This is a genomic window from Subtercola boreus (genome assembly GCF_003399625.1).
Taxonomy (GTDB): Bacteria; Actinomycetota; Actinomycetes; order Actinomycetales; family Microbacteriaceae; genus Subtercola; species Subtercola boreus_C.
The window spans coordinates 115344-170899 of the sequence record NZ_NBXA01000022.1; the positions used below are offsets into that span (position 1 = coordinate 115344).

General features: G+C 67.5%; 58 protein-coding genes and 1 tRNA gene (2 of these 59 cut by a window edge). 20 read left to right on the forward strand and 39 right to left on the reverse strand.

Annotated elements, in window-relative coordinates; genetic code table 11:
• A protein-coding gene (locus tag B7R21_RS11310) for a DHA2 family efflux MFS transporter permease subunit (protein ID WP_116283361.1) crosses the window boundary here: on the reverse strand, positions 1-114 show its 5' portion. The gene continues 1245 nt to the left of window position 1, outside the view; only the first 114 of its 1359 coding nucleotides appear in the window; it begins with the start codon at positions 112-114; the stop codon falls past the left edge of the window.
• Positions 115-172: 58 nt separating this feature from the next.
• Entirely contained in the window at positions 173-631 is a 459-nt protein-coding gene (locus B7R21_RS11315; protein WP_116283362.1) for an OsmC family protein, read from the reverse strand.
• 53 nt (positions 632-684) lie between these two features.
• Between B7R21_RS11315 and gabT the strand changes: the two genes are divergently transcribed.
• Positions 685-2058 (forward strand): 4-aminobutyrate--2-oxoglutarate transaminase, encoded by a 1374-nt coding sequence (gene gabT / locus B7R21_RS11320; RefSeq protein ID WP_116283363.1) that lies wholly within the window; start codon positions 685-687, stop codon positions 2056-2058.
• Entirely contained in the window at positions 2055-3383 is a 1329-nt protein-coding gene (locus B7R21_RS11325; protein WP_116283364.1) for an asparaginase, read from the forward strand. The genes gabT and B7R21_RS11325 overlap by 4 nt, the downstream gene beginning before the upstream one ends.
• A gap of 111 nt (positions 3384-3494) precedes the next feature.
• Here the strand turns inward: B7R21_RS11325 and B7R21_RS11330 are convergent, their stop codons facing one another.
• The 5 genes from B7R21_RS11330 to B7R21_RS11350 form a co-directional block, all read right to left on the reverse strand.
• Positions 3495-4292 (reverse strand): ABC transporter permease, encoded by a 798-nt coding sequence (locus B7R21_RS11330; protein WP_253259776.1) that lies wholly within the window; start codon positions 4290-4292, stop codon positions 3495-3497.
• Positions 4293-4507: 215 nt separating this feature from the next.
• On the reverse strand, positions 4508-5422 hold the full coding sequence (locus B7R21_RS11335; protein ID WP_116283366.1) for an ABC transporter permease: 915 nt from the start codon (positions 5420-5422) through the stop codon (positions 4508-4510).
• A gap of 3 nt (positions 5423-5425) precedes the next feature.
• Positions 5426-6628, reverse strand: coding sequence for an ABC transporter ATP-binding protein (locus B7R21_RS11340; protein WP_116283367.1), 1203 nt, complete (start codon positions 6626-6628; stop codon positions 5426-5428).
• Positions 6628-7860, reverse strand: coding sequence for an ABC transporter substrate-binding protein (locus B7R21_RS11345; RefSeq protein ID WP_172592140.1), 1233 nt, complete (start codon positions 7858-7860; stop codon positions 6628-6630). The genes B7R21_RS11340 and B7R21_RS11345 overlap by 1 nt, the downstream gene beginning before the upstream one ends.
• Positions 7861-8012: 152 nt before the next feature.
• Positions 8013-8792, reverse strand: coding sequence for a PP2C family protein-serine/threonine phosphatase (locus tag B7R21_RS11350; RefSeq protein WP_116283368.1), 780 nt, complete (start codon positions 8790-8792; stop codon positions 8013-8015).
• Positions 8793-8986: 194 nt separating this feature from the next.
• Between B7R21_RS11350 and B7R21_RS11355 the strand changes: the two genes are divergently transcribed.
• The 4 genes from B7R21_RS11355 to B7R21_RS11370 all read left to right on the forward strand — a co-directional run bounded on the left by B7R21_RS11355 (position 8987) and on the right by B7R21_RS11370 (position 13452).
• Positions 8987-9454, forward strand: coding sequence for an Lrp/AsnC family transcriptional regulator (locus tag B7R21_RS11355; protein ID WP_116283369.1), 468 nt, complete (start codon positions 8987-8989; stop codon positions 9452-9454).
• A 4-nt stretch (positions 9455-9458) separates the two neighbouring features.
• A complete protein-coding gene (locus tag B7R21_RS11360) occupies positions 9459-10901 on the forward strand; it encodes an aspartate aminotransferase family protein (protein ID WP_116283370.1) in 1443 nt (480 codons plus the stop codon).
• Between the two features lie 117 nt (positions 10902-11018).
• Entirely contained in the window at positions 11019-12476 is a 1458-nt protein-coding gene (locus tag B7R21_RS11365) for an NAD(P)/FAD-dependent oxidoreductase (protein ID WP_116283371.1), read from the forward strand.
• 64 nt (positions 12477-12540) lie between these two features.
• Positions 12541-13452, forward strand: coding sequence for a CPBP family intramembrane glutamic endopeptidase (locus tag B7R21_RS11370; RefSeq protein WP_172592141.1), 912 nt, complete (start codon positions 12541-12543; stop codon positions 13450-13452).
• A gap of 58 nt (positions 13453-13510) precedes the next feature.
• On the opposite strand, the gene pdxH is transcribed toward B7R21_RS11370, so the two are convergent.
• A complete protein-coding gene (gene pdxH, locus B7R21_RS11375) occupies positions 13511-14170 on the reverse strand; it encodes a pyridoxamine 5'-phosphate oxidase (RefSeq protein ID WP_116283373.1) in 660 nt (219 codons plus the stop codon).
• A gap of 118 nt (positions 14171-14288) precedes the next feature.
• On the opposite strand from pdxH, the gene B7R21_RS11380 reads away from it, so the two are divergent.
• Together B7R21_RS11380 and B7R21_RS11385 are read left to right on the forward strand one after the other, a co-directional pair.
• Entirely contained in the window at positions 14289-14819 is a 531-nt protein-coding gene (locus tag B7R21_RS11380) for a methylated-DNA--[protein]-cysteine S-methyltransferase (RefSeq protein ID WP_116283374.1), read from the forward strand.
• Positions 14816-15538, forward strand: coding sequence for a DNA-3-methyladenine glycosylase I (locus B7R21_RS11385; protein WP_172592142.1), 723 nt, complete (start codon positions 14816-14818; stop codon positions 15536-15538). The genes B7R21_RS11380 and B7R21_RS11385 overlap by 4 nt, the downstream gene beginning before the upstream one ends.
• 95 nt (positions 15539-15633) lie before the next feature.
• Here the strand turns inward: B7R21_RS11385 and B7R21_RS11390 are convergent, their stop codons facing one another.
• The 19 genes from B7R21_RS11390 to B7R21_RS11480 form a co-directional block, all read right to left on the reverse strand.
• Positions 15634-16386, reverse strand: a complete 753-nt coding sequence (locus tag B7R21_RS11390) for a YaaA family protein (protein ID WP_367379402.1) — start codon at positions 16384-16386, stop codon at positions 15634-15636.
• Between the two features lie 6 nt (positions 16387-16392).
• The gene (locus tag B7R21_RS11395; RefSeq protein ID WP_116283377.1) at positions 16393-16677 is read right to left on the reverse strand and encodes a F0F1 ATP synthase subunit epsilon; all 285 of its coding nucleotides are present in this window, start codon (positions 16675-16677) and stop codon (positions 16393-16395) included.
• Positions 16678-16679: 2 nt separating this feature from the next.
• Complete coding sequence (atpD, locus tag B7R21_RS11400) at positions 16680-18164, reverse strand: F0F1 ATP synthase subunit beta (protein ID WP_116283378.1); 1485 nt, start codon at positions 18162-18164, stop codon at positions 16680-16682.
• 38 nt (positions 18165-18202) lie between these two features.
• Positions 18203-19102 (reverse strand): F0F1 ATP synthase subunit gamma, encoded by a 900-nt coding sequence (locus B7R21_RS11405; protein WP_116283379.1) that lies wholly within the window; start codon positions 19100-19102, stop codon positions 18203-18205.
• A 3-nt stretch (positions 19103-19105) separates the two neighbouring features.
• Complete coding sequence (atpA, locus tag B7R21_RS11410) at positions 19106-20743, reverse strand: F0F1 ATP synthase subunit alpha (RefSeq protein ID WP_116283380.1); 1638 nt, start codon at positions 20741-20743, stop codon at positions 19106-19108.
• Positions 20744-20836: 93 nt separating this feature from the next.
• Positions 20837-21637, reverse strand: a complete 801-nt coding sequence (locus B7R21_RS11415; protein WP_116283381.1) for a F0F1 ATP synthase subunit delta — start codon at positions 21635-21637, stop codon at positions 20837-20839.
• Between the two features lie 2 nt (positions 21638-21639).
• Complete coding sequence (locus B7R21_RS11420; RefSeq protein WP_116283382.1) at positions 21640-22236, reverse strand: F0F1 ATP synthase subunit B; 597 nt, start codon at positions 22234-22236, stop codon at positions 21640-21642.
• A gap of 37 nt (positions 22237-22273) precedes the next feature.
• Positions 22274-22507 carry a F0F1 ATP synthase subunit C gene (atpE, locus tag B7R21_RS11425; RefSeq protein WP_369826455.1) on the reverse strand — a complete coding sequence of 78 codons (234 nt, stop codon included), beginning with the start codon at positions 22505-22507 and terminating at the stop codon, positions 22274-22276.
• A gap of 106 nt (positions 22508-22613) precedes the next feature.
• On the reverse strand, positions 22614-23402 hold the full coding sequence (gene atpB / locus B7R21_RS11430; protein WP_301182563.1) for a F0F1 ATP synthase subunit A: 789 nt from the start codon (positions 23400-23402) through the stop codon (positions 22614-22616).
• A gap of 139 nt (positions 23403-23541) precedes the next feature.
• Positions 23542-24087, reverse strand: coding sequence for a hypothetical protein (locus B7R21_RS11435; RefSeq protein ID WP_216364210.1), 546 nt, complete (start codon positions 24085-24087; stop codon positions 23542-23544).
• 4 nt (positions 24088-24091) lie between these two features.
• Positions 24092-25285: an MraY family glycosyltransferase gene (locus B7R21_RS11440; protein WP_116283384.1), complete on the reverse strand. Its 1194-nt coding sequence runs from the start codon at positions 25283-25285 to the stop codon at positions 24092-24094.
• Positions 25286-25289: 4 nt separating this feature from the next.
• Positions 25290-25988 carry an L-threonylcarbamoyladenylate synthase gene (locus tag B7R21_RS11445; RefSeq protein ID WP_116283495.1) on the reverse strand — a complete coding sequence of 233 codons (699 nt, stop codon included), beginning with the start codon at positions 25986-25988 and terminating at the stop codon, positions 25290-25292.
• 74 nt (positions 25989-26062) lie between these two features.
• The gene (prmC, locus tag B7R21_RS11450; RefSeq protein WP_116283496.1) at positions 26063-26944 is read right to left on the reverse strand and encodes a peptide chain release factor N(5)-glutamine methyltransferase; all 882 of its coding nucleotides are present in this window, start codon (positions 26942-26944) and stop codon (positions 26063-26065) included.
• An 11-nt stretch (positions 26945-26955) separates the two neighbouring features.
• The gene (gene prfA, locus B7R21_RS11455; RefSeq protein WP_116283385.1) at positions 26956-28038 is read right to left on the reverse strand and encodes a peptide chain release factor 1; all 1083 of its coding nucleotides are present in this window, start codon (positions 28036-28038) and stop codon (positions 26956-26958) included.
• A gap of 6 nt (positions 28039-28044) precedes the next feature.
• Positions 28045-30828 carry a transcription termination factor Rho gene (rho, locus tag B7R21_RS11460; protein ID WP_116283386.1) on the reverse strand — a complete coding sequence of 928 codons (2784 nt, stop codon included), beginning with the start codon at positions 30826-30828 and terminating at the stop codon, positions 28045-28047.
• 138 nt (positions 30829-30966) lie between these two features.
• On the reverse strand, positions 30967-31935 hold the full coding sequence (gene thrB, locus B7R21_RS11465) for a homoserine kinase (RefSeq protein ID WP_116283387.1): 969 nt from the start codon (positions 31933-31935) through the stop codon (positions 30967-30969).
• Positions 31932-33038, reverse strand: coding sequence for a threonine synthase (thrC, locus tag B7R21_RS11470; RefSeq protein ID WP_172582294.1), 1107 nt, complete (start codon positions 33036-33038; stop codon positions 31932-31934). The genes thrB and thrC overlap by 4 nt, the downstream gene beginning before the upstream one ends.
• Entirely contained in the window at positions 33038-34441 is a 1404-nt protein-coding gene (locus B7R21_RS11475; protein ID WP_116283388.1) for a homoserine dehydrogenase, read from the reverse strand. Before B7R21_RS11475 ends, thrC begins: the two co-directional genes overlap by 1 nt.
• Complete coding sequence (locus B7R21_RS11480; RefSeq protein ID WP_116283389.1) at positions 34438-35976, reverse strand: diaminopimelate decarboxylase family protein; 1539 nt, start codon at positions 35974-35976, stop codon at positions 34438-34440. Before B7R21_RS11480 ends, B7R21_RS11475 begins: the two co-directional genes overlap by 4 nt.
• A gap of 158 nt (positions 35977-36134) precedes the next feature.
• On the opposite strand from B7R21_RS11480, the gene B7R21_RS11485 reads away from it, so the two are divergent.
• Positions 36135-36488, forward strand: coding sequence for a DUF4333 domain-containing protein (locus B7R21_RS11485; protein ID WP_116283390.1), 354 nt, complete (start codon positions 36135-36137; stop codon positions 36486-36488).
• A gap of 57 nt (positions 36489-36545) precedes the next feature.
• Here the strand turns inward: B7R21_RS11485 and B7R21_RS11490 are convergent, their stop codons facing one another.
• From B7R21_RS11490 to B7R21_RS11500, 3 genes are read right to left on the reverse strand one after another with little or no spacing between them, the layout of a single operon-like run.
• A complete protein-coding gene (locus B7R21_RS11490) occupies positions 36546-37331 on the reverse strand; it encodes an LmeA family phospholipid-binding protein (protein ID WP_172592143.1) in 786 nt (261 codons plus the stop codon).
• Positions 37332-37341: 10 nt separating this feature from the next.
• The gene (gene argS, locus B7R21_RS11495) at positions 37342-39003 is read right to left on the reverse strand and encodes an arginine--tRNA ligase (RefSeq protein WP_116283498.1); all 1662 of its coding nucleotides are present in this window, start codon (positions 39001-39003) and stop codon (positions 37342-37344) included.
• Between the two features lie 46 nt (positions 39004-39049).
• Positions 39050-39844: a transglutaminase-like domain-containing protein gene (locus B7R21_RS11500; RefSeq protein ID WP_116283392.1), complete on the reverse strand. Its 795-nt coding sequence runs from the start codon at positions 39842-39844 to the stop codon at positions 39050-39052.
• Positions 39845-39923: 79 nt separating this feature from the next.
• On the opposite strand from B7R21_RS11500, the gene B7R21_RS11505 reads away from it, so the two are divergent.
• Positions 39924-39998 (forward strand) — tRNA-Arg (locus B7R21_RS11505).
• 27 nt (positions 39999-40025) lie between these two features.
• Here the strand turns inward: B7R21_RS11505 and B7R21_RS11510 are convergent.
• Positions 40026-40706 carry an SGNH/GDSL hydrolase family protein gene (locus tag B7R21_RS11510; RefSeq protein ID WP_116283393.1) on the reverse strand — a complete coding sequence of 227 codons (681 nt, stop codon included), beginning with the start codon at positions 40704-40706 and terminating at the stop codon, positions 40026-40028.
• Between the two features lie 143 nt (positions 40707-40849).
• Here B7R21_RS11510 and B7R21_RS11515 point away from each other — a divergent pair, with 143 nt between their 5' ends.
• The 3 genes from B7R21_RS11515 to B7R21_RS11525 all read left to right on the forward strand — a co-directional run bounded on the left by B7R21_RS11515 (position 40850) and on the right by B7R21_RS11525 (position 42857).
• Positions 40850-41389 carry an RNA polymerase sigma factor gene (locus B7R21_RS11515; protein ID WP_116283394.1) on the forward strand — a complete coding sequence of 180 codons (540 nt, stop codon included), beginning with the start codon at positions 40850-40852 and terminating at the stop codon, positions 41387-41389.
• Positions 41379-42470: a hypothetical protein gene (locus B7R21_RS11520; protein WP_116283395.1), complete on the forward strand. Its 1092-nt coding sequence runs from the start codon at positions 41379-41381 to the stop codon at positions 42468-42470. Before B7R21_RS11515 ends, B7R21_RS11520 begins: the two co-directional genes overlap by 11 nt.
• A gap of 168 nt (positions 42471-42638) precedes the next feature.
• Positions 42639-42857 (forward strand): hypothetical protein, encoded by a 219-nt coding sequence (locus tag B7R21_RS11525; protein WP_116283396.1) that lies wholly within the window; start codon positions 42639-42641, stop codon positions 42855-42857.
• Here the strand turns inward: B7R21_RS11525 and B7R21_RS11530 are convergent.
• Complete coding sequence (locus B7R21_RS11530) at positions 42847-43626, reverse strand: gamma-glutamyl-gamma-aminobutyrate hydrolase family protein (protein ID WP_116283397.1); 780 nt, start codon at positions 43624-43626, stop codon at positions 42847-42849. The genes B7R21_RS11525 and B7R21_RS11530 overlap by 11 nt on opposite strands.
• Before the next feature lie 145 nt (positions 43627-43771).
• Between B7R21_RS11530 and B7R21_RS11535 the strand changes: the two genes are divergently transcribed.
• From B7R21_RS11535 to B7R21_RS11555, 5 genes are all read left to right on the forward strand, one after another.
• A complete protein-coding gene (locus B7R21_RS11535) occupies positions 43772-44653 on the forward strand; it encodes an arginase family protein (RefSeq protein ID WP_172592144.1) in 882 nt (293 codons plus the stop codon).
• 119 nt (positions 44654-44772) lie between these two features.
• Positions 44773-45558: a crotonase/enoyl-CoA hydratase family protein gene (locus tag B7R21_RS11540; protein ID WP_116283398.1), complete on the forward strand. Its 786-nt coding sequence runs from the start codon at positions 44773-44775 to the stop codon at positions 45556-45558.
• Between the two features lie 76 nt (positions 45559-45634).
• Positions 45635-47110 carry a dihydrolipoyl dehydrogenase family protein gene (locus tag B7R21_RS11545; protein ID WP_116283399.1) on the forward strand — a complete coding sequence of 492 codons (1476 nt, stop codon included), beginning with the start codon at positions 45635-45637 and terminating at the stop codon, positions 47108-47110.
• A gap of 3 nt (positions 47111-47113) precedes the next feature.
• Positions 47114-47497, forward strand: coding sequence for a Fe-S oxidoreductase (locus B7R21_RS11550; RefSeq protein ID WP_253259762.1), 384 nt, complete (start codon positions 47114-47116; stop codon positions 47495-47497).
• Between the two features lie 17 nt (positions 47498-47514).
• A complete protein-coding gene (locus B7R21_RS11555; RefSeq protein ID WP_253259763.1) occupies positions 47515-48408 on the forward strand; it encodes an SDR family NAD(P)-dependent oxidoreductase in 894 nt (297 codons plus the stop codon).
• A gap of 84 nt (positions 48409-48492) precedes the next feature.
• Here the strand turns inward: B7R21_RS11555 and B7R21_RS11560 are convergent, their stop codons facing one another.
• Together B7R21_RS11560 and B7R21_RS11565 are read right to left on the reverse strand one after the other, a co-directional pair.
• On the reverse strand, positions 48493-49002 hold the full coding sequence (locus B7R21_RS11560) for an SIP domain-containing protein (protein WP_116283400.1): 510 nt from the start codon (positions 49000-49002) through the stop codon (positions 48493-48495).
• Positions 49003-49054: 52 nt separating this feature from the next.
• Complete coding sequence (locus B7R21_RS11565; protein ID WP_116283401.1) at positions 49055-50506, reverse strand: amidase; 1452 nt, start codon at positions 50504-50506, stop codon at positions 49055-49057.
• 35 nt (positions 50507-50541) lie between these two features.
• Here B7R21_RS11565 and B7R21_RS11570 point away from each other — a divergent pair, with 35 nt between their 5' ends.
• Positions 50542-50883 carry a mycothiol transferase gene (locus B7R21_RS11570; RefSeq protein ID WP_116283402.1) on the forward strand — a complete coding sequence of 114 codons (342 nt, stop codon included), beginning with the start codon at positions 50542-50544 and terminating at the stop codon, positions 50881-50883.
• Position 50884: 1 nt separating this feature from the next.
• Here the strand turns inward: B7R21_RS11570 and B7R21_RS11575 are convergent, their stop codons facing one another.
• The 5 genes from B7R21_RS11575 to B7R21_RS11595 form a co-directional block, all read right to left on the reverse strand.
• Positions 50885-51463 carry a GNAT family N-acetyltransferase gene (locus tag B7R21_RS11575; RefSeq protein ID WP_116283403.1) on the reverse strand — a complete coding sequence of 193 codons (579 nt, stop codon included), beginning with the start codon at positions 51461-51463 and terminating at the stop codon, positions 50885-50887.
• Positions 51464-51473: 10 nt separating this feature from the next.
• Complete coding sequence (locus tag B7R21_RS11580) at positions 51474-52142, reverse strand: uracil-DNA glycosylase (RefSeq protein ID WP_116283502.1); 669 nt, start codon at positions 52140-52142, stop codon at positions 51474-51476.
• Positions 52143-52240: 98 nt separating this feature from the next.
• Positions 52241-52966: a peptidase S51 gene (locus B7R21_RS11585; RefSeq protein WP_253259764.1), complete on the reverse strand. Its 726-nt coding sequence runs from the start codon at positions 52964-52966 to the stop codon at positions 52241-52243.
• Between the two features lie 31 nt (positions 52967-52997).
• A complete protein-coding gene (locus tag B7R21_RS11590; RefSeq protein ID WP_116283404.1) occupies positions 52998-53525 on the reverse strand; it encodes a phosphoribosyltransferase in 528 nt (175 codons plus the stop codon).
• A gap of 26 nt (positions 53526-53551) precedes the next feature.
• Positions 53552-54340, reverse strand: a complete 789-nt coding sequence (locus B7R21_RS11595; RefSeq protein WP_116283504.1) for an SDR family oxidoreductase — start codon at positions 54338-54340, stop codon at positions 53552-53554.
• 118 nt (positions 54341-54458) lie between these two features.
• On the opposite strand from B7R21_RS11595, the gene B7R21_RS11600 reads away from it, so the two are divergent.
• Positions 54459-55556: the 5' portion of a bifunctional o-acetylhomoserine/o-acetylserine sulfhydrylase gene (locus tag B7R21_RS11600; protein WP_116283405.1), read on the forward strand. It continues 225 nt past the right edge of the window; only the first 1098 of its 1323 coding nucleotides appear in the window; it begins with the start codon at positions 54459-54461; its stop codon lies beyond the right edge, outside the window.

Consider the following 55556-nt stretch of genomic DNA (forward strand, 5'->3'; position numbering starts at 1 on the left):
GCCGAGCTCCCGGGTGATGGCAGGCAGGGCCACGTTGATGACCGTGCCGTCGAGGAAGGAGATGAACGACGAGAGGATCGCCACCACGAGCACGGTGCGCTGGTACTTCGTCATGAGTTGTCTCCGCGAGCCGGTCGGGCGGGCATCCGGATGCCGCGACCAGCCTCGCGCGTCACAGGGCCCTCGGCTCGTGCAACACCGGGAAGTTCACCGATTGGGCGATGAAACAGAGCCCGCTGGCCTCGCCGTGCAGGCTGTTCGCAAGCTCCGCCTGCGCGGGGTCGGCGAGGGTGACCACCGGATGAAGCGTTGCCGACGTGAAGTGGCCGCCCTGTCCTTCCTGCACCATCGTCCCCGTCGCGGCGTCTTCGTAGCCGGTCACGACCACTCCGTGCGTCACCGCCACGTGCAGGTACGACAGCATGTGGCACTCGGCCAGGGCCGCGAGCAGCAGTTCCTCGGGGTTCCAGCGGTCGCGGTCGCCGTGGAACGTGCGGTCGGCCGACGACGGCAACTCCACCTTCCCGGCTGCGCGGATCACGCCCGCCCGGGAGTAGTCGCGGTAGCCGCTCGTACCGGTTCCGCGATTGCCCAGCCATTCGACATTCACTGTGTAGCGATGCTCAGTCACTGCTCAACCCTATGCCTGCGCCGAACGCGTTCGGCCCGGTATTCTTGACGACTATGACTGACACTCTCGGCACCTCTGCGTTCACCATCCCCCAGGAGCGGAAGATCGTCACCGCGATCCCCGGCCCCGCCTCGAACGCCCTGCACGAGCGACGCCTCGCTGTGGTGCCGGTGGGTGTGTCATCCGTGCTCCCCGTGTACATCGCCCGCGCGAACGGCGCGATCCTGGTGGATGTCGACGGCAACCAGTTCATCGACCTCGGCGCCGGCATCGGCGTCACCACGGTCGGCCACACGCAGGGCGGCGTCGTCGCGGCAGCGACGGAACAGCTGAACGATGTCACCCACACGCTCTTCACCGTCACGCCCTACGAGGAGTACGTGCGGGTCGCCGAGCTCCTGGCCGAGCACACACCCGGCGACTTCCCGAAGAAGACCATGCTCGCGAACTCGGGCGCCGAAGCCGTCGAGAACGCGGTCAAGATCGCCCGCAAGTACACCCGTCGTGTCGGCGTCGCCGTGCTCGAGCACGCCTACCACGGCCGCACCAACCTCACCATGGCGATGAACTTCAAGGCCGCGCCCTACTCCACCGGATTCGGACCCTTCGCCGGCGACGTCTACCGCGCCCCGAACTCCTACCCCTACCACGACGGCCTCACCGGCGCCGAGGCCGCGGCCCGCACGATCTCCTACCTCGAGAAGACGGTCGGCGCCTACGATCTCGCCTGCCTCGTCGTCGAACCGATCCAGGGCGAGGGCGGCTTCGTGCTGCCCGCCGAGGGGTTCCTGCCGGCGCTCCAGCAGTGGTGCACCGACAACGGCATCGTATTCGTCGCGGACGAGATCCAGAGCGGCATGGCCCGCACCGGCAAGTACTTCGCGAGCGAGCACTTCGGCCTCACCCCCGACCTCATCACCTCGGCCAAGGGCATCGCGGGCGGGCTCCCGCTCGCTGCCGTCACCGGTCGAGCCGAGATCATGGATGCCGCCCTGCCGGGCGGTCTCGGCGGAACCTTCGGCGGCAACCCCGTCGCCGCCGCCGCGGCGGTCGCGGTCTTCGGCGAGATCGAGCGCCTCGGCCTGCTCGCGGAGGCTACCCGCGTCGAGCAGACCCTCTCTCACGGGCTGTTGGAGCTGCAAAAGAAGTACGACATCATCGGTGACGTGCGAGGCGTCGGCGCGATGATCGCGATCGAGCTCGTGCAGCCCGGCACCGGTGCCACCACGAAGGAGCCGAACGGCGCTGCGATCACGGCCCTCGCTGCCTACGCCGCCGCGCACGGCGTGCTCATCCTCACCGCCGGCACCTACGGCAACGTGCTCCGCTTCCTCCCCAGCCTGACGATCAGCGACGCCCTGCTCGAAGACGCCCTCAGCGTGCTCGACGACGGCTTCGCCGCGCTGGCCGCCGGAGAGCTGGCGTGAGCGGAGCCGCGGGCGTCCCCGCAGCCAGCAGCTCGTCCGCTGCGGGGACGTTCGCGGCATCCGACGCCGTCGAGCTCGCGGTCGTCGAGCGGAGCGGCTTCGTCGAGTCGCGCCACGTCGGTTCGGCCGTCGTGCTGTCGCCCGGCGGTGACGTGCTCAGCACTCTCGGAGATCCGTCGGCCCCGATCATCCCGCGCTCCTGCCTGAAGCCGTTCCAGGCGCTGGCGGTGCTCCGCGCGCTGCACGGATCGGGTGTCTCACTGGATGCCGTGCAGACCGTGCTCGCGACAGCCAGCCACGCAGGCACCCCTGAACATGTGGCGGTCGTGCAGAGCATCCTCGACCTCGCCGGTCTGGCTCCGGATGCCCTCCAGTGCCCGCACGACTGGCCCGGTTCCTCGGCCGCGCGTGATGGTCTCGTGCGCTCCGGTCTCGACCGGTCGCCGCTCTACATGAACTGCTCGGGCAAGCACGCTGCCATGCTGCTGGCCTGCGTGGTGAACGACTGGCCCCTCGACACGTATCTCGAGCCCTCGCACCCGCTGCAGCAGCGCATCCTCTCGACCATCGAGGAGCTGACGGGCGAGGCAGTTGCGGCCTCCGCCGTCGACGGCTGTGGCGCCCCCGTCTACGCCGTGTCGCTCGTGGGGCTGGCACGCGGCATCGGGCGCATCACCTCCGCGCTCCCCCTGGCGCCGCTGCTCAGCCCGGTCGATGCGGCCGACACTCCGGTCGACGTCTTCGTGTCGGCTGCGTCGGGGCGCGCTCCATCCGGCGACGGCGACGGCGTCGATGTCGATGTCGATGTCGCGAGCGACATCACACCCGCCCTCGGGCTCGATCGTCTCGTCTCGGCAGAAGCGGCCACGCTCAGCGCCTCCGTGCTCGCGAACGGCTGGGCGATCGATGGCCCCGGCCGCGCGAACACCCTGTGCATCGACGAGCTCGCGGTCTTCTCGAAGCTCGGCGCCGAGGGTGTGATGGTGATGTCGACCACCGCAGCCTCGCCCGCCCCCCGCGCTGCCGCGGCGTCAGGCCGTTCCGAGCCACACGCCACCGGCGACGCTGGCGCACCCACCCCTGCCCACGGCACCGCTGGTGCACCTGCCGCTGCCCCCGGCACCGCGGGCACCGCCGTTGCGCTCAAGATGCTCGACGGAAACCTCCGCGCCGCCACTCTCGTCGGCCTCACCCTCCTCGTGCGCGCCGGCGCTCTCACCGAGGCCTCCGTCGACGCTCTCCTCCCCCGCCTCGACCTCACCGTCTACGGCGGCACCGCCCCCGTCGGCGCCATCCGCCTCGCCCCCGCCCTCAGCACCCCCTGACCACCGATCCATTCGAGTGGGCAGTTTCGGCCCCACATCGGTGCGTTGAGGGCCCAAACTGCCCACTCGAATGTGGTGGCTGCGTGGAGAGGGCGGCGGGGCGGCGCGCGGTCAGCCGCGGAGGCGGGCGAGGCGCGCAGCGCGCGCGGCGCGCGTGACCTGCGCGACCACCACGATCACGATCGCCAGGATGAACACGGCCGACGCCACCACGTTCGCCTCCGCCGGGATGCCTCGCGCAGCGGCGATGTAGATGAACTTCGGGAACGTGTCGACGGCGCCGGAGTTGAAGTTCGTGATGATGAAGTCGTCGAAACTCAGCGCGAACGACAGCAGCGCGGCCGCCGCGATCCCGGGCAGCAGCAGCGGGAAGGTGATCCGCCAGAACACGGCCACGGCCGATCCGTAGAGGTCGCGCCCGGCCTCCTCGAGCGCCGGGTCGAGCGACGCCACCCGTGCCTTCACCGTCACCACCACGAAGCTGATGCAGAACATCGTGTGCGCGATGATGATCGTCACGAGCCCTTTGTTGACCCCGAGCGACAGGAACTGCGCCGCAAGCCCCGCCCCGAGCACCACTTCGGGCGTCGCCATCGGCAGGAACAGCAGCAGTGAGATCGCCGACCGCGCCCGGAACCGGTAACGCACCAGCGCGATCGCGATCGCGGTACCGAGGGCAGTCGCCAACACCGTCGCGACCACGCCGACCAGGATGCTGTTGGCGAATGCCTCGCAGACGCCCTGCGCCGCGCAGACATTCGTCCACTTGTCGAGGGTGAAGCCCTGCCACGCGATGTTCAGCTTTCCCGAATTGTTGAACGAGAACACGAAGGTGTACGCGATCGGGATCAGCAGGAAGAGAAGCGCGAGCGCCGTGTAGACCGGCAGCCCGAGCCCGCGGAACCGGATGCCGCGGCGGCGCCCCGGCGCACCCGCACCGCCCACGGGCGCTTCGAGTTCCCGCGCACTACCACCGGGCGTCGCGGTCGCCTTCGCCAACGTCGATGCCCCCGCCGCTGCATCCGCCGACAGCGACCAGATTCGCGGCGCGCCGCTGTCCGCTCCAGCCACCCCCCGCGCCCGAGGCTTCGTCCACGACGGCCCGCCCGACACCGATTCCGCACTCATATCAGGTCCTCCGTTCCGGCCCGCCGCACATAGAAGCCCACGATGATGAGAATGACCGCCATCAGCACGATCGACAGCGCCGCGGCCACCGGATAGTTCTGCGTCACGAGAAAGTTCGACTCGATCGCATTTCCCACCATCGACGTCTGCGCCGACCCGAGGAAGTCTCCTGACGCATTGATGTAGTCGCCGGCGGCCGGGATGAACGTCAGCAGTGTTCCCGACACGATCCCGGGCAGCGACAGCGGCACCGTGATCTTCCGGAAGGTGGTGAACGGCGAGGCGTAGAGATCGTTCCCCGCCTCGATGTAGCGCACATCCAACCGTTCGAGCGTCGCATAGAGCGGCAGCGTCATGAACGGGATGAAGTTGTACGTCAACCCGAAGATCACAGCGAACGGCGTGCCCGTGATGTGCCCGTCCGACGGGAAGATCGAGAGCGCCTTCAGCCCCACGACGATCGGCCCCTCGTCGCTCATGATCTGCTTCCAGGCGAGCGTCCGCAGCAGGAAACTGATGAAGAACGGCGCGATCACGAGCGTCAGCAGCAGGCTCTGCACGAGTGGGAACCCCCGCACCTTCACCCCGATGAAGTACGCGAGAGGGTAGCTGATCACCAGCGCGAGCAGCGTCGCCAGCAGCGCGTACCCGAACGCCCGAAGGATGAGCGGCAGGTACTGCACCACACTGTCGGTGTAGTTCGACCACTGGAATCCGGCACTGTACTGCCCGATGTCCCCGTTGATCACCGGTTGCTGGAACGACGTGAACACCAGCGAGATCAGCGGCGTGATGAAGAACAGGAGCAGGTACAGGATGCCCGGCAGCAGCAGAACGAGGGCGATCCAGCTTCGGCGGCGAACGGCCGGTTCTGCCGCAGCCGGTGCAGACGCGAACGCCGAGAACGCCATGCCTCAGGCCTTCACCGTCGTCAGAGCGGAGGTGGCGACGTCGCCATCGGCACCCGCGGCCGACGCGGCATCCGCTACACCCGCAGCCGCTTCGGCGGGCGAGTCCTCGAGCCCGAAGCCGTGCTCGACGTTCCAGCTCACCCACACCTCCGCGCCGACGTGCACCACAGGCCCGAACACCATGTTCTGGGCGAAGACGATCACGTCGCCGATCCCCGGCACGGCGATCGTGTACTGCGTGCTCACTCCGCTGAACGACACGTCGATGACGCGCCCCGGCCCGAGCACGTTGACGCCGGATGACGGTGCAGCAGGAGGAGCCGTCAGCAGCAGAAGCTTCTCCGGCCGAACACCCACGGTGACCGTCCCCGAGCGGCGCGGGGCGCGGGCGGAAGGGATGACCAGCTGCTGCCCGGCGATGGCGACAGTGAGAGCATTCGGAGTCGACGAGACGACCTCGCCGGTGAACAGGTTCGACTGCCCGAGGAAGTTCGCGACGAACGCCGTGCGCGGCAGCTCGTAGAGCTCCTCGGGCGCGCCCATCTGCTCGATCTCGCCCCGGTTCATCACCGCGATCGTGTCGGCCATGGTCATGGCCTCTTCCTGGTCGTGGGTGACGTGCAGGAACGTCAACCCCACCTCGGTCTGGATGTCCTTCAGCTCGAGCTGCATCTGCCGGCGGAGCTTCAGGTCGAGCGCACCGAGCGGCTCATCGAGCAGCAGCAGGGCCGGACGGTTGACCACGGCACGGGCGAGAGCCACACGCTGCTGCTGCCCACCCGAGAGCTGCGCCGGCCGGCGCGCGGCGAGGTGATCGAGTTCGACCAGTCGGAGCGCCTCGTGCGCCTTCTCGAGCGGGGAGGCGATCCCCCGCCGACGGAGCCCGAACGCGACATTCTCGAGCACACTCATGTGCGGGAACAGCGCGTACGACTGGAACACCGTGTTCACCGGCCGCTGGAACGGCTTCGTCGACGTCACATCCTTGCCGCCGATGACGATGCGCCCGGCCGTGGGCTCCTCGAGCCCCGCCACCAGCCGGAGCGTGGTCGTCTTGCCGCAGCCCGAGGGGCCGAGCAGGGCGAAGAACGACCCCGCGGGGATGAACAGATCCAGTGACCGGATCGCGGTGAAGCCCGGAAACGTCTTGGTGATGCCGACGAGTTCGAGGTCGGCGCCCTTCTCGGCGAAAGTCCCGGCGGCCATCAGCTGCCCAACAGCACTTTCTGGAACTGCGCACCGAAGTCGTTCTCCTCCTGCGCGGAAAGCGTGCGGAAGACGTGCACGCTCGACAGGGTGTCGGCGTCCGGGAAGATCAACTGGTTCGTCGCGAGCTCGGGGTCGATGGCATCCATCGCCTCCTTCGCTCCGTCGACCGGGCTGATGTAGTTCACCCAGGCGGCCAGCGTCGCCGCGACCTCGGGCTCGTAGTAGTAGTTCATGATCGACTCGGCATTCGCCTTGTGGGCCGACCCCATCGGAACCACGAAGGTGTCGTTCCAGAGCGTTCCGCCCGAATCCGGGATAGCGAACTGCCACTTGTCGCCGGCCGTCGCGTTCAGCGAGGTGATGTCGCCCGACCAGCAGATCGCGGCGTAGGTGTCTTCGCTCTGCAGGTCGTTCAGGTACTGGTTGCCCTTGATGTTGCGGATCTGGCCCTCGGAGACCTGCTTGGTGAAGACGTCCATAGCGTTCGTGAACTTGTCGTCGGCCCAATCGCCCGTGATGTCGGTGCCCTGGTTGAGCATGATCAGGCCGATCGTGTCGCGCATCTCGCTGAGCACACCCACGCGACCCTTGAGATCGGCGCTCCACAGGTCGTCGATCGACTTCAGGCCGTTCGGCACCTTCTCCTTGTTCCAGCAGATCCCGGCGAAGCCGCCCTGCCACGGCACGCTCTTCGCTCGCCCCGGGTCGAAGTCGGGGTTCGCGAACGACGCGTTCATGTTCGCGAGGTTCGGCATGTTGGCATGGTCGAGATCCTGGATGTAGCCCAGGCGCACGAGGCGAGAGACCATCCAGTCGGTGAGGCACACTGTGTCGGCGCCGATGTCCTGGCCGAGGGCGAGCTGGTCCTTGACCTTCGCGTAGTACGTGTTGTTGTCGTCGACCGCGACGTTGTAGGTCACGTCGAGGCCGCTCTGGCTGCGGAAGGCGTCGAGCGTGGGGTTGGCCCCTGCGTCGTCTTCGTCCATGTAGCCGGGCCAGTTGTCCCAGATCAGCGTCTTCTGCGTGGCAGAGAGATCGGCGGCCGGCGTCAGGGCCTTCTGGGTGGCTGTGACGGGTGCGCACGCTGCGAGGGCGAGCGCGCCTGCGCCGAGCCCCATCGCGCCGAGGAAGCCCCGGCGGGTGAGGTTCAGCTGGCGCGCACGCTGCATCGCCTGCGAGTGGCGGATGGCCTGGATGAGCATCGGGTCCTGCGGGCGTTCAAGCGGCATCGGTTCTGCACTCCCTCAAAATCGGTGATCCCGATACTGGCACAGCACCGTCATGCCATGGGGGAAAAGTGACGGAAACCGCCATCACGAAACACAATCTTCACGAAATCCGTTCCGGAATCGCGAGATCACACGCGGGAAGTTCTGTGCGCTCAGCGGCTCACGTCGATGACCAGCACGGTCACGTTGTCGCGTCCGCCGTTCGCGAGTGCGGCATCCACCAGCCCGGCCGCCGCCACGTCGGGCGTCGACGACTGCTCGAGGAAGTGCGCGATACCGTGGTCGGTCAGCTCCTTCGTGAGCCCGTCGCTGCAGACCAGGATGCGCTGTCCGTCCAGCACGTCGAGCAGCGAATAGTCGGGCACCGGCTTCTCGTGGAACCCGACCGCCCTGGTGATGATGTTGCTGTCGGGGTGGGTCTCGGCCTGTTCGGCAGTGATGAGCCCGGCATCCACCAGCTCCTGCACGACGGAGTGGTCGACGGTCACGCGCTCGAGCGCACCCTCCAGGTACTGGTAGACACGGGAGTCGCCGATGTTGAACACGGCCCAGCGGGGCAGGTCGTCGACGAGGGTGAGGGCGACCCCGGTGACGGTGGTTCCCGTACCGAGCACGTTCGCATCGCCCACAACGTCGATGTCGGCAAGCGCGAGGCTCAGCGCCCCGTCGATGATGTCTGCGCTCGTGAAACTCTCCCCCTGCACCTCGCTCAGCCTCGTGACGACGGCCGCGCTGGCGATGTCGCCCGCCTCGTGCCCGCCCATGCCATCCGCGACTGCGAAGATGGGCGGCACCGCAGCAACGCTGTCCTCGTTGACTTTCCGCTTCTTGCCGACGTCGGTCAGCGCGCACCACGAGACGGTGAAGTCGGTGTCGCCTGCCAGGGGCCCGGTGACGCGGATGCGCCCTGTACTGTCGCCGATCTGCGTCACGCCGGAGGTCTTTCTCTACGGGCTGCGTTTCGGGGCAACAGCCATACCGATCAAGACTAGACGATGCGTCTGGCGGGGCCCGAACCGTGCCGAACCCGCTCAATGGTGACGGATTCAGACGGTTCCGGATGTCTCAACCCTACTTTCCTTCGGATCCGCTTGCAGATCAATCCTCCGACTGACACAATCGGGCCATGAGCCCCAAGCCGCGCCCCGCGCCTCTCGATGCGACCGCAAAAGCGATCATCGAACAGTTGCAGAGCGACGGACGCCGCTCGTACGCCGAGATCGGCAAGGCGGTGGGGCTCAGCGAGGCTGCTGTGCGCCAACGCGTGCAGAAGCTGACGGATGCCGGGGTGATGCAGATCGTCGCGGTGACCGACCCTCTGCAGCTCGGCTTCTTCCGCCAGGCGATGATCGGCGTGAAGGTCAGCGGCGACACCCGGGTGATCGCGGACGCCCTGGCTGCCCTCCCGGCCGTCGACTACGTCGTGCTCACCGCCGGCACGTTCGACCTCCTCATCGAGGTCGTCTGTGAGAACGACGACGACCTGATCGACCTGCTGAACTCCGAGATCCGCACCCTGCCCGGGGTCATCTCAACCGAGACATTCGTCTATCTCAAGCTGCACAAGCAGCTCTACAACTGGGGAACACGGTAAAACCATGACGCTCACACCCACACCCGTCACGCCCAACACCTCCTCGTCGGCGGTCGCCGACCCCGGGCTGTCGTCGAAGTTCGACGAGGCCGACCTGCAGCAGAAGGCCAAGGACCACCTCTGGATGCACTTCTCCCGCCAGTCCGTCATGGAGGACGGCGCCGGCGTACCCATCATCGTCAAGGGCGAGGGTCACCACATCTGGGACTCCACCGGCAAGAAGTACATCGACGGGCTCTCCGGGCTCTTCGTCGTGAACGCCGGCCACGGGCGGCAGCGCCTGGCCGAGGTGGCGGCGAAGCAGGCCGCTGAACTGTCGTTCTTCCCCCTCTGGTCGTATGCGCATCCATCCGCCATCGAACTCGCAGACCGGCTCGCCGGCTACGCGCCCGGCGATCTCAACCGCGTCTTCTTCTCCACCGGCGGCGGCGAGGCGGTGGAGACCGCCTTCAAACTCGCCAAGTACTACTGGAAACTGCAGGGCCGCCCCACCAAGCACAAGGTCATCTCCCGCGCGGTGGCGTACCACGGCACGTCGCAGGGGGCGCTGGCGATCACCGGCATCCCCGCGATGAAGGAGATGTTCGAGCCGGTGACCCCCGGGGGCTTCCGCGTGCCCAACACGAACTTCTACCGAGCACCCGAGCACGCCGACGATCTGACGGCCTTCGGGCAGTGGTCGGCGAACCGCATCGAGGAGATGATCCTGTTCGAGGGTCCGGAGACGGTGGCCGCGGTCTTCCTCGAGCCGGTGCAGAACTCAGGCGGATGTTTCCCCCCTCCTCCCGGCTACTTCAAGCGCGTGCGCGAGATCTGCGACCAGTACGACGTGCTGCTGGTCAGCGACGAGGTGATCTGCGCCTTCGGCCGCATCGGCCACATGTTCGCCTGCCACGAGTACGGCTATGTGCCCGACATGATCACCTGTGCGAAGGGCATGACGAGCGGGTACTCGCCCATCGGTGCCACGATCGTCTCGGATCGTATTTACGAGCCGTTCAAGCACGGTCACGCCTCGTTCTCGCACGGCTACACGTTCGGTGGGCATCCGGTGTCTGCCGCGGTGGCGCTCGAGAACCTCGACATCTTCGAGGAGGAGAAGCTGAACGAACGCGTGCGAACGCTGTCACCGGCCTTCCGTTCGACACTCGAGCGCCTGAACGACCTGCCGATCGTCGGCGATGTGCGCGGCGACGGGTACTTCTTCGGCATCGAGCTCGTCAAAGACAAGGCGACGAAGGAGACGTTCGACGACGACGAGTCGGAGCGGCTGCTCCGCGGTTTCCTCTCCCGCGCGCTCTTCGATGCCGGCCTCTACTGCCGGGCCGACGACCGGGGCGATCCGGTCATCCAGCTCGCGCCGCCGCTCACCGTGGGCCAGCCCGAGTTCGACGAGATCGAGGGCATCCTTCGCGGGGTGCTGACGGAGGCCTGGGCGCGGCTCTAGCCGCGCCCCCGTTCTGCTGAGCGCGACCCGTACCGCTGAGCGCGGCTGCCAGATCGGTCGCGCTCGGCGATCACGGTCGCACTCATCCGAGAGATTTGTCAGAAGGGGAGTTGCGGGATGAATTTGTGGCAGGAGGCGGTGCCCGCTCAAGCCCCGGATGCCCGGACAGGTCGGTCTGGGCCGACATCCGATCTGGCGGCCGACGTGTGCATTGTTGGGGGCGGGCTGACCGGACTGTGGACCGCGTACTACCTGGCTCGCGCCGAGCCGTCGCTGCGGATCGTGGTGCTCGAGAAAGAGACTGTCGGATTCGGGGCCTCCGGGCGGAACGGGGGCTGGTGCTCCGCGCTGTTCCCCCGCTCTGCGGCGTCGCTCGAACGCACGCACGGATTCGACGCCGCTGTCGCGATGCGCCGCGCGATGGTCGCCACCGTCGCGGAGGTGGGACGGGTCACCGAACTCGAGGGCATTCACTGCGACTTCGCCGAGGGCGGCACGCTCACGTTCGCCATGAATCCGGTGCAGGTGGCGGCGGCGCACGCCGAGGTGAAGGAGGCGGCGCGCTTCGGAGTCGATCGGCTGAGCTACACGTCGTTCTCCGAGGATCCTGCCCGCGGCCACCCTGCCGGTGCTCTCGGCGCCACCCACGATCCGGCCTGTGCGCGCTTGCACCCGGGCAAGCTCGTGCACGAACTCGCTGCCGTCGTCGAGCGCCTCGGTGTGCGCATCCACGAACACACGGAGGTCGTGTCGTGGGTGCCGGGGCGAGTCACTTTCCGTGCGGCGGCGGCCGCGGCATCCGGAACCAGCACCGGCACCGGCACCGGCATCAGCACCAGCACCGGCACCGGCACCGGCACGGTGACTGCTGACCGCATCGTCATCGCCACCGAGGCATACGGCGCCCGGCTGCCCGGCGTCGGACGCCGCATCCTCCCCCTCTATTCGCTGATGATCGCGACCGAGCCCCTGCCCCAAGAGTTCTGGCAGACCACCGGCATCGCCCACGGCAACACCTTCAGCGACTACCGTCACCTGCTGATCTACGGCCAGCGCACCGCGGACAACCGCTTCGCGTTCGGTGGCCGCGGCGCCCGTTATCACTGGGGTTCGAGCATCCGGCCCTCCTACGACACTGTGGATCGGGTGTTCGACCACCTCCGTGACACGCTGGTCGACCTGTTCCCCGACGCGTTCGACGCGGAGGTGACCCACCGTTGGGGTGGGCCGATCGGTGTGCCGCGCGACTGGCACGCCTCGGCCTCATTCAATCCCCGCACCGGGATCGCGTATGCGGGCGGCTACGTCGGAGACGGCCTCAGCACCACGAACCTGGCGGGCCGCACCCTCACCGCCCTGATCACCGGCCACGACCCGAGTGTCGTCGCGCCCGGGGCGAACCTCAGCACACTGCCGTGGGTCAACCACCTCTCGCCGCGCTGGGAGCCGGAACCCCTCCGGTTCCTCGGCACCAACCTCGGCCTCGCGTCTGCAGACCTCGCCGACCGGGAGGAACGGATGACCGGCCGCCCGTCACGCACTGCACGGCTGCTCGGACCGCTCACCGGCCACTGAACCGTTATTTGACTAAAACTCATATATATCCGAGACTCTCCATATGCTCAAAAGAAGTGTCACTATGAGAGTCTCGATTTTTCTTGTCATCGCCTACGGGCTCGCTTGGATCTTTGCGCTACCCCTGTGGCTACAGGATGGATTGCAGAACCCACTCTTTGGACTGATCGCCGGCGCGATCATGTTCACTCCCCTCATCTCGGCGGTGTTGATCAGTACCCTTGTCGAAGGACGTTCCATTGGCTCCTTGCTTGTATTCTCAGGGCTCAGGTTCTCCCGGCCGTTCAAGACGACTCTGCTCTGGTCGCTTGGAGCTTTGGTCGGTACCGAAATCCTCGTCTTTTCAGGAGTAGCGATTGTTGTCAGTCTTGGCATCACCCGTGTTGATCTTGTGGAATTTTCCGGCTTCGCTGAACTGCTGCACGAAGAAAGCCCGACGAAGGATCTACCCGCGGCAACTCTCGCGATCGCGCAGCTTGCCGCCATCCCGGTGGGGGCCGTCTTCAACTGCCTACTTACCGTGGGCGAAGAAGTCGGCTGGCGGGGCTGGCTTTTACCTACCCTCCGACCTGTGGGAGCGATACCAGCGCTGGCGGTGAGTAGCGTGGTGTGGGGCCTCTGGCATGCACCTCTGATCCTGCTGGGCTATAACTTCGATCAACCGAATGCCCTGGGTCTCGCCCTGATGGTGGGAGGGTGTACCTTTTTCGGATTTCTCCTCGGCTGGCTACGCCTGAAAAGCAACTCGCTGTGGCCGCCCATGATCGCCCATGGCGCATTCAATGCTGCAGCGGGAACACTGGCACTCATTGCCGCAGCCGGCGAGACACCCGACCTCGTAACGGCTGGCCCCCTTGGGATTGTGGCCTGGATTCCCATGGCCGTGACCCTCGTGTTTCTTGCGCTGATTCGGCAGTTCAGGTTCACTGAACATGCAGGCATTGACTCTCATTCCTTTCAGAAGTCCGGCGTCTGACCGGCAATTCACCACGAAGCCCAGGAACAGAAATTGCCTGCGCCTCTCGATATGGTTTTCAGGGCTGCAAACGCGTGATCGCCCATCCGGTCGACGATGTTGGATCGCGATCGTAGACGAGCCGGTCGTGCAGGCGCGAGGTGCGGCCCTTCCAGAACTCGATGCGCCGGGGCGCCACCAGGTATCCGCCCCAGTGAGCCGGCCGCTCGACGGGAAGTTCTTCGCCGTTCTGATCTGTGAAGCGGGCGGTGAGTTCGCCGACCCGCTGCTCGAGCTCGGCCCGCGATGCGATCGGGTGCGACTGGGCGCTGGCTGCAGCCGCGAGCTGCGAACCCCGGGGGCGACTCGCGAAGTAGGCGTCGCTCTCTGAAGCGCTCAGCCTGGTGACGTCGCCCTGCACGATGACCTGCCGGTGCAGCAGGTACCACGGGAACAGGAGGGTCGCTGCGGGGGTCGAGGCCAGCGCCGTGCCCTTCTGCGACGCGTAGTTCGAGTAGAAGGAGAAGCCGCGGGCATCCACTCCCCGGAGCAGTACCGTGCGGCTGCCGGGCACCCCGTCGGAATCAACCGTGCCGAGAACCATTGCGTTCGGCTCCTCGACGCCCGCAGCCTCGGCCTCGGCGAGCCACGCCGTGAACTGCGCGAACGGATCGGCGGCGATGCCGGCCTCATCCAGCGGGAGGTCGCCGTAGTCGTGGTGCTCTGCAAGGGAATCCATGGTGTGGTCAACGGTACCTCGCACATCTTCTCCTGCACAGGTAGCACTCCCGCCGAAGTTCTCCACAGTTGCCCTGGGCAGGAGCCCCACAGTCGCCGCCCGGCGCTACAGTCGAGCCATGACAGCAACACCTCGCATCTCATCGATCCCGGTCCTGACACCGGCACCCTTCATCGCCCGCACCGACAGCCCCCTCGGCCGGCTGGAACTCACGGCGACCGACGACGGCATCGCGTCGCTCTCCATCGAGCGGGCGGGGATGCTGCCTCACGACGATCTCCCCGAACACCGGAGCCCCCTTCTCGACGACGCCCTCCAGCAACTCAGCGAATACTTCGCGGGTTCCCGCACCGAATTCTCGGTTGCGCTCGACGTCGTGGGCACACCCTTCCAGCGCGACATCTGGCACCAGCTCTCGCTGGTCGGCTGGGGCGAGGCTCTCTCCTATGGTGAGCTCGGGCTGGCTGCCGGGCGCCCCGGATCGGGTCGAGCGGTGGGAGGGGCCGTCGGCGCGAACCCGGTGCCCATCCTCGTCGGCTGCCATCGTGTTCTGGCCTCGAACCGCCGCCTCACGGGCTACAGCGCAGGCAATGGCCTGCCCACGAAGATCTGGCTGCTCGAGCATGAGCGTATCGAGCACCACCCGTGACCGGGGGTAGAGATCCGGGCGAGACGGCGGCAGCGCCGGTACGGTCAGCCGAACACGCTGCACTCGCTGCTCCGCCTGCTGCCGAACGGCCCGCTCCGTCGGCGCTCGTCGTCGGCGCCGACGGACGAGCGAGATGCGCCTGGGCCGGCTCAGACCCGGAGTACATGCGCTATCACGATGAGGAGTGGGGTACTCCCCTCCACTCCGACCAGAAGGTGTTCGAGAAGATCAGCCTGGAGGGATTCCAGGCCGGGCTCTCCTGGATCACCATCCTCCGGCGTCGCCCGGCCTTCCGATCGGCGTTCAGCCGCTTCGACATCGATGCCGTGGCGGCCTTCACCGAGGCCGACGTGGAACGCCTCGTCACCGACGCCTCGATCATCCGCCATCGCGGCAAGATCACGGCTGTCATCAGCAACGCCCGCATCACGCAGAACCTCATCGCCGAGCAGGGCGACGGCGCGCTCGATCGCCTCCTCTGGGCCTCTGCGCCCGACGTCCCCGCGCCTCGCCCCCACAGCGTCGCCGACTTCGTCGCCACCACTCCCGAGTCGGCCGAACTCAGCAAGACGCTCCGCACCCTCGGCTTCCGCTTCGTCGGCCCCACGACGATGTACGCCCTCATGCAGTCCGCGGGTGTCGTCGACGACCATGTGGAGGGCTGCTTCCGGGCATCGAGTGGGCAGTTCGGGCCCACAGAGACCGCTTCCGGGGCCTGAACTGCCCACTCGATCGACGGTGGCAGACCGCGGGCAGGGGGGGCGCCCGTCGGCACGCGGCAGACCGTCGGCACGCGGCAGACCGCGGGCGGGAATCAGACGGTGAGTGTCAGCTCTGCGGGGGCCGAGACACGCAGGTCGAAACCCGCGGAGGCGGCCCACGCGACGAGGTCGTCGACCGAGGAGAAGTCCTCGCCCGCAAGCACGAGGGCACGCGTCAGCTCCCCCTTGGCCTTCTTGTTGAAGTGGTTCAGGGCACGCCGGGAGCCATCGGGGCCCACCGTGAAGACGCGAAGGAAGTACGAGTTCGGTCGGGCGTCCACCGGCCCGAGGCCCACGTACCCCTCCGAACGGAAATCCAGCAGCAGGCCCGGATGCTTCGCCAATACATCAGATGCGGCCAACGCCCAGTGCCTCTTCAGCGACGCCGCGGCCAGACCGGGCACTCGCGAATCGTGCGAGAGCCGGTACGCGGGGATCCGGTCGCCGGCGAGGATGGGGCCGAACAGTGCCGAATGCACCCCGACGTGCGAGAACGCGAACGAGCGGGCTGCGTCCGGGAGCGACGACGCATCGAGCCCGTCGAAGACGACACCGGTGTACCGATCGAGCACGGACATGGTCGGCGAGAGCGTGAGCCGACGGTTCCGCGCCACTTCGACAGCGGCCAGGCCGGGCGACAGCTTCAGCGACGTGGCCGAGGCGTCCGCATCCCGCGCGAGCGTGCGCACGGCACGAACGACTTCGGCCCGACGTGTCTTCAGCTTCGGAAAGCTGAGCGAAGACAGGTCGAGCCGATCATCCGTGCCGCCGTCCCTCTTCGTTTCGGAGGGAGGAAGCAGTATCAACAACTGCTATGAAACCAACTCTGCCGCACGGGCCACGATGGTGACCCGGTCGTTCTCGACCGACAGGAAACCCTCGTTGGCACGGGCGACGATCCGCTTGCCATCGGCCAGCGTCACGCGCACCTCGCCCTCGGACAGAATCGCCAGCAGGGGCTCGTGCCCACGCAGGATGCCGATCTCGCCCTCGGTCGTCTTCGCGATGACCTGCGTCGCGTCGCCCGACCACACTTCGTGGTCGGCCGACACGACACTGACCTGCAGTGGCGCGGCAGCGCCGGAGACGTCTGCCATGTCTAGCCGTCTTCCTTCTGGATCTGGGCCCACTTCTCTTCGACGTCGTTGATGCCTCCGACGTTGAAGAAGGCCTGCTCGGCCACGTGGTCGAAGTCGCCGTTCGCGATGGCCGTGAACGACTCGATCGTGTCCTTCAGCGGAACCGTCGAACCCTCGACACCGGTGAACTTCTTCGCCATGTAGGTGTTCTGCGACAGGAACTGCTGGATGCGGCGCGCACGCGACACAGTGATCTTGTCTTCTTCAGACAGCTCATCCACACCGAGGATCGCGATGATCTCCTGGAGTTCCTTGTTCTTCTGAAGGATCGCCTTGACGCGAACGGCCGTGTTGTAGTGGTCCTCGCCCAGGTAGCGGGGGTCGAGGATGCGGCTGGTCGAGGTCAGCGGGTCGACGGCCGGGTAGAGGCCCCGCGACGCGATCTCGCGGCTGAGCTCAGTCGTGGCGTCGAGGTGGGCGAAGGTGGTCGCCGGAGCCGGGTCGGTGTAGTCGTCAGCAGGCACGTAGATGGCCTGGAGCGACGTGATCGAGTGACCGCGCGTCGAGGTGATGCGCTCCTGGAGCACACCCATCTCATCGGCGAGGTTCGGCTGGTAACCCACGGCGGAGGGCATTCGGCCCAGCAGGGTCGACACCTCCGAACCGGCCTGCGTGAAACGGAAGATGTTGTCGATGAAGAGCAGCACGTCCTGCTTCTGCACATCACGGAAGTACTCCGCCATCGTCAGGGCCGACAGGGCGACACGAAGACGCGTTCCCGGCGGCTCATCCATCTGGCCGAAGACAAGCGCGGTCTTGTCGAAGACGCCCGCCTCCTCCATCTCCATGATGAGGTCGTTGCCCTCACGGGTGCGCTCGCCGACTCCGGCGAACACCGACACACCACCGTGGTCCTGCGCCACGCGCTGGATCATCTCCTGGATCAGAACGGTCTTTCCGACACCGGCACCACCGAAGAGGCCGATCTTTCCACCCTGCACGTACGGCGTCAGGAGGTCGATGACCTTGATGCCGGTTTCGAACAGAGTCGTCTTCGACTCGAGCTGGTCGAAGGCCGGGGGCTTCCGGTGGATGGGCCAGCGCTCGGTGATCTCGATCTTCTCACCGTTCAAGGTTCCATCGGCGTCAGCGTTCAGAACCTCTCCGATGACGTTGAAGACCTTGCCCTTGGTGACGTCGCCGACAGGCACCGAGATGGGCGCTCCTGTGTCGGTGACCTCCTGGCCACGAACGAGACCGTCGGTCGGGTTCAGGGCGATGGCGCGCACGAGGTCGTCACCGAGGTGCTGGGCGACCTCGAACGTGATCGGGGTCACCACGCCTTCGATGGTGACAGTCGACTTCAGGGCGTTGTAGATACCGGGAATCGCGTCGTGCGGAAACTCGATGTCAACGACGGGGCCGGTGACCCGGGCGACGCGGCCGATGCCGGCAGCCTTCGCCTCGGCGGCAGCTGGCTCAGTGGCTGTTGCTGTCGGTGTCATTGCTTCTCTCTCTTCTAACGTTTCGAAAAAACTGTCGGTCAGCGAGCGGGGGTCAGCGCGTCTGCGCCGCCCACGATCTCTGAGATCTGCTGGGTGATCTCCGACTGGCGCGCGTTGTTTGCCAGGCGGGTGTAGTCACGGATGAGCTTGTCGGCGTTGTCGCTGGCCGACTTCATCGCCCGCTGGCGTGCAGCGTGCTCAGACGCGGCACTCTGCAGCATGGCATTGAAGATACGGCTCTCGATGTAGACGGGCAGGAGCGCATCCAGAACGTCGCCCACCTCGGGCTCGAACTCGTAGAGCGGCAGAACGACACTGTCGGCGGGGGCCTCGTCACCCTCCACGACCTCGAGAGGAAGCAGACGGACGATCTCGGGTACCTGCGACACCATGTTCACGAAGCGGTTGTAGACGACGTGGATCTCGTCGACACCCCCGTCAGACGCATCCTTCACGAAGATCTCGACGAGAGCATCGCCGATCTCCTTGGCAACCTCGAATGTGGGCTGGTCGGTGCCGCCGGTCCACGACTCGGCAGTGGCGCGCTTGCGGAACGCGAAGTACGCCGCAGCCTTACGGCCGATCGTGAAGTAGACGACCTCTTTGCCCTCGCTCCGCAGAAGCGTCGCAAGCTGCTCCGACTCCTTCAGCACGTTCGACGAGAAGGCGCCTGCGAGACCACGGTCCGAAGCGAAGACGACGATCAGCGCGCGTTCGACCTTCTCCGGCTCGGTCGTGAGGATGTGGTCGACGTTCGAGTAGGTGGCCACAGCTGACACGGCGTTCGTCACTGCGCGAGCGTAGGGACCGGATGCTGCCACCCGCGCCTGCGCCTTCTGAATGCGTGACGCAGAGATCAGTTCCATCGCCCGCGTGATCTTCTTGGTCGTCTGGGCAGACTTGATCTTCTGTCGGTAGACCCGAAGCTGAGCAGCCATTACTTAGCGGCGACCTTTCACGATCTGTGCCTGGTTGACGTCTTCCTTGTCGGAAGCCTCGAACCTCTCTGAACCGACAGACGCGAGCGGCTTGCCCTCACCGGTCTGGAACTCCTTCTTGAAGGAGTCCACACCGGATTCGAGCGCCGTGACGATGTCGTCAGAGAGCACATTGGTGTCGCGGAGCTTGGTGAGCACCTCGGTGTTGCGACCGAAGTAGTCGAGCATCTCGCGCTCGAAACGGAGGATGTCCTCAACGGGAACCTCATCCAGCTTGCCGTTCGTTCCGGCCCAGATCGAGACGACCTGCTCCTCGACGGGGTACGGCGAGTACTGCGGCTGCTTGAGCAGCTCGGTGAGGCGGGCACCGCGGGCCAGCTGGCGGCGGGATGCCGCGTCGAGGTCGGATGCGAACATCGCGAACGCCTCGAGCGAGCGGTATTGCGCAAGCTCGAGCTTCAGCGTTCCGGAGACCTTCTTGATGCTCTTCACCTGGGCGTCGCCACCGACGCGCGACACCGAGATACCGACGTCGACTGCGGGGCGCTGGTTGGCGTTGAACAGGTCGGACTGGAGGAAGATCTGGCCGTCGGTGATCGAGATCACGTTGGTCGGGATGTAGGCCGACACGTCGTTGGCCTTGGTCTCGATGATCGGGAGGCCGGTCATCGAGCCGGCACCGAGCTCATCGGAGAGCTTGGCGCAACGCTCGAGCAGACGGGAGTGCAGATAGAACACGTCACCGGGGTACGCCTCACGTCCCGGCGGACGACGCAGCAGCAGCGACACGGCGCGGTAGGCCTCGGCCTGCTTGGACAGGTCGTCGAAGATGATGAGGACGTGCTTGCTGTCGTACATCCAGTGCTGGCCGATGGCCGACCCGGTGTAGGGAGCGAGGTACTTGAAGCCGGCGGGGTCGGACGCGGGCGACGCGACGATGGTGGTGTACTCCATCGCTCCGGCGTCTTCGAGCGCACCCTTCACCGAAGCGATGGTGGAGCCCTTCTGGCCGATGGCGACGTAGATGCAGCGCACCTGCTTGTTCGTGTCTCCGGACTCCCAGTTGGCCTTCTGGTTGATGATCGTGTCGATCGCGATGGCCGTCTTGCCGGTCTGGCGGTCACCGATGATGAGCTGGCGCTGGCCGCGGCCGATCGGGATCATGGCGTCGATCGCCTTGATGCCGGTCTGCATGGGCTCGTGCACGCTCTTCCGGCTCATGACGCCGGGCGCCTGGAGCTCGAGGGCGCGGCGCCCTGTGGTCGCGATCTCGCCGAGACCGTCGATCGGGTTGCCGAGCGGGTCGACGACGCGGCCGAGGTAGCCGTCGCCGACAGGAACGGAGAGCACCTCGCCCGTGCGCTCGACCTGCATGCCCTCGACGATCCCACTGAACTCACCGAGGACGATGACACCGATCTCGTCCTGCTCGAGGTTCTGGGCGAGGCCCAGGGTGCCGTCGGCGAAACGGATGAGTTCGTTGGCCATCACGCCGGGAAGACCCTGCACGTGGGCAATGCCGTCGGCAGCGTCGATGACGTAGCCGACCTCGACAGCACTCGCTGCAGTCGGCTCGTACGACTTGACGAAGTCCTGAAGAGCGTTACGGATCTCGTCCGGGCTGATCGTTAGTTCTGCCATTGCCAATCCTTATTGTCTAGGTGAAGCGTAATACTCGGGACGGTGGATGCTCCCTGCAGGGCAGGACGCAGTTGCACGTTCCGGGAAAAGTCGTCAGCCCGCGAGCTTCTGCCGCAGGTCGTTCAGCCGGGCCTCGATGCTGCCGTCGATGACGTCGTCACCGATCTCGACACGGAGCCCGCCGAGGATCGTGGGGTCCACGATCTGGTTGATCTTCAGTTCGCGGCCATAGGAACGACCGAGCGCACTCGTCAGCCGCAGAAGCTGCTCGGGCGCAATCGCCGTCGCGCTCGTGACGGTGGCGATCGACTGGTGGGATGCGTCGGCGACGATGTCGGCTGCACGGCCCAGCAGTTCGGCGATGCGGCGGCCACGGGGCTGCTGCACCAGGTGACGCACGATGACCACGGTCTGCTCGCTGGCCTTGCCGCCGAGGAGGGCGTCGACGAGCGACACCTTCGCGGAGGGCGAGCCGAGAGTCGAACCGATGGCGAGTTCGAGACCCGCGTCGCTTGCGACCGCCTCGCCGAAAGCGAAGAGTTCGCTCTCGACAGAGGTACCCTCCGGCACGGTGCGAGCGACCACGCGAAGCGCGATCTCCTCGATGCCGGCCAGGAGCTCATCCGGTGTCGACCAGTGGGCACTCGTGATGGAGGTCAGGAGTGACAACGCGTCGCCGCCGAGCCCCGCGGAGAAGACAGCATGGATGAGCGCCTTCTTCTGCTGGGGCTCCGTCGACGGATCGCCGAGAAGGCTGCGGAACTGCGCAGACTCTCCGATGATCCGGCCGGCGGCGAACAGGTCTTCCCCCGTCGACAGCGTCAACGCACCCGCGGGGAGTGCGGCAAGTGCCGACTTCGACGAAGCCAGGGCTTCTCTGGTTGCGCTACCCATGCTTAGGAGGACACCGCCCCGGTGCTGCTGGAGGGCGTGGAGCCGCTGGCTGAGGCCTCGCTGGCCTCGAGGTCTGCGAGGAACCGGTCGACGATCGCCGCAGAGCGGGCATCGTCGCTCAGGCTCTCGCCGATCACGCCGGAAGCGAGGTCGATGGCGAGCGTGCCCACCTCTGAGCGAAGGGAGACGACAGCTGCCTGGCGCTCCGCTTCGATCTGCGCCTGCGCGTTGGCCGCGATGCGGGCGGCCTCGGCCGACGCCTGCTCCTTGAGTTCCGCGAGGATTCGCTGGCCGTCGGCACGAGCCTGCTCACGGATCGTTCCCGCCTCGACTCGCGCATCGGCGAGCTGGGCGGTGTACTGCTCGAGAACCGCTTCAGCCTCGCGCTGGGCGACGTCGGCCTTCTCGATGTTGCCCTCGATGGCTTCGCCGCGCTCGTCGAGCAGCTTCTTCACACGGGGAAGGACCCCACGCCAGAAGAACACGAGAAGCACCACGAAGCAGACCCCGCCCCAGATGAGGTCGGGAAGCTCGGGCAGTACCGGGTTGTGGGCAGCCTCATCTGCGGCGAGTACTACTGCTGCAAGTGAAAAAGACATGCTCTCTCCTTTCTAGATGTAGAACGAGAAAGACGGCTTAGGTGGTGGAGGTGAAGATGAAGTACGTCGCGATACCGATGAACGCAAGCGCCTCGGTGAAGGCGATACCGATGTACATGAGCACCTGGAGACGGCCGGCCAGTTCAGGCTGGCGAGCCACACCCTCGATGGTCTTTCCGACGACGATACCCACGCCGATGGCCGGGCCGATGGCCGCAAGGCCGTAACCGACCGTCGCGATGTTGCCGTGAAGCTCAGCGAGTACTGAGATGTCTGCCACGTTGATTTCCTTCCGTAGTGGTGGTTCCGGCGGTTGCCGGTTCCGGTAGTTCTGCCTGCAGTCCCGAACGGGTTCGGGAGCCGGTCACCAGCGGTTGCTAGTGCTCGTCTGCAAGTGCGAGCTGGATGTAGACGGTCGTGAGCAGTGTGAAGACATATGCCTGCAGCACTGCGACCAGGATTTCGAAGAGAGTGAAGGCGAAGCCGAAGGCCAGCGTTCCGATGCTGAACAGCGCGAATCCATTGCCGATCAGCAGGAAGAACGACGTCGCGGTGAAGAACAGCACGAGCAGGAGATGCCCGACGATCATGTTCATCAGAAGTCGGAGCGTGAGGGTGATCGGGCGCAGGATGAACGTCGACACCAGCTCGATCGGCGCCACGATGATGTAGAGCACCTTCGGCACGCCGGGCGGGAAGAGCGAGTTCTTGAAGAACGCCCCCGGGTGCTTTCGCACACCGGCGTAGATGAACATGATGTAGGACACCACGGCCAGCACCAGCGGCACACCGATGACCGAGGTGCCGGCGATGTTCAGGAACGGGATGATGCCCGTGAGGTTCATGAACAGCACCATGAAGAACATGGTGGTCAGGATCGGCAGGAAGCGCCGGCCGTCTTTCTTGCCGAGCAGGTCTTCAGCGATGGAGACCCGAACGAGGTCGAGTCCCATCTCAACGAGGGACTGGAAACGGCCCGGGACGATCTTCATCTTCCGGGTGCCGATCCAGAAGATCAGGACAATGGCCAGTACCGCAATGAACCTGATGAGCATGATCCGGTTGATCTCGAACGGAGTGTTCGCGAAGAAGAGGACGTCAGGAAAAAACTCATTGATGGAGGGACCCGTAAAGCCACCTTCATCGGTTGCTGTCGGGACTAGCAGGTTTACAGCGTTAGATAGCAGCGCTTTCTCCTGTATCGGGGCGTGGAGCTCGGCTCTCGCGTCGACGAATGGGGGGATTGCTACGGATGGGGCTTGTGGGAATCAGCGCCCGGTAGCGGAACGAACAGTCCACACTCTATCAAGCTTTGGTGCTGGGAGACGAATCCTCAGGGCTTGATTCTCGGCCAATGTGGCCGTTTGCGGACTCTTTTTCGACATTCGGTAGAACTCGACCCGAACCCGGCAGCGCCACATCGCTCGCGTAGGGCAGACGGCTCCTCACGACCACGACCATGTCGACGACGAGAGTCACGATGATTCCCACGATCAGGCAGAGGAAGAGCACCGCGGGGTTCACCCAGGGCTGCCCGCGGAGCAGAAGCGCCACCACGAGGAAGATCACGAACTTCAGCAGCCACGCTCCGAGGACGATCGCGAAGAACAGGGCGGTGAACAGCGGAGATGCGTAGTAGCGGTTGGCGATCAGGATGCTCGCTGCCGTGATCGCGAGGAAGACGAACGCCATCGCGGCGCCGATGACCGCGCTGGTCACGCCGGTCCACGAGTCGACGAGGTAGCCGGCGACTCCCCCGACCACGATGAGACCCACCGTGAACAGTGCGCCGACACGGAGGGCGCGGCGGAGGATCGGCGTCGAACTGAGGGTCGGCGTGGAGACGGTCACGATGTCAGACTTTCTGTTGGTCGCCGGCCTGATCGAGGGGATCGAGCACGGCTCCTTCTGTGGAGATGAGGCTGGCTGCCGGCGCAAGCTGCACGGTCGCCTCGAGGGCCTTGCGGCGGGTCAGCGGGGCGAGGGTGAGAACGGTGCAGACGAGCATCCCGACCCCCAGGAAGACGAAGGCGAGCCAGTACGGCTGCAGAACGAAGAAGAGCAGGCAGCCGACGCTGGCGACCGCCGTCCAGCCGTAGAAGATGAAGACCGCGTGCAGTTGCGAATGACCCATGTCGAGCAGCCTGTGGTGCAGGTGTTTGCGATCGGCGCTGAACGGGCTCTTACCCGCCCGCAGGCGCCGGATGATCGCCAGGCCGAAATCGAGCAAGGGGAGTATCAGGATGGCGAACGGAAGCAGGATCGGCATGAAGGCGGGAAGCAGCTGTGAGCGGCCGAGGGTACCCGGGTCGATCTGGCCGGTGACCGCGATCGCGCTCGTCGCCATCAGCAGACCCACGAGCATGGATCCTGCATCCCCCATGAACAGACGTGCCGGATGCCAGTTCAACGGCAGGAACCCGATGCAGGCACCGATCAGCACCGCAGTGATGAGCGACGCCATGTTGAAGTAGTCGGTGGGCGAGGTGAACTTCGTCAGCAGGTAGCTGTAGAAGAAGAACGTGCCGTTGGCGATGATGGCGACACCGGCCACGAGGCCGTCGAGCCCGTCGATGAAGTTGATCGCGTTCATCACCAGCACGATGGCGAGCACCGTGATGAAGAGGGACGCTCCGCTCGAGCCGATCGTGAGCCCGCCGATCGGCAGCGAGACGATCTGCACGCCCTGCCACGCGAGCAGCAGCGCGGCGATGATCTGCCCGGCGAGTTTGACGACCCAGTCGAGATCCCAGATGTCGTCGGCCACACCGATGAGAACGACGATCAGCGCTGCACCGAGAATGGCGAGGATGGGGCCGGGGTTCATGAAGACCAGATGGAACCAGCTGATCTGCGAGGCGATCCCGACAGCGATCACGACGCCGGCGAACATCGCCACACCGCCGAGGCGTGGCGTCGGCCGCGTGTGCACGTCACGTTCGCGGATCTTCGGGTACAGCCGGTATTTGGTGCTCAGCCGGAAGACCAGGATCGCCAGCCCGAAGGTGACGACCGCGGAGACGGCGCCGATGAGGAGGTAGAAGCGCACGGGATCAGTCGGCCTGCCGGTCGATGAGCGCCGCGCCGACGATCCGGCGGATCTCAGAGGACGCGACAGCGCCCTCGCGGATGATGCGCACCTCTTCGGGATGCGTCGCGTCCACGATGGTGGAAGGCAGCGCCGCGGTGGCGGAAGGCAGCTCGGCATCGGGTTCGACGCCGACCGCAGGATGCCCGGAGTCGAGGTACACCGAGACGCTCTCGCCGAGCATCCCGAGCGCCTCTGCGGCACTCGAAGCAGCCGGCTGCCCGGTGAGGTTCGCGCTCGACACCGCGAGCGGTCCGGTCTCGGCCAGCAGCTCGAGGGCGAGCGGATGGTTCGGCTGCCGGAGTGCCACGGTGCCGTGGGTCTCGCCGAGATCCCACATCAGGGAGGCTCGGGCCTTCACGACGATGGTGAGGCCGCCCGGCCAGAACTCGGCCGTCAGTTCGCGCGCTGCCGGACTGAGGCTCTCGGCCAGCGCCTCGAGCGTGCGCACATCGGCGATCAGCACCGGTGGTGGCGACTGGCGCGTGCGCCCCTTGGCGTCGAGGAGGCGCTGCACGGCCCGGGGGTCGAAGGCATCGGCGGCCAGCCCGTACACCGTGTCGGTCGGGATGACCACGAGTTCGCCCCGGGAGATCGCCGCCCGGGCGAGACGCGTTCCCGCAAGGAGTTCGCTCGGAACCGTGCAGTCATAGATGGCAGCCATGTCGCCCACCATGTTACCGGGCTGATCCTGTGGAACCGGTTGGCACGCGGGACCCACCGGACTCGACATGGACGTCAGCGCACGGCAGTGGTCGCCCGGTCGCGACCCGTCAGGTCGCGATGCGTCGAAGCGGCGTGCCAGCCGTCCTGCTGCAGCAGGCTCCGGATGCCGGCCCCCTGCAGTTCGCCGTGTTCGAGCACGAGAGATCCGCCCGGGCGGAGGAGCCGCCTGGCCGTCTGGGAGACGCTCCGCACCACGTCGAGGCCGTCCGCTCCGCCGTAGAGCGCATGCTCGGGGTCGAACAGCCGTACCTCCGGGTCGCGCGGGATCGCATCCGTCGGAATGTACGGCGGGTTCGAGACGACGACCGAGACGCGACCGTCGAGTTCGGGGAGGGCATCCGCGAGGTCGATGAAGACGAGCGTGGCGTTCCGGGCATCCACCGAACGGAAGTTCTGCCTGGCCCAGATGAAGGCGGCTGTGGAGTTCTCGACCGCCCAGACACGGCTGTGCGGAACCTCGGTGGCGAGCGAGAGCGCGATGGCCCCGCTGCCGGTACCGAGGTCGACGGCGATCGGTGACTCGTCGGCGACCGCCCGGAGGCTGTCGATGCCGAGGCCCGCCACGAACTCGGTCTCGGGACGGGGCACGAAGACGCCCGGGCCGACGGCGAGTTCCAGCAGGCGGAAGCCGGCCGTTCCGGTGATGTGCTGGAGCGGCTCGCGGGTGGCGCGGCGCTCGACCGCCTCCGAGATGGCGACGGCGTCGTCGACGGAGACGTGCGAGTCGGTGTAGGTGAGGGCCTGGACCTGCCCACGGCTGGCGCCGAGCACATGCCCGAGCAGCAGTTGGGCATCCACGTCGGGCTCGGGTACACCGGCACGGGTCAGGATCTCGACAGCGTGCTCGAACAGCACGCGCACCGTGATGGGCCGGTCGACCTGGATGACACTCATGGGCCCGGCCGTCACTCGGCCGTTGCCCCCAGTTCCGCCAGGCGAGCCTCTTCGTCGGCGGTGATGCAGGAGGCGACGACCGGTTCGAGTGCCCCGTTCATCACAGCGTCGAGGTTGTAGGCCTTGTACCCGGTGCGGTGGTCGGCGATGCGGTTCTCGGGGAAGTTGTAGGTGCGGATGCGCTCGGAACGGTCCATCGTGCGGATCTGGCTCTTCCGCACGGCACTGGCCGCTTCGTCGATCTCCTCCTGCTGCTTCGCGAGCACGCGCGCACGGAGGACCCGCATGCCGGCTTCACGGTTCTGCAGCTGGCTCTTCTCGTTCTGCATGGCCACGACGATGCCGGTCGGGAGATGCGTGATCCGAACGGCGGAATCGGTGGTGTTGACCGACTGCCCACCCGGGCCACTCGAGCGGTAGACGTCGATCTTGAGGTCGTTGGGGCTGATCTCGACCTCTTCGGGCTCGTCGACCTCGGGGTAGACGAGCACGCCGGCGGCGGAGGTGTGGATGCGCCCCTGCGACTCGGTGGCCGGAACGCGCTGCACGCGGTGCACTCCACCCTCGTACTTCAGGTGCGCCCAGACGCCCTCGGCGGGATCGGTCGACTTGCCCTTGATGCCGAGCTGCACGTCCTTGATGCCACCGAGGTCGCTTGAGGTCTGCTCGATGATCTCGGTCTTCCACTTCTTCGACTCTGCGTAGTGCAGGTACATCCGCAGGAGGTCGGCGGCGAAGAGCGCGCTCTCGGCGCCGCCCTCCCCCATCTTGATCTCCATGATGACGTCGCGGCCGTCGTTGGGGTCGCGCGGGATGAGCAGACGGCGGAGCTTCTCCGTCGCCAGTTCCAGCTCCTCGGTCATGCTGGGAAGCTCGGCGGCGAACGACTCGTCCTCGGCTGCCATCTCGGTGGCCGCAGCGACATCGTCGGTCAGCTGCTGCCACTCGCGCCAGGCCGCGATGATGCGGCTGAGCTCGGCGTAACGACGGTTGACCTTCTTGGAACGAGCAGGATCCGAGTGCAACGCCGGATCGGCGAGCTGTTCCTGCAGCTCGTCGTGCTCGATCAGCAGTGTCTCCACTGATTCGAACATGACTGCCTACTCTCCGTGCGAGCCGTTGTGGCTGGTGTTGTGTCCGTTGCCGTTGCGGCTGTCGGTCGGCGTGGTCTGAGGCATCGACTTCTGCACCTGCATGAGGAACTCGACGTTGCTGGTCGTGTCCTTCAGCCGGCCGAGCACGATTTCGAGCGCCTGCTGCTGGTCGAGCCCGGCGAGGGCGCGGCGGAGCTTCCAGGTGATCTTCGTCTCGTCGACGCCCATCAGGAGTTCTTCGCGGCGGGTTCCGGATGCGTTCACATCGACCGCGGGGAAGATGCGCTTGTCGGCGAGCTGGCGTGAGAGTCGCAGCTCCATGTTGCCGGTGCCCTTGAATTCTTCGAAGATCACTTCGTCCATCTTCGAACCGGTCTCGACGAGCGCCGAGGCGATGATGGTGAGCGAGCCACCGTTCTCGATGTTGCGGGCCGCACCGAAGAACTTCTTCGGCGGGTACAGGGCCGCGGCATCCACTCCGCCGGAGAGGATGCGCCCACTGGGCGGCGTGGCCAGGTTGTAGGCGCGGCCGAGGCGGGTGATCGAGTCGAGCAGCACGACGACGTCGTGGCCGAGCTCCACCAGGCGCTTGGCACGCTCGATCGCGAGCTCCGCCACCGTGGTGTGGTCTTCGGCGGGGCGGTCGAAGGTGGAGGCGATGACCTCACCCTTCACCGTGCGCTGCATGTCGGTGACCTCTTCGGGACGCTCATCGACCAGGACGACCATGAGGTGCACCTCGGGGTTGTTCGTCGAGATCGCGTTCGCGATCTGCTGCATCACGATGGTCTTGCCGGCCTTCGGCGGTGCGACGATCAGGCCCCGCTGGCCCTTGCCGATCGGGGCGACCAGGTCGATGATGCGCTGGGTCAGCTTGCCGGACTCGGTCTCGAGGCGGAGGCGCTCCTGCGGGTACAGGGGGGTGAGCTTCGAGAACTCGACGCGGTTCGCGGCCTCGTCGACGGGCAGGCCGTTGATCGACTCGACCTTGACGATGGCGTTGTACTTCTGGCGACCGTTGTTGTCGCCCTCCCGCGGCTGGCGGATCGAACCGACGACCGCGTCGCCCTTACGCAGGTTGTACTTCTTCACCTGGCCGAGCGAGACGTAGACGTCGCTGTTGCCCGGCAGGTAGCCGCTGGTGCGCACGAAGGCGTAGTTGTCGAGGATGTCGAGGATGCCCGCCACCGGGATGAGCACGTCGTCTTCGCTGATCTCGGGCTCGAGCTCTTCGCCGCCGTTCTGGCCACGACGCTTGCGGTCGCGGTAACGGTTGCGGGCACTGCGGTCGTTGCGGTCGTTCGGGTTCTGGCGGTCGCCGCCCGTGTTGCCGTTCAGCTCGTCGAGCTGCTGCTCGTCGTAGGTGTCCTGGTCGTTGCGGTCGGCGCGGTCGTTGCGCTCGGCGCTGCGGTCGTTGCGGGGACTCCGCTGGGATCCGTTCGCAGCACGCTGGCTGTTGTTCAGGCGATCGCTGTTGGTGCGGTCGGCGCTGCTGCGGTCGTTCTGGCGGTCGCCGCCCTGGCCGTTCGGGGCACGGTCGGCGTCGCCGTTCTGGGCAGCACCGTTCTGGCCACCGCCGTTCTGAGCACCGCCGTTCTGGCCGGCGCCCTGCTGGTTGCCGCCCTGCTGGTTGCGGTCGCGCCGGTTGCGGCCACGGCCCTGGCGCGGCTCGTTCTGGTCGCGGTCGCCGTTCTCGCGGTCACGGTCGCCCTCGTCGAAGCCCTGGCTCAGAACGTCGTCGTCGGAACCCACGATCGGCAGGTTCGGCAGGATCGAGTCCGTGCGCGAACGATCGACAGCGGGAGCTTCGCCGTTGGCGGCATCGCGAGCGGCCTGCGCTGCGCGCTGGGCACGAGTGAGGCGCGGGGTGCGCACCTGGCGTTCGGAGCGTGCAGTGTCTCCGCCAGCCTGTGCCGCGCCACCCTGCGCCGCGTTCTCGGCCACGAAGTTGTCGATCGCGGAGTCGATGATCGCCGCAGGATCGTTTGCTGCGGAGTCGTTTGCTGCGGAGTCGTTTGCTGCGGAGTCGGTTGCTGCGCTGGATGCCTCGGTGCGGGCTTCCCCGGCGACGGGGCTGTCTGCGGCCGACGTGCCGGCGGTTCCGGCGGCGGTGGTGCCCGCGTCGGTGCTGGACAGAGCGGCAGCGTCACCGCTGGATCTGGCCCGGCCACCGGAGCTGCGGCGGCTGCCGCGGCCCCGACGGGGCTCGGACTCCGGTGCGACGGAAGAAGCGTCTGTCGAGCCTGCTGTGTCGGCCTGCGGAACCAGGGGTGCGTGTTCCTCCACTCCGGCGTTGACGTGCTGCACGGCCGGACGGCGGCCCGAAGTGGTCTGCGGCGCTTCGACGGCGGCAGTGACGACCTCGGCCGGAGCCGACGTCGGGTCGGCCGAGGTGACCCGGCGCGAGGCACGGCGGCGCGGGCTCGTCTGCGGGCCGTCGGCGACGGGCGCCTCAGCCACGGGTGCAGCGTCAGCGGGCGCAGCGTCAGCGGGCGCAGCGTCAGCGGGTGCAGCGTCAGCGGGCGCAGCTTCGACAGCTGCAGCCTCAGCGGTAGCAGCCGCGGGGGCGATCTGCTCGGCGAACGTCTGGTCTGAGGTGGGCGCTGCTGCTGCGGGGGCGGCGTCGCCCGCCTGTGCGCCCGAGATCGCGGCGACGAGGTCGCCCTTCCGGAGCTTCGAGGCGCCCGGGATTCCGAGGGCAGCCGCGAGCGTCTGCAGCTCGGAGACGCGGAGTGCGGCCAGATCGGCACGGGATTCCGCGCTGGGAACCGGGAGGTTGGTGTCAGTCACTGAGGTGATTTCCTTCCTCTGCCCACTCAGAACGGTGGCAGAAGAGCTGAAAGCATTTGGATGCCGTGAAAAGGGACGGCTCTACAAATGCCAGCGGTAATGTGGAGGATGTGCGACCGGGGCTCGGAGCAAGAAGAACTAGTCGGCTTCGACCGGGTGCGCTATCACTGTAGCACCTTTGAAGTCCACGGCCAGTACCCGGGAATCCCAGGGTGTCGGCGATGCTTTTGCAACGAGATCGACCGCTGCGAGGCGCTGGCCCGGGTCGCTGCAGAGCACGAGAATGCTGGGGCCGGCACCGGAGACGACGGCCGGGAATCCCTCGGCACGCAGCAGCCGGATGAGACGGTCGGTCTCGGGCATCGCTGCTGCACGGTAGCTCTGGTGCAGCTTGTCCTCGGTTGCTGCGAAGAGCAGCTCGGGGCTCTGGATGAGTGCTGCAATCAGAAGCGTCGAGCGCGACACGTTGAAGATCGCGTCTTCGTGCGGAACGGTCGCCGGCTGGAGGCTCCGCGCGAGCGCCGTCGACATCGTGGCCTGCGGCACCAGCACGAGCGGTGACACTCCGCGGTGCACGATCAGCTTCTTGAACTGGGGGCCCTCGGGAGTGACCCAGGCGATTGTGAGCCCACCGAACAGGGCGGGCGCCACGTTGTCGGGATGCCCTTCCAGCTCGGTCGCGCGGGCGAGGAGGCCGAGCGCGTCGATGTCGACGATGCCCGCCAGCAGCCCCTTCGCTGCCATGATGCCGCTCACGATGGCGGCTCCGGATGACCCGAGCCCCCGTCCGTGGGGAATCGAGTTGCGCGCGATGAGGTCGAGGCCCGGCATCGGCTGGCCGTAGGCGGCGAAGGTGTGCGCGATCGACTGCACGACGAGGTTGGATGCGTCGGTCGGTACCTCGCCGGCACCGACACCCCGAACATCCACCGTCGCACCGGGCTCGGACCGGACGGTGACGGTCAGCTCGTCGTAGAGGGAGAGGGAGAGACCGAGCGTGTCGAAGCCCGGCCCGAGGTTCGCCGAGGTGGCGGGAACCCGCACCGACACCGAGAGGCCTGCGGGAAGCGCTGTGGCCCCCTCGGACGGAGCCCCGGCCTCGCTCATGCGGTCGCCTTGCTGAGGCCGAGCACGCCAGCGATCTCCGAGACGTCGACCGGCACGATGGTCGGCGTGATGTCGCTGCCGTCGGCGGTGCGGAGGGCCCACTGCGGGTCTTTGAGACCGTGTCCGGTGACCGTCAGCACCACCGTCGCACCGGCCGGGATCGCCCCGGCCTCCGCCCGCTCGAGCAGGCCCGCCACGCTGATGGCCGACGCGGGTTCGACGAAGATGCCGACCTCGGCAGACAGGATGCGGTGAGCCTCGAGGATCAGCTTGTCGCTGATGGCGCCGAAATAGCCGTCGCTCGTCTCCCGGGCCTCGGTGGCGAAGGCCCACGAGGCAGGGTTGCCGATGCGGATGGCGCTGGCAATCGTGTCGGGGTTCTTCACGACGTGCCCGAGCACGATGGGCGCCGATCCTGCAGCCTGGAATCCGAACATGCGGGGCAGCTTCGTGGTGGCACCGCGTTCGAGCTCCTCGCTGTAGCCGCGGAAGTAGGCGGTGTAGTTACCCGCATTGCCGACCGGCACGATGTGGAAGTCGGGCGCATCCTGAAGCACCTCGACGACCTCGAACGCGGCCGTCTTCTGACCCTCGATGCGGTCGGGGTTCACCGAGTTCACGAGGTGTACCGGATAGTTCGCCGCGAGCTCGCGGGCGATGTCGAGGCAATCGTCGAAGTTGCCCTGCACCTGCAGCAGCTCGGCGTCGTGGGCGATGGCCTGGCTGAGCTTGCCCATCGCGATCTTGCCCTCGGGCACCAGCACGGCTGCCGTGATGCCGGCGTGCGTCGCGTACGCGGCGGCCGACGCGGAGGTGTTGCCGGTCGAAGCGCAGATGACGGCCTTCGCGCCGTGCTCGACGGCCTTGGAGATCGCCATCGTCATGCCGCGGTCCTTGAAGGAGCCCGTCGGGTTCATGCCCTCGAACTTGACCCAGACCTTCGCGCCCGTGCGGGCGGAGAGCGCCGGAGCGGGAATGAGCGGGGTGCCACCCTCGCCGAGCGTGATGATCGGCGTCGCCTCGGTGATGTTCAGGCGGTCGGCGTACTCGTGCAGCACACCTCTCCACTGCCGGGACGGGATGCGGGGACTGTTCGGGGACACTAGGCTCCTTCAACTCTCATGACTGACGTGACGCGGGCGACGGCCGTGTTCCCGGCCAGGGAGGCGACGGTGGCCGCCAGGGCCTGCTCGCTCGCCCTGTGCGTGACGATTACTAGGGTAGCGGTGATGTGATCGGAGGCCTGCTCGCCGTGCGCAGCCACGCCGGTGTGTGCAGCGCCGGTGTGTGCAGCGCCGGTGGCTGCCGTGGCAGAGGATGCCGGGGTGCGCCCTGTCGCGGACGACTGTTCCAGCGTCTCGACCGACACGTCGTGATCGCTGAAGATCCCGGCGATCGTTGCGAGTACGCCCGTGGCGTCGACGACCTCGAGCGTGATCTGGTAGCGGGTCTGCACCTTGCCGATGTCGACGACCGGCAGGTAGGCCGTGAACGACTCGCCCACACCCGGCCCACCCGCGACATGTCGCCTGGCCGCCGACACGAGGTCGCCGAGAACAGCGGATGCCGTCTCGAGCCCGCCCGCCCCCGCCCCGTAGAACATCAGGTCGCCGGCCGCCTCGGCCTCGACGAAGACGGCATTCTTGGCACCGTGCACAGCAGCGAGCGGGTGCAGCCGAGAGACGAGCGCCGGATGCACGCGCGCCGAGATGCCCTCCTCGCCGGTGACCGGATCCACGACCCGTTCGCAGATGGCCAGCAGTTTGACGACGTAGCCGGCCCGCCGGGCGCGCTCGACCTGCTCGGCAGTGACAGAGGTGATCCCCTCGCGGTGCACCGCCCCGACGGGCACCTCGGAGTGGAACGCGAGACGGGCGAGGATGGCAGCCTTCTGTGCGGCGTCGTACCCCTCGATGTCGGCTGTCGGGTCTGCTTCGGCGTACCCGAGTGCCGTGGCGGTCGCCAGTGCGCCCTCGAGGGTGTCGCCGTCGACATCCATCCGGTCGAGGATGAAGTTGGTGGTGCCGTTCACGATGCCGAGGATGCGCTTGACCCGGTCACCGGCGAGGCTGTCGCGAAGCGGGCGGATGATCGGGATCGCTCCCCCGGCGGCTGCCTCGTAGTAGAGCTGCGCGCCGACCTGCTCGGCCGCGGCGAAGAGCTCGGTGCCGTGCAGAGCGAGCAGCGCCTTGTTGCCCGTGACGACGTCGGCTCCCGAGTTCAGGGCCTCGAGGATGTAGCTGCGGGCAGGCTCGATGCCGCCCATCAGCTCGATCACGATGTCGGCGGAGAGGATCAGCGACTCGGCGTCGGTGGTGAACAACTCCTTCGGCAGGCTGACGTCGCGTTCGGCATCCACGTCCCGCACAGCGATGCCGACCAGCTCTAGCCCCGCGCCGACCCGCGAGGCGAGCTCGTCGCCGTGCTCGAGCAGCAGCTGCGCCACCCGCGAGCCGACGCTGCCGGCCCCGAGGAGGGCGATCTTGAGGTTGCGGTATTCGATCATGAGACTCTCTGTGCTGCTGGGCTCTGTGCTGTGGGGGCCTTGCGCGTCGCCCGGGCGATGGCGGGGTCGCGGGAGAGCAGATCGTCGATCGTCTCGCCCCGCATGATGAGCCGGGCCTCACCACCCTGGACAGCGACGACAGGCGGGCGTCCCAGGTAGTTGTAATTGCTCGAGAGCGACCAGCAGTAGGCGCCGGTCGCGGCGACGGCGAGGGTGTCGCCGGGTTCGACGTCCCCCGGGAGATAGTCGGCGTAGACCACGATGTCGCCGCTCTCGCAGTGCTTGCCGGCGATGCGCACAAGTGCCGGCTCCGCGCCGGAGCGGCGGTTGGCGAGGCGCACGGTGTAGTCGGCGCCGTAGAGGGCCGGGCGGGCGTTGTCGCTCATTCCGCCGTCGACACTCACGTAGGTGCGGACGGCGGTGGGGCTCTGGATGCCCGTCATGTCCGTGTGCGTCGGCATGTCCGTGTGCGTCGGCATTTCGGTGTGGGTCAGGTCGTGGTTCTGGGCGCCTGCCTCGCCCACGCTCACCGTCACCGGCTTGACCGTGCCGACGGTGTAGAGCGTCACCGTCGACGGACCGATGATCACCCGGCCGGGTTCGAACGCGAGATGCGGCACGGCGATGCCGAGACCGGCACACTCGACCGCCACGATGTCGGCGATCTGGCGTGCCAGCACGTCGACGGGAGTGGGATCGTCGACACTCGTGTAGGCGATCCCGAAACCGCCACCGAGGTTCAGCTCGGGGATCTCGCCGCCCGCAAGCAGCTCGGCGTGCAGGCCAAGGAGACGGGCGGCCGACTGCTCGAAGCCGTCGGCGCCGAAGATCTGAGAACCGATGTGGCAGTGCAGCCCGAGGAACCGCAGGTTCGGGTGGCTCCGGATGCTCGCCACCACCGCCGGGGCCTCAGCCAGGCTGATGCCGAACTTCTGGTCTTCGTGAGCCGTTGCGAGGAAGTCGTGGGTGTGCGCGTGCACCCCACTGTTCACGCGGAGGCGCACCGCCTGGACGCGGCCGTGGCGTTCGGCGGCGGCGGCGATCCGCTCGACCTCGACGGGAGAGTCGACGACGATCGCGCCGATGCCCGCCCCGACGGCCTCGTCGATCTCGGCGACGGACTTGTTGTTGCCGTGAAAGCCCATCCGGGCGGGCGCCACACCGGCAGCGGAGGCGACAGCGAACTCGCCCGCGCTGCAGACGTCGATGCTCAGGCCCTCGCTGGCCATCCACTGGGCGACCGTCGCGGTGAGGAAGGCCTTGGCGGCGTAATAGACGGTCACGCCGGTGCCGATGCGGGCGCCTTCGCGCTCGAACGCCTCACGGAAGCCGCGGGCGCGAGCGCGGGCGTCGGCCTCGTCCACGACATAGAGCGGGGTGCCGTGCCGGGCGATGAGATCGGATGCCGGCACACCGCCCAGCACGAGTTCGCCGTCGACAGCGCGGCCGGCGTTCTGCGGCCAGACCGCTCGGGGCAGGTCGTTCGAGTCTTCCGGCTGCGGCAGCCACGACGGTGCGAGCGGGTTGGCAGTCATCGGGAGAACTTTCGGCGGTTCGGGCAGCGCGTCGCCGTTGGGCGCTCGGGACAGGCGGCGGGGTCTGTCAAAACTCTATCGGACGCGGCGGGACGACGCTGGCGGTGACGTATAGCGCGACTCTTCCCCAGAATCGAGCATTCCTCTATACTGAGGATATGTCGATCCTGCGAACTCCCCGTCTCCTTCCCGCCCTCCTCCTGGGGGCGTTCGTGCTGCCCCTCGGCCTTTCCGGCTGTTCGTTCTCGTTCGGCTCGAACCCCACGATCAGCGCCGACGACTTCGCCAGACAGGTGGGTGACGCCGTCGTCGAGCAGCTGAAGGTGCCCCGCCCCATCGTCGACTGCGGTGACGATCCGATCGATGTCGTCGAGGGCAAGGTCGTGCACTGCGATTTCAGCGCCGAAGACGACCCCACCGCCATCTACGACTCGCAGACGACCATCAGCGACGTGCACGGTAGCGACTTCCACATCGACACCAAGATCGACGACGCTCCGAAGGCCGGCTGAGCAGGCGACGCCACTGGTCAGCAGGCGACGCCACTGGTCAGCAGGCGACGCCACTGGTCAGCAGGCGCCGGTCGTCTTCAGGGCGTCGGCCGAGAGCAACAGGTCGGTCGCCTCGGCGCGGACCGTCACCGCGCCGGGAGTGGGGGCGATCGAGGTGAGCTGTACGCGCTCGGGAAGGTACTGCGCCACGCAGATCGGCACGGGCTTCGAGACGATCGTCTTCAGCGCTCCCCCGACGTCTACCGAGGCCGACCCCGCGGAAAGGGTCGCCCCGGTCGGGGTGAGCAGCACATCCGGCCCGCTCGGAGTGGCCGTTGCTGTTGCGTCGTACCCGAGCGCCAGTCCGAGTACCTCGAACGAACCCGCGTATCCGACGGTCCCGTCACCGAACACGATCCGGTTCGAACCGGGCACCGCCACGAACGTGTTCACCGCATCCTGCGACAGCGTCAGGCTGGCGGAGACGTTCGAGACCGGCTTGGACTGGTCGGTCGGCACTCCGTGCGCCTCGACCGTCGCCGAGACCGGAACGCCGCCCACCGTGAGATCCGTCGACGACAGACTCACGTCGTCGAAGCTCCCGGCGAGGTACTGCTGCAGGAACGAGGCGCCACCGATCGTGACCGACACATCGCCGCTGACGTTCGCCGGCAGGTTCTGCAGGATGTTCTCCCGCACCTTGCCCTCCGCGAACGAGCGCAACGCGACATCCGCCACGATCACGGCGACCACCAGGAGAACGACAGCGATCGCGACACCGACGATGACCGTCGTCCGTCGTCTGCCGCGAGCACGCGGCAGCGACGTGCCGGCGGGCGCCCCGCCCTCGGATGCCTCGCTCACGGGAGGGCCGCTACATCCGGTCGGGTGCAGAGACGCCGAGAAGGGCGAGCCCGTTCCGGATGACCTGGCCTGTGGCATCGTTCAGCCACAGCCGGGTGCGGTGCAGGTCGGACACCGGCTCGTCGCCGAGGGGTAGCACCCGGCAGCTCGCGTACCAGCGGTGGTAGTGGCCGGCAACCTCTTCGAGGTACCGGGCGACGCGGTGGGGCTCTCGGAGTTCTGCGGCCTGCGCGACGATCCGCGGCAGCTCCTGCAGCGATCCCAGGAGTTCGGTCTCCGTCTCGTGGGTCAGCAGGGCCGGTTCGAACGCACTGCGGTCGACGCCGGCGGCCTCGGCGTTCTTTGCCACCGAACGGGTGCGCGAGTGCGCGTACTGCACGTAGAACACGGGGTTGTCGTTCGTGCGCTCCCGGAGCTTCTCTCCGTCGAGGGAGAGCGGCGAGTCGGCCGGATACCGGGCGAGCGAGTACCGCAGGGCATCCGCACCGACCCAGTTGAGCAGGTCGTCGAGTTCGACGATGTTGCCCGCGCGCTTCGACAGCTTCGCGCCGTTCAGGTTCACGAGCTGGCCGATGAGCACCTTGATGTTGACGTCGGGATCGTCTCCGGCGGCGGCCGCGAGGGCCTTCAGACGCCCGACGTAGCCGTGGTGGTCGGCGCCCAGCAGGTAGATCTTCTCGGTGAAACCGCGATCCTTCTTGTTGAGGTAGTAGGCCGCATCCGCTGCGAAGTACGTGGTGATGCCGTTGCCGCGGGTGAGCACGCGGTCCTTGTCGTCGCCGAAGTCGGTGGTGCGCACCCAGACGGCGTCGTCCTTCTCGTAGACGTGTCCCTGTTCGGCCAGGCGCACGGCGGCATCGTCGATCAGGCTCTTGCCTGTCGACGGGTCGGGCGCGTGGAGGCTCCGCTCCGAGAAGTACACGTCGAAGTGCACGTTGAAGTTCTCGAGCGAGGTCTTGATCTCCTCGAGCTGCTGCAGGTAGCCGAGGTCGCGGGCGATGGCGATGGCGTCGTCGTGCGGGAGGCTGAGCAGATCCGGAGCCTCAGCGATCACGTGCGCCGCGAGCGACTGGATGTACTCCCCCGGGTAGCCGTTCTCCGGCGTCGGCTCGCCCTTCGCTGCTGCCAGGATCGAGGCACCGAAGTTGTCCATCTGGTTGCCGGCGTCGTTGATGTAGTACTCGGTCGTGACGTTCGCGCCGGTCGCGGTGAGCACGCGCGCAATGGCGTCGCCGAGCGCGGCCCAGCGGGTGTGGCCGAGGTGAAGCGGCCCGGTCGGGTTGGCCGACACGAACTCCATGTTGACGCGGAGGCCCTCCAGCACCGTCGTGTGGCCGTAGTCGTCACCCTGGTTCAGGATGCTCCGCACCACCTCACCGGCCGCGGCGGTGTCGAACGTGATGTTGATGAAGCCGGGGCCCGCGACATCCACCGCTCTGATGCCTTCGATGCTCTCGATCGCCGGGCGGAGTTCTTCGGCGAACGCCCGGGGATTCGAACCGACGCGCTTCGCGAGCTTCATGGCGATGTTCGACGTCCAGTCGCCGTGGTCGCGGTTGCGCGGGCGCTCCAGCAGAACGTCGCCCAGGGTGATCGTCACGTCGGACCCGCGCTCGGCGAGCCGGGCGGTCACGATGTCGAACAGAACGCTGGAGAGGTCTTCGGGAGTCACGGGCACCAAGTCTATCCGAGTCGGCACACCCGCCCTGGGGGCCTCATCAGTGCAGCTGCACGAACTCCCGGGTGTCATCGAGCGGCAGCTCATCCGCCGTCGCCGTCACCTCGAGTTCCTTGAGGCTCAGCCAGCCGCCGTGGTTGGTGAGGAATGCCGTGTCGGCGGCATCCCGGCCCGTGGCGATGCGCACCAGGCTCTGCCGGGGTGCAAGCGCGGTCGCGTCGACGACGTACCACTCGCCATCGACGAACGCCTCGGCCACCGCGTGGAAGTCCATCGGACTGAGACCGGGCGCGTACACCGACACCAGGCGGGCCGGGATGTCGAGCCCCCGCAGCAGCGTGATCACCAGGTGCGCGTAGTCGCGGCAGACGCCCCGCCGGCTCAGAAGGGTCTGGATCGCGCCATCCGTCGGCAGGCTCGACCCGGGGACGTAGCTGAGCTTCTCGCCCACCCACGAGCTCACGCTGTCGAGCAGCATGCGCCCCTCCAGCCCGGCGAACTCGGACCGGGCCGTCGGCAGCAGCGTGTCGGACTCGCAGTACCGGCTCGGGCGGAGGTACGTGATGAGGTCGTTCTTCGTGACAGGTGCCTGGGCGGCGCTGCCTTCGACGACAGCCCAGTAGTTGAGCGTCAGGCGGCCAGCATTCGCGTCGAACTCGTGCAGGCGCGTACCGTGCACGTCGAGGATGTCGACGGGCGTGATCGGCTGGCCGTTCCAGAGGTACTCCACCGTCTCCGACGCGAGTTCGACGTTGGCTGCGGTGGCGATCGAGAACACGAGGTTCGCGGAGGCGTCGATATCGCAGACGATGTGGGCGCTGACCGTTCGCTTCATGTCATGAATCCTTTCACGGATCCCGAGGGCCCTGACACGAGCACCCCCGGGCCAGTGGTAGCCTTGACACCGCACTCCTGGCCCCATAGCTCAGGGGATAGAGCACTGCCCTCCGGAGGCAGGGGCGGCAGTTCGAATCTGCCTGGGGCCACCAGCGTGAATCCCGTACCAGCACTGGGATCTAGTCGGAACCATCGACCAGCCGAAGGTCTTCGACCAACCGCGACGCCATGGTCTCGTATCCTGCCGCGTTGGGGTGGTTGTCGGCGGGATTGATCAGGGTCGCCCTGTCGCTCGCGGTGAACCACCTGCCGGCGAGCGGGTCGACGAACTCGAGCCCGTGCGAATCGGCGGCCGCCCGGAGGCCTGAGTTGACGGCGGACTTCTCCGGCGTGATGGCGTCCTCCCACGAGAACAGGCCGAGGAGGATGATCCGGGCACGAGGAAACCGCTGGCCGAACGCTGCGAGCGTATCGTCGACGGCGGCTGAGAACGCGTCGGCGGGTGCGCCCTGGTCGTTCGTTCCGCCTTCGATGAGCACGATGTCGAACGTGTCGCCGTAGCTGGATGCTGCGAGACGGGTGCGGTAGTTGCCCATCGCGTGGTTCGGGTTCACGTACCCGGTTCCACCGACGCCATCGACGCTCACGTGCCAGCCGAGGGCCGGGCCGACCCGGTAGGCGTACCCGTCGGTCGGCCTCTCAGCGCCCTCGCCCGCGGTGTAGGAGTCACCGAAGATCAGCACCTCCGGCTGAACCTCGGATGCGGCATCCGAAGGCCCGCCAGCAGAAGGAGCCGGCGCAGACGACGAGCACGACGTAAGGGCGAGCGCCAGCACGATCGCGAGGAGCAACCGGCGCATGGCCCTCCTTCGCGAGTCTCTGGAGCGTCGAGCTCTGAGCCTACCGAACCCGGCCCAGAAGATGACGCCAGAAAAATCGACTCCCGCGGGTTTGTGATTGTCGGCCGCCGCCGGACATCCTTGTTGTGAGGGCGGGGGTACGGATGACCGGGGTGGATGTCTCTGATGGCGAGTTGCTCGCGGGCGTGGTCGGCAACGACCGCAGCGCGCTGGCCGCTCTTCTGGCGCGCCACGCCCGCCCCGTCACCCGGTATGCGTGGGCGCTCGTCGGCAACGCTGCCGATGTCGAGGAGGTCGTGCAGGACACGTTCCTCACCACCTGGCGACGAGCAGAGACGATCGCGCTCGTGGACGACTCGCTCCTGCCGTGGCTACTCGCCACCTGCCGTTACGTGGCCCTGAATGTGAACAGGGCGCACTATCGGCATTCCACCGAGGAGCTTCCCAGCGACCTCCTGGTGACAGACGACGACGGCGAGGCTCGCGACCGTCTCCGCTGGGTGATGCAGGAGATCGCCCTGCTCTCCCCGCTCGACCGGAGCGTCACAGAACTCTGCCTGATCGAGGGCCGGAGCTACGCGGAGGCCTCCGAGCACCTCGGTCTCACGGTGGGAGCCGTGCGACAGCGGGTCTCCCGATCGCGCAGCAGACTCCGGAAGGCGGTGACCGACAATGAGGCATGACCCACCGAGCGGCGAGGAACTCGACGAGCTCATCGCCCGGATGACCGGGAACGTGCTCGCGGCGGCCGAGCCGCGGACGCCTGCCCCCTCCCTTCTGCCGCCGGCCACCGCCACGCCTCGAAAACGAGTCCGCCTCGGCGCGGTCATCCTGGCCGTTCTCGTCGTGCTGGGTGTGGGTACGGCCGGGGGCGCCCTCGCGCTCGGTTTCGGAACGAACCTGTTCCCGGCCGCAACACCGACTCCGACGCCCAGCGTCAGCGAGACGGTGCCGCCCCAGCCGACTCCCTCCCCCACCACGACCACCACACCGGAACCGCCTGCGCCCACGGGGCCGTCGGTCCAGGCCTCCACGGACACCTTCACGGCGCCGAGCTGGGGTGGTGGGCTGACCGCCGACGTCTCGGGCCTCGACCCGGACACGACCTACGAGGTCCGCACGGATGCCCGCTACCGGGGTGAGTCGAAGACCCCCGACGGGTACTTCTCCGTGTTCAGCAGCCCGGTCACCGTCACAACCGACGGAGCGGGGAGCGCGAGCGTCACCTGGACTCCCGACGTGTTTCCTGAGAACTTCACCGACAGCGGCGAGAGCGGCTTCATGCTGAGCACATCGGTGCGCGTCGACCCGGTGGGAGGCCCCGCCGACGACAGTTCAGGATCGGGTCATGCCGACCCGCTCGTTCTCAGCGCGCCGCTGTCGATCGCCTACCTGCCCATCGACCGGCTCACCATCGACGCTGAGGCCTGTGTGGAACCGACCGATCTGATCGGCGACACCGGCGGCGGGCTCCCCGTCACCATCAGCGGTCTGCTGCCCGGTGAGTTCGGGGTGGCCATCGGCGTCAAGGTCGGTGGCTCAGCAGACGTCAGTGGCTTCTACTTCGATGACCGCGGTCGCGCCGACCCGACGGGCACGCTCCATCTTCTGCTGCATGCGAGCTCCGCAGAGTATCCGGTACCCTCATCCGCCTCGATCGCGCCCGAGGTCTGGCATGTGTTCGTCTCGGCAAACTACCGCCAGTCGACGACCTCGATCAAGGACTGGCCGGGGCTGCCGCTGCAGGTCGGCAACTGCTCCTGACGCTCTCCGATGAAAATCTACGACACGCCGAAGCAAATCGCGCAAGGGGCCTGATTGTCCCCCGAAGAGGGCATAGGTTTGCCCTGCACCACATGACCCAGCGCCGGGTTGTACTGTCGACTCGCCGCAGTGGTCATCATCCCATGACCAGTCTGCAGGGAGCACACCATGGCACTTCTCATCGTCGTCATCGCCGTCGCCGCCTGGGCGGTCATTTCGGTACCGATCGCCGTGATCCTGGGGCGAATCTCGCGCCGGGCCGACCTCGGCTCCGACCGGCGGGACGCGTCCCCCCAACTCGCAGGCCCGGCGTTCCGCGACCCGGCCTTCGCCTCGACCGGAGCGATCCGGGGCATCACCGGAACCGTCGGTTCCCTCACGCGCTGAGGCTGATCTCCCCACTGTTCTGACGCACGGCCCTGCCGAGTTCAGAGACGAGTGACGCCAGCTGGCCATCCGGAGCCCCCGGATCCTCGGGATGGAACTGCACGCCGGTGATCGGGGCCGAACGGTGCTCGACGGCCTCTGGCGATCCGTCGGGAGCGGTGCCGACCACGACCAGGCCAGATCCGAGCTCATCGATCGACTGGTGATGGGCGCTCTGCACCTGCACCGACTGCGCATCGAGCGCACGGGCGAGGTCGCTGCCCTCGGCCAAGTCGACCGGATGACCGGCCATCGCCCGCGCGACCGGGGCCCCGAGGTTCTTGTGGATGGTGTCGTCGCCGATGTCCTGCTGCAGGGTGCCGCCGAAGGCCACGTTGATGATCTGGTGTCCGCGGCAGATGCCGAGGAGCGGCGTTCCCCGGCCGAATGCGCGGCGCACGAGGGCGAGCTGGCCCTCGTCGGCCGTCTCGAAGTGCTGTCCCTGGGCGGGATAGGATGGCGAGCCGTCGTAGAAGCGCGGCGCGATGTCCTCGCCGCCCATGATGACGATCGCCTCGGCGGAGTCGGTGATGGCGAGCAGCTGGGCGGTGCCGACATCCGCAGCGCCCGTGCGTGTGACGCGGAAACCCTGCGCTTCGGCCTCGGCGGCCAGCCGGGAGTTCAACATGTCGACGTAGGCGTGGTAGTCGGTGTCGCGCGGGCGGAAGCGGGTGACCTCGACGACAGCGAGATGAGGGCGCTGGTCGGCGTGCGGGCTCCTGCCGGTCATCCGTTCGCCTTCTCTCGTGTCGCGTGGGCGGTGGTGCCCGCTGTTCGTCGGTTCTTGTTCGGGTACCAGTCAAACGCACACGGCCCGGTGTCGACAAGGTGCACGTAACGAAGCGAAACAGAGTGGCCGTGCGAGACTGGGTGACGTGCCCGCAACGTTTCTGATCGTCCCCGAATGGCAGGGCTCGGGTTCGTCCCGTGCCATGCAGTTGATCGATGGTGCCGACGCGATCGAGGGGGATCTGCCTCAGGCCGTCACCCGGCGCGTCGAGGTTCCGCTCGGTGCCGGCGAGAGCCTCGACAGCGGGGTCGCGCGGGTCAGCGCCATCATGAGCGTGAGGGATTCCGTCGAGATCGCCCTGGCGGCGCTCACGGCTCCGGATGCCCACCAGGGTGACCTCGGCCCGGGCATCGTAGTGACGATCGGCGGCGACTGCGGCGTGGAGCTCGCTCCGATCTCTGCCGCGATGGGTCGAGCGGCCCGGTCGGGCGGAAGGCTCGCTGTGGTATGGCTGGATGGCCACGCCGACCTGATGACGCCCGGCTCCCCGGTGCCGGGGGCCTTCTCGGGGATGGTGCTCCGCACGCTGCTCGGCGATGGCCCCGAACTGCTGGTGCCGCTCGTCGACGAGACACTCGACGCCACCCGGGTGGTGCTCGCGGGGGTGCGATCGGTCGACGAAGAAGAAGAGGACTTCATCGCCCGGCTCGGCATCCCGTGGGTGCCGGTCGACGGGCTGGGAGACGGATCGGCGCTCGTGGCCGCGCTCGAGGGGACGGGCGCGACAGAGGTCTACCTGCACGTCGACCTCGACGTTCTCGATCCGGCGGAGATCGCTGCGCTCAGTTACCCCGAGCCCTTCGGGATCAGTGTGGCGACCCTGGTGGCGAACATCGTGGCCGTGCGACAGCGTTTCCCCCTGGCCGGCGCCGGCATCACCCAGTTCGCGCCGTCGAGCCCCGACGCGGCATCCGACGACCTGTCTGCGGTGCTGCGGATCATCTCGGCGCTGACCCGCACGCTCTGACCGCCCCCTCTGCTGCGCAATCGAGTGGGCAGTTCGGGCCCTGAACACTGCGTGTCAGGGGCCCGAACTGCCCACTCGATTGAGATGGCGGGGGCGGGGGCGGGGGCTAGCATCGCAGGATGACTACGCGCATCATCGTCGAACGCCGGGGCCACGTGCTGCTGATGGGCCTGAACCGCCCCGAGAAGCGGAACGCCGCCGACTTCGCGATGCTCGAGGAGCTGGCCGCCGCCTACGGGGAGTTGGAGCGGGACGCGGAGCTCCGGGTGGGGCTCGTGTACGCGGTCGGCGAGCACTTCACCGCAGGGCTCGACCTCGCCGACATCGGGCCACGGATCGGCGGCGGCACCGGCCTCGACTTCGTACCGGAGGGCGGCATCCATCCCTGGCAGGTGAACGGCCAGCAGCTCTCGAAACCGGTCGTCGTGGCCGTTCAGGGCAGCTGTTTCACGCTCGGGATCGAGCTGATGCTGGCCGCCGACATCTCTGTCGCGGCGGAGTCGACGAGGTTCGGCCAGCTCGAGGTGACGCGGGGCATCCTGCCCTTCGGCGGTGCAACACTCCGTTTCCCGCGCGCAGCGGGCTGGGGGAACGCGATGCGGTGGATGCTCACCGGCGACCTCTTCGACGCCCGCGAGGCGCACCGGATCGGTTTGGTGCAGGAGGTGACCGCCGACGGTGAGCAGTTCGACCGCGCCCTGGCCATCGCCGAACGGGTGGCCGCCCAGGCCCCGCTCGCGGTGCAGGCGACTCTCCGGAACGCCCGCACCGCCGTGCGCCTGGGCGATGCGGCAGCAGAAGAGGGGCTCCAGCCGGCTCTTGTGGCCCTGGCGGGCAGCGAGGATTCGCGAATCGGAATGGAGGCCTTCCTCCAGCGCAAGCCCGCCGTGTTCGTGGGCCGGTGACCTGTCGGCGCAGCTAGTCTGAACGAACAACCTGTACCACGCCGAGGCTCGGCCGCGGCACGTTGAAAGGATCCCCATGTCGTCATCCGCCACCCCCGCAGAGACCACCTTCGACGTCATCGTCATCGGAGCCGGCGCGATCGGTGAGAACGTCGCAGACCGGGTGGTGCAGGGCGGGCTGAGCGCCGCTCTGGTGGAGGCCGAGCTGGTGGGCGGCGAATGCTCCTACTGGGCCTGCATGCCCTCGAAGGCGCTCCTTCGAAGCGGAGCGGTTCTCCGGGCCGCCCAGAAGGTCGGTGGTGCCCGTGAGGCCATCACCGGCGACATCGACGTGCAGGCCGTGCTGAACCGCCGCAACAAGACAGTGAACGAGTACAAGGACGACAGCCAGGCCGAGTGGGTCGACGGTGCAGGTATCACCCTGGTGCGCGGGCACGCCCGGTTCACCGGCGTCAAGACGCTGTCGGTGACGGATGCCGGGGGGAACGTCTCGGAGCTCACCGCCCGGCACGCCATCGTGGTCTCCATAGGCTCGGCGGCGTTGCTGCCCGACATCCCGGGGCTTCGCGACTCCGCACCGTGGACCAGCCGCGAGGCCACCTCCGCCACCTCGGTTCCGGCCCGGCTCGCGATCATGGGCGGCGGAGTCGTGGGGGCCGAGATGGCGACGGCCTACGCCTCACTCGGTTCGAAGGTCACCGTGCTCTCCCGCGGCGCGCTGCTCAGCAACCAAGAGCCGTTCGCCGGTGAGATGGTGCGGGACTCCCTCATCCAACTCGGGGCCGATGTGCGGATCGGCGTCTCGGCCACCCGGGTGAGCCGGGACGGAAGTGGCGGCGAGGTCACCCTCACCCTCGACGACGGCAGCGAACTCGTTGTCGACGAACTGCTCGTGGCCACCGGCCGGGTTCCGAACACCGGAGACCTCGGGCTCGACTCGATCGGACTCGAACCGCACAAGTGGCTCGATGTCGACGACACAATGCTGGTCGCGCCGGGCGACAACGACGCCCTCGGTGGCGAGTGGCTCTACGCGACCGGCGACGTCAACCACCGGGCACTCCTGACGCACCAGGGCAAGTACCAGGCACGCGCTGCCGGAGACGTCATCGTCGCCCGGGCGCTCGGCAAGCCGCTGTCGACCGGGCCCTGGGGCGCGCATGTCGCCACTGCAGACCACGAAGCGGTGCCGCAGGTCACCTTCACCGACCCCGAGGTCGCCTCCATCGGGCTCACGGAGGCCGCCGCCACGAAGGCCGGCTATACGGTGAAGGCCGTCGAGTACAACATCGGCTGGGTCGCCGGCGCGAGCGTGACGGCCGACGGGTATGAGGGCACCGCGAAGATGGTGGTCGACGAAGACCGCCGAGTCGTGCTCGGCGTCACCTTCGTCGGCCAGGATGTCGCGGAGCTGCTTCATTCGGCGACGATCGCCGTCGTGGGTGAGGTTCCGCTGCACCGGCTCTGGCACGCGGTCCCCTCCTACCCCACGATCAGCGAGGTCTGGCTGAGACTGCTCGAGACCTATGGCCGCGACGCGTCGAGTCACTGACTCGTGTTCGTGCGTGTTCTGGCGGGCATCCTGAAGCCCCTGTTGCTCGCGCCGCCCGTGGCGCGGGCCGGTTATCTCTACGCGACTCTGGTCGGCGTCGTCTGGGGCGCTGTTCTCAGCACTGGCCGCATCCGCCGGGTGAACGGGCTCTTCGTGTTCACCGGTGTGCCGGCTTGGGCGTTCTCGCGCGGCGGCAGCTGCATCGGCGGCGTCTACCTCACCGACCAGAACGCCGGCGACAGGGTGCTCGAGCACGAGCAGGTGCACCGGCAGCAGTGGAAGACGTACGGCCTCACCTTTCCGCTGGTCTACTTTCTGGCGGGCACCGACCCGCTGACCAACCGTTTCGAGGTCGAGGCCGGGCTCGAAGCGGGCGGGTACCGCTGATGGAGAGCAGGAGCGGAATGGGCGACACCGGAGACATGGCGAACACGGGAGACGTGGGCAACACGGGAGACATGGTGGGCAGGACGGTCATCGTCACCGGCGCCAGCTCGGGCATCGGGCGGGCGGCCGCAACCGAGCTCGCCGCGCGGGGAGCAGACGTCGCCGTCGTGGGGCGCAATCCGGATCGCACCCGCGAGGTCGCCGAACGGATCGGCGGCACAGCATTTCTCGCCGATTTCGACCGGTTCGACGACATCCGGAGACTGGCGGATGCCCTCCTGAACCGCTACGGACGCATCGACGTTCTCGCGAACAACGCCGGCGGGCTGGTGAAGAAGCGGGCACTCACGGCCGATGGCCACGAACGCACGATCCAGTCGAACCACCTCTCGCCGTTCCTGCTCACCAGCCTGCTGCTCCCCCGTCTCGAAGAGAGTGCGGCCACGGGCCCGGTGCGTATCATCCAGACCGCGTCGGCCGCCAACGTCTTCGGGCGGGTGCGGCCAGGCGACCTCGACCTCCGCAACCGGGCGTGGCTCGGCGGCTGGCCGGCCTACTGCGCGGCGAAGCTCGCGAACATCCTCTTCACGGTGGAACTCTCCCGCCGCACCGAGGGGACGGGGATCGAGGCCTACGCGTTCCACCCCGGCTTCGTCGCCAGTTCGTTCGCCGCCGACACCGGGCTGATGAGACTCGCGCACGTCGTCGGCAACGGCAACCTGGGTTCGAGCCCCGAGGAGGGTGCGGCGGCGCTCATCCACCTCGCGTCGGTCGACGAGGTAGGGTCCGCGAGCGGAACGTATTTCGACGGATTCAAGCCGAACGGCCGAACGTCGTCCGGGGCCGGCGACACCGCTCTCGCGGCCCGGCTCTGGAGCGTGTCAGAGCGCGCGACCGGCAACCCGCAGTAGGCGCGACACCCGGGTTCCCGAGCTGCCGCGTGGGCGCAGCGTCGCCAGAGCCGCCCTGCGAGGGCAGCCCCGCGGGCGCCGCTCCTAGCGGGCGAGCTCGCTGGTGCTGTCGGCGGAGGTGCCGGAGGTGCGGCCGAGCGTCTCGATGAGGCTCTGGCGGAGTTCGTAGATGCGGGTGCCGCTGCCGTCGACCCACGCGGTGAGTTCTCCGCCGTCGCGCTCGACATCACCCGTGCACATCTCACTCACCCATGCGGTGACCGCGCGTTCGAGGGCCTGGCCGTGGGCGCAACGCCTGGATGTACCCGGGTTGCCGCTGCGGGTCTCGCGGGTGAGCCAGGCAACGGTCACGAGTTCGGGGGTCGACAGCAGCACGATGTCGTCAGCCGAGGCGACCTCGACGAAGACCTGGCCGCGGGCAGATTCGGAGAGCGTGGCGATCATTTCGACGAGCGCGTCGAGTGACGAATCGTCAGCCGCGAGGAGGATGCGGCCGCCGGCTGCGGGGCGACCGCTCCGCACGGATCGGGTCTTCGGGGCCGACAGTGCCGCCACAGCGGCCAGTGCTTCGGGCCCATTCGTCAGTACGCTCATTTGTCATAAGCATAGGCTTGCCTTACCTCGTCTGCAAGAGGATAGCCTTACCTCACATCTTCGTCCCAGCCGGCAGAGTCCAGAGGGGCGGATGCACGAGCTCCCAACGGAGTCTCCGTTCGAGCTGACGGGCGATCGAGAGCAGAGTTGCCTCTCCACCCGGCCGCCCGATGAGCTGCACACCGATCGGCAGGTGCGACGCTGTCTCCCCCACCGGCAGCGTGATCGCCGGCAGACCGCTCACGTTCACGAACGAGCTGAAAGGGGCGTACTGCACCTGCTGTTGGAAGTTCCGTTCCGCGTCCTCGGGGTCGAACCAGCCCACCGGCCGCGGAGTCAGCGCGAGCGTGGGGGTCACGATGGCATCGAACCCCGCGAACTGGCGGATGACCGACCGTTCGAAGCCCGAGAGGGTGGCCAGGGCGGAGGTGAGTTCTGCCGCGCCGAGCGCCCGTCCGCGGTGCATCAGCCAGCGGGTCAGTGGCCCGAGGAGGTGCTCGGTCGACGCGTCCGCCGGGATGGATAAAGCGCCCGCCTGCCAGATCGTGCGGAACGCCGGCCCGTACTCGGGTGCGGGCTCGAGCCGCAGGGTCTCGGTGCCGTGGCCGAGCGTCTGCAGAAGGTCGACGGTCTGGTCGAACGTCTCCCGCACCTCCGGGTCGATCAGGATCTCGTAGACCTCGTCCCACGGCGAGTCGAGCATGACCCCGAGCTGGAAACGGCCCTCCCCCCGGATCGCCGCCCCGAGGAAGGGTCCGTCGGTGTTCTCGGGCGCCCGGAGTGCGTAGGGCTGGCGCTCGGGGGCCCCGTTCGGGCTGATCAGACCGTCGAGCAGCAGCGCAGCATCCGCCACCGAGCGCGCCAGCGGACCGCCCACAGGCAGCCCGGCGAGTGCGCCGATCCCGGAACCCGACGGAACCCGGCCGCGTGACGGCTTCAGCCCGACGAGACCGGTCGCGGCGGCCGGGATGCGGATCGAGCCACCCCCGTCGGAGCCGGGCGCGAACGGGAGCATGCCCGATGCCACGGCCGCGGCCGCACCGCCGCTCGACCCGCCGGGCCCGAGGGTGAGGTCGTAGGGGTTCCGCGTGGGCGGAAAGACGAGGTTCTCGGTGTATCCGGCCAATCCGTACTCAGGGGTCGCGGTCTTGCCGAGACTGACTCCCCCGGCAGCGTCGAGGTCGAGCGCGGCCTCGTCGGAGGTGTCGGGCACGAAGTCCTCGAAGAGCCGGCTGCCGAACGTGGTGCGCACCCCGGCCCGTCGCACGAGGTCTTTGTCGCCGAACGGCAGGCCCCAGAGGGTCGTCGTTCGAGGCACCTGCTTTTCGACGAACCGGGCGCGTTCCCTGGCGCGGTCGGCCGTGACCTCGTGGAACGCCCCGACGAGAGGGTTCAGCCATTCGATGCGGGCGAGGTAGTGGTCGGTGAGTTCGACCACACCGATGTCGCCCCGCTGGAGGAGGCGCCACTGTTCGAGGGCGCTGAGGTCGTGCAGCTCTGCCATGTTCCGAGCCTAGCGGCGGGGCCTACGCTGTAACGATGACGAACGCCCAGTCGCAGCCCAGCGCGGTGCACGGCACCGGAACCAGCGCAGCCAGCACCGGCGTCCTGCCGGAGATCGTGCGGCCCGAAGCTCCCGAACACGGAGCCGAGCGCGAGAGCCTCGAGGGATTCCTCGACTGGCAACGGGCAACCGTCGTGTGGAAGGCCGGCGGCCTCAGCGACGCGGATGCGGCGCGCCAGCTCCTGCCGTCGATCACGACGGTCTCCGGGCTGGTGAGGCATCTGGCCGATGTGGAACGCAGCTGGTTCCGGGAGGTGCTGGCCGGGGAGGCGAACGTGCCGGCGCGCTGGAGCGCGGAGGACCCCGACGGCGAGTGATCTACTTCAGGTGCTTCTGCAGCAGCACCGTGCCGAGCCAGCGGTTGAACTTGAAGCCGACCTTGCCGAGCCGGCCCACCTCCTTGAACCCGAAACTCTCGTGCAGGCGGATCGACCCCTCGGCGCCCTTGTCGACGACGACGGCCAGTACCTCTTTGATCTTCGCCGCCTTGGCCTCGGCCAGCAGCTCTTTCAGCAGCGCCTTGCCGAGGCCCTTGCCGGTCGCCGCCGGCCCCAGGTAGATGCTGTCCTCGACGGTTCGGCGGTAGGCCGCCTTCTGCTTCCACGGTGACACGTAGGCGAAGCCGATCACCTGGTCGCTGCCCGAGATCGCGACCAGGAACGGCATGTCGAGCTTCGAGAGCCAGGCGAATTTCTGCTTCCACGCCTTCAGCGTCATGGCGTCTTCGTCGAGGGTCACCACCGTGTTGGCGACGTAGTGGTTGTAGATCTCCCGCACATAGGGCATGTCTGCTGCGCTCGCCCGGCGGATCGTGTATTCGAAGACCGGCTCCGGAGGCACGGGCGGTCGCAGGTTCGCGGGAAGCTTCCTCCTGGGCTGGTATTCCTCTTCGAGCATGCTCTGAAGCCTAGGCGCTCGGCTGCTCATCGGTGAGGGCCCAGTCGACCGGCTCGATGCCCCAGCTCTGGAGCGTTTCGTTCGCGCGGCTGAAGGGCCGGGATCCGAAGAACCCCCGGCGCGCCGAGAGCGGGCTCGGATGCGCGGATTCGATGACCGCAGCCGAACCCAGCAGCGGCCGGAGCTTCGCGGCATCCTTCCCCCAGAGAATCGCCACCAGCGGTGTGCCGCGAGCCACCAGCGCCCGGATGGCGAGCTCGGTGATGCTCTCCCAACCGCGGCCACGGTGCGAACCGGCCTCGCCGGGCTGCACCGTGAGTACCCTGTTGAGCAGAAGCACCCCGTTCCGGGTCCAGCCGGTGAGGTCGCCGTGAACCGGCGCGGGAACGGCCAGGTCGTCCGTCAGCTCCCGGTAGATGTTCACCAGGCTCCGCGGCAACGGCCTGACGTGCCGGGAGGTGGCGAAGGAGAGGCCGATCGGATGCCCGGGGGTCGGGTAGGGGTCCTGGCCGACGATCAGCACCCGCACGTCGGCGAGTGGCTGCCGGAAGGCGCGCAGGATGTCGTCGGCTGCCGGCAGAAAGCCGCGCCCCGCAGCGACTTCCCCGTCGAGGAACAGGGCGAGCGACGCCAGGGTGTCTGCCGCCGGGGCGAGCGCCGCCGCCCATCCCGCATCCATCCTGCCCGCGGAGACGAGGTCGTCGAGCACGAAGCCGTTCGGCACCGCGGCGCCGTTCGGCACTGCGGCACCGTTAGGCACTGCGGCGCCGCCCTCGCTCAGCTCTCCCCCATCGTGGCGACCCGTACGCTGCCGTCATCGTCGGTCACCGTCCAGACGCTCCCGCGGCCGATCACCCGGAGCGGTCCGTCACCCACGATCAGCACGGTGTGCTCGTCGATGGCGATGCCGCCGTCGGTCAGACCGGCTTCGGTGGCCGCGACCAGGCGGGCGAGGGTGCCCCACTGGGCGGCGTGCACGTCGACGGCGAGGTCGATCAGGCCGAGTCCCTCACCGAACGTGACGTCGTCGAGTTCCTCGGATGCGTCCTCCGGGCAGACCGGAACGTCACCGATCGTCCAACCGCCGAGAAGGGCCCCGTCTGCCGCGATCGCGGCTCCGGCCGAGAAGCCGAGGTAGGGCACGCCCGCCGCGACCTGGCGCCGGATCTCGCCGAAGGCAGGAGCGATGCTGTCACGGTAGGCGGGGGTCGACCCGCCCCAGACGAGGATGCCGTCGACCTCGGCGAGGCCGGACGCGTCGATCGCGACGCCCTCCGGCGCGAGGATCGGCACGGGCTGGAGCTCCGTGATGGTCGTGAGTCCCGCGAGGAGTTCGGCGTACGTCGCCGGGCCGTCGCCGTCTCGCACCAGGATCATCGCGATGCGGGGCCCTTCGAGCCTGCCCGCCTGGAGCGCACGTTCTGCCGCCTCCGAGAGGAACTCCCGGTAGACGGCCCCGTCGTCGATCATCGGCCAGCCGCCGCCGACGAGGTGGATGCTCACCGTTCTCGCCCGCTCACACCGTGCGCGGCGCTCACACCGTCACCGGCGGGTGCGCTGACCACGGGAAGACGATCCACCGGTCGGTCTTCTTCCAATAGAAGTCGGGCTCGATCACCGAGCGCGGCTTCGAGTAGAGCGTCGCCGTCTTCACGATCACGCCGACCCGCTCCAGAAGGCCCACCACCAGGGCGAGGGTGCGACCGGAGTCCGCGACGTCGTCGACCAGCAGGATGTTCCTGCCGATCAGGGCCGTGTTGTCCATCATCGGCGGCAGGATGATCGGTTCGGGCAGCGTCGTCTCGACGTCGGTGTAGAACTCCACGTTGAGGCTGCCGCAGCTCTTGGTGCCGGTCGCATAGGCGAGCGCGCCCGCCGGCAGCAGGCCGCCGCGGGCGATGGCGATCACGAAGTCGGGCACGAAGCCGCTCTCGAGCACGCTCGTGGCCAGCACCCGCGATGCCTCACCGAACTCGAGCCAGCCGAGGACCTCGCGTTCGGGTGTCGTGTCAGCCCCTTCGTCGGGGGTCTCCGTCGGTGTCGTGTGTTCGCTCTCGGCCATCCGTCAACGGTACCGGGAATCGCCCGCTACTGCTTCACCTCGAGGGGACCGCGGTGCACCTTGTAGACGGCGGACTGGGCGACCGGTTTGATGATCACGAGGTCGAGGCTGATGTGGGGAGCCATCTCCACCATGGTGACGATCGTGGTGGCCACGTCGTCTGCGGTCAGCGGGTCGGGCACATTCGCGTACACGGCCTCTGCTCTGGCTCGGTCACCGTTGAACCTGTTGAGCGAGAACTCCTCGGTGTTCACCATCCCGGGCGCGATCTCGAGCACCCTGATCGGCTCGCCGCTGAGCTCGAGCCGCAGCACTTCGGAGAGCGAACTGACGGCGAACTTCGACGCGTTGTAGCCGCCGCCACCCGCGTAGGCGAAGTGGCCGGCCGTCGAGGAGACGGTGAGGATGTCGGCCACCGCGGTGCCCGTCGGGGCGCCGGCGACGGAATCCCGCAACAACGGCAGGAGCGCTGAGATCACCCGTTTGACCGCGAGGACGTTGACCTCGAACATCCACTCCCAGTCGGAGATCTGGCTCGCCTCGACGGAATCGAGGCCCGCTGCGCCGCCCGCATTGTTGACGAGAGTGCTGACTCCACCTGTCGCAGCCAGGTGCGCGGCGAGGGCATCGACATCGTCCTGCTTCAGCAGGTCGGCCACGAAGTAGCTCGCACCCGTCTCGGCGGCGAGCGCCTGCAGCCTGTCTTCCCGGCGGGCGACTCCCACCACGTCCCAGCCGTGGGCGCGGAGCAGGCGCACGGTGGCCGCCCCGATGCCCGAGCTTGCTCCGGTGACGACGGCGCGACGATTCTGGATGCCCAATGCGAGGCCTTTCGAGAGAGGTTTGCAATTCACGTTACCCCGTGTTTCCCGGGCCGTTGACCGACCCGATGACCCTCCCTAGTGTTGCCGTACCGACCAAAGGACTTTTCTCATGACAGACAACGCCGACTGGCAGTTCGAGACCAAGCAGATCCACTCCGGCGCTGCGCCCGACCCCGTCACCAACGCCCGCGCGACGCCGATCTACCAGACCACGTCATACGTGTTCAACAACGCCGACCACGCCAAGAACCTCTTCGCCCTCGCCGAGTTCGGCAACATCTACACGCGCATCCAGAACCCGACCCAGAACGTCGTGGAGGAGCGCGTCGCGGCCCTGGAGGGCGGAACAGCAGCGCTGCTGGTCGCCTCGGGCCAGGCGGCAGAGACGTTCGCCGTGCTGAACATCGCGCAGGCCGGCGACCACATCGTGTCGAGCGCCTCCATCTACGGCGGCACCTACAACCTCTTCAAGTACACGCTGAAGAAGCTCGGCATCGACGTGACCTTCGTCGAGAACCAGGACGACAGCGACGAGTGGCAGCGGGCCGTGCGCCCGAACACCAAACTGTTCTTCGCCGAGACCATCGGCAACCCGAAGATCAACATCCTCGACATCCGCCTCGTCGCCGATGTGGCGCACGAGAACGGCGTGCCGCTGATCGTCGACAACACGATCGCGACGCCCTACCTGATCCGCCCGTTCGAGCACGGCGCCGACATCATCGTGCACTCGGCGACGAAGTTCCTCGGCGGCCACGGCACCGTCATCGGCGGCGTGCTGGTCGACGGCGGGAAGTTCAAGTGGTCTGAGAACGCCGAGAAGTTCCCCGGCCTCACCACGCCCGACGAGTCCTACCACGGTGTCACCTACACCGAGGCGCTCGGCGACGGCATCGCCTACATCATCAAGGCGCGCGTGCAGCTGCTCCGCGACCTCGGCTCCTCCATCGCCCCGGCGAGCGCCTGGCAGCTCATCCAGGGCATCGAGACTCTCTCGCTCCGGATCGAGCGCCACGTGCAGAACGCCCAGGACGTCGCCGAGTGGCTCGACAACCACGACGACGTCGCCACGGTGTACTACGCCGGCCTGCCGTCGAGCCCCTGGTACGAAGCCGCCAACCGCTACGCACCCAAGGGTGTCGGCGCCGTGCTGTCGTTCGAGCTGAAGGGCGGTGTGGATGCCGGCCGTGCACTCGTCAACTCGCTG

Bases quoted from the DNA above. Each gene is read 5' to 3' on its own strand.
- gabT (WP_116283363.1), top strand. From the start codon at position 685: ATGACTGACACTCTCGGCACCTCTGCGTTCACCATCCCCCAGGAGCGG.
- B7R21_RS11335 (WP_116283366.1), bottom strand. From the start codon at position 5,422: ATGGCGTTCTCGGCGTTCGCGTCTGCACCGGCTGCGGCAGAACCGGCC.
- B7R21_RS11340 (WP_116283367.1), bottom strand. From the start codon at position 6,628: ATGGCCGCCGGGACTTTCGCCGAGAAGGGCGCCGACCTCGAACTCGTC.
- B7R21_RS11345 (WP_172592140.1), bottom strand. From the start codon at position 7,860: ATGCCGCTTGAACGCCCGCAGGACCCGATGCTCATCCAGGCCATCCGC.
- B7R21_RS11355 (WP_116283369.1), top strand. From the start codon at position 8,987: ATGAGCCCCAAGCCGCGCCCCGCGCCTCTCGATGCGACCGCAAAAGCG.
- B7R21_RS11360 (WP_116283370.1), top strand. From the start codon at position 9,459: ATGACGCTCACACCCACACCCGTCACGCCCAACACCTCCTCGTCGGCG.
- B7R21_RS11365 (WP_116283371.1), top strand. From the start codon at position 11,019: ATGAATTTGTGGCAGGAGGCGGTGCCCGCTCAAGCCCCGGATGCCCGG.
- B7R21_RS11370 (WP_172592141.1), top strand. From the start codon at position 12,541: ATGAGAGTCTCGATTTTTCTTGTCATCGCCTACGGGCTCGCTTGGATC.
- pdxH (WP_116283373.1), bottom strand. From the start codon at position 14,170: ATGGATTCCCTTGCAGAGCACCACGACTACGGCGACCTCCCGCTGGAT.
- B7R21_RS11380 (WP_116283374.1), top strand. From the start codon at position 14,289: ATGACAGCAACACCTCGCATCTCATCGATCCCGGTCCTGACACCGGCA.
- B7R21_RS11395 (WP_116283377.1), bottom strand. From the start codon at position 16,677: ATGGCAGACGTCTCCGGCGCTGCCGCGCCACTGCAGGTCAGTGTCGTG.
- atpD (WP_116283378.1), bottom strand. From the start codon at position 18,164: ATGACACCGACAGCAACAGCCACTGAGCCAGCTGCCGCCGAGGCGAAG.
- B7R21_RS11405 (WP_116283379.1), bottom strand. From the start codon at position 19,102: ATGGCTGCTCAGCTTCGGGTCTACCGACAGAAGATCAAGTCTGCCCAG.
- atpA (WP_116283380.1), bottom strand. From the start codon at position 20,743: ATGGCAGAACTAACGATCAGCCCGGACGAGATCCGTAACGCTCTTCAG.
- B7R21_RS11415 (WP_116283381.1), bottom strand. From the start codon at position 21,637: ATGGGTAGCGCAACCAGAGAAGCCCTGGCTTCGTCGAAGTCGGCACTT.
- B7R21_RS11420 (WP_116283382.1), bottom strand. From the start codon at position 22,236: ATGTCTTTTTCACTTGCAGCAGTAGTACTCGCCGCAGATGAGGCTGCC.
- B7R21_RS11445 (WP_116283495.1), bottom strand. From the start codon at position 25,988: ATGGCTGCCATCTATGACTGCACGGTTCCGAGCGAACTCCTTGCGGGA.
- prmC (WP_116283496.1), bottom strand. From the start codon at position 26,944: ATGAGTGTCATCCAGGTCGACCGGCCCATCACGGTGCGCGTGCTGTTC.
- prfA (WP_116283385.1), bottom strand. From the start codon at position 28,038: ATGTTCGAATCAGTGGAGACACTGCTGATCGAGCACGACGAGCTGCAG.
- thrB (WP_116283387.1), bottom strand. From the start codon at position 31,935: ATGAGCGAGGCCGGGGCTCCGTCCGAGGGGGCCACAGCGCTTCCCGCA.
- B7R21_RS11475 (WP_116283388.1), bottom strand. From the start codon at position 34,441: ATGATCGAATACCGCAACCTCAAGATCGCCCTCCTCGGGGCCGGCAGC.
- B7R21_RS11480 (WP_116283389.1), bottom strand. From the start codon at position 35,976: ATGACTGCCAACCCGCTCGCACCGTCGTGGCTGCCGCAGCCGGAAGAC.
- B7R21_RS11485 (WP_116283390.1), top strand. From the start codon at position 36,135: ATGTCGATCCTGCGAACTCCCCGTCTCCTTCCCGCCCTCCTCCTGGGG.
- B7R21_RS11500 (WP_116283392.1), bottom strand. From the start codon at position 39,844: ATGAAGCGAACGGTCAGCGCCCACATCGTCTGCGATATCGACGCCTCC.
- B7R21_RS11510 (WP_116283393.1), bottom strand. From the start codon at position 40,706: ATGCGCCGGTTGCTCCTCGCGATCGTGCTGGCGCTCGCCCTTACGTCG.
- B7R21_RS11515 (WP_116283394.1), top strand. From the start codon at position 40,850: ATGACCGGGGTGGATGTCTCTGATGGCGAGTTGCTCGCGGGCGTGGTC.
- B7R21_RS11520 (WP_116283395.1), top strand. From the start codon at position 41,379: ATGAGGCATGACCCACCGAGCGGCGAGGAACTCGACGAGCTCATCGCC.
- B7R21_RS11525 (WP_116283396.1), top strand. From the start codon at position 42,639: ATGGCACTTCTCATCGTCGTCATCGCCGTCGCCGCCTGGGCGGTCATT.
- B7R21_RS11530 (WP_116283397.1), bottom strand. From the start codon at position 43,626: ATGACCGGCAGGAGCCCGCACGCCGACCAGCGCCCTCATCTCGCTGTC.
- B7R21_RS11540 (WP_116283398.1), top strand. From the start codon at position 44,773: ATGACTACGCGCATCATCGTCGAACGCCGGGGCCACGTGCTGCTGATG.
- B7R21_RS11545 (WP_116283399.1), top strand. From the start codon at position 45,635: ATGTCGTCATCCGCCACCCCCGCAGAGACCACCTTCGACGTCATCGTC.
- B7R21_RS11555 (WP_253259763.1), top strand. From the start codon at position 47,515: ATGGGCGACACCGGAGACATGGCGAACACGGGAGACGTGGGCAACACG.
- B7R21_RS11560 (WP_116283400.1), bottom strand. From the start codon at position 49,002: ATGAGCGTACTGACGAATGGGCCCGAAGCACTGGCCGCTGTGGCGGCA.
- B7R21_RS11565 (WP_116283401.1), bottom strand. From the start codon at position 50,506: ATGGCAGAGCTGCACGACCTCAGCGCCCTCGAACAGTGGCGCCTCCTC.
- B7R21_RS11570 (WP_116283402.1), top strand. From the start codon at position 50,542: ATGACGAACGCCCAGTCGCAGCCCAGCGCGGTGCACGGCACCGGAACC.
- B7R21_RS11575 (WP_116283403.1), bottom strand. From the start codon at position 51,463: ATGCTCGAAGAGGAATACCAGCCCAGGAGGAAGCTTCCCGCGAACCTG.
- B7R21_RS11580 (WP_116283502.1), bottom strand. From the start codon at position 52,142: ATGGATGCGGGATGGGCGGCGGCGCTCGCCCCGGCGGCAGACACCCTG.
- B7R21_RS11590 (WP_116283404.1), bottom strand. From the start codon at position 53,525: ATGGCCGAGAGCGAACACACGACACCGACGGAGACCCCCGACGAAGGG.